We start from the raw sequence: 52,371 nt of genomic DNA on the forward strand, positions 1-52,371 counted from the left end.
GGTCGATCCTGCCGGGATCACTCACCTGCAGGGAGGAGGATTTTGGCGCTGGAACCGGCTTTCCAGGTGATGTTTGTGGCCGCCAGGGGGATTCGAACGGATCCAGCGCTGCGGGGTCGAACACGACCGGCTCTCCCGGTGTCATGACCATGGAGCGATGGGTCAGCCGTTGGGCGAAGTTTCGCAACTCGCGCACATTGCCCGGCCAGTCATGCGCTTCGATCGCGGCAATGGCGGACGGCGCGAAGCCTGGAAAATCCTGACCCATTTCAATCGCCATCCGGCGGGCAAAGAAGTCCGCCAGCAGACTGGCATCGCCGCGCCGGGCGCGCAGCGGGGGCAGTGTAATCACGTCGAAGGCCAGGCGGTCGAGCAGGTCAGACCGGAACTCGCCAGCCTCTGCCATGGCGGGCAGGTCGGCATTCGTGGCGGCAATGATGCGCACATTGGTTGTCAGCACGCGTGAGCCGCCAAGGCGCTGGAATTCGCCATACTCGACCACGCGCAGCAATTTTTCCTGCACCTGCTGGGACGCCGTGGCGATCTCATCGAGGAAGATCGTCCCGCCATCTGCGAGTTCGAACCGGCCCTTGCGCTGCTCGGTCGCGCCTGTGAACGCACCGCGCTCGTGCCCGAACAATTCACTGTCGAGCAGCGTTTCCGAAAGGGCGGCGCAGTTCACCTTGATGAAGGGGCCTTCCCACCGCTTCGAAAGGAAGTGAAGGCGTTCGCCGATCAGCTCCTTACCGGTGCCACGTTCTCCGATGATGAGAATTGGGCGCTCCAGCGGTGCAACGCGGGAGACATGCTCCTGCGCACTGAGCCAGGCCGGGGACTCCCCGATCAGCTGTGTATTCTGATCAATCATTTCGCCAATATAGCCAAATAGGAATAATTATACGACTAAAAAATTAGTAGAAATCGCTAAAATGTATTGCGTGTTAAGGCCCGGAAAACTTTTTTATCTATTAAAAACAAGAAGTTACAAAATTAATTTTGGTCTGGCACGGTCCTTGAAATGTGGGAAGAGCTCAGAGCGACGGGCGTTGCTCGAAACCAGAAGGACGAAACAAAACATGGAAGACCGTTACACCCGCTCAGAAGCCCGATCGGACACAGGCCGTTTTGGCCGGTGGCTGTCGACCCGTTCCGCAGAGACCTGGATGTTCTTTGCCGCGGGCGTCTTCCTCGGCGGTTTCTTCTTCTAATCCTCCCCTGACACGAAAGGACACCACAATGGGTCTGTTCTCCCGCCTCGGTGACATCATCAACTCGAACATCAACTCGATGCTCGACAATGCCGAGAACCCCGAAAAAATCGCGCGCCTGATCATTCAGGAAATGGAAGACACGCTGGTCGAGGTCCGCACCGCGGCTGCCCGTGCCATGGCCGACAAGAAGGAAATGGAACGTGACGTCGCCCACTTCACCACCGTGCGTGACGACTGGGCCAACAAGGCCGAGCTCGCCATTGACAAGGGCCGTGAAGACCTTGCCCGCGGCGCCCTGATCGCCAAGCAGAAGGCCGAAGCCGAAATCGACCGCCGCAAGAACGCGATGGCCGCTGCCGAGGAAGCCTTCGAAAAGCGCCAGGACGACCTGGCGAAACTTCAGGCCAAGCTCGACGAAGCCAAGGCAAAGCATCGTGCCCTGATGATGCGCCGCGAAGCTGCCGAACAGCGGATCCGCATGCGCAGCCAGGTCTATGACGGCCGGGTCGACGAAGCGCTTGCCCGCTATGGCAATATCGAGCGCAAGGTCGACGAGATGGAAGCCTATGCCGACCAGATCCGCGGCTCGGAGCCGACGCTCGAAGCCCAGTTCGCTGCCCTTGAGCAGGACGAAAGCATCGAGAAGGAACTCGCCGCCCTGAAGGCGAAGCGTTCCAAGTCGTCCGCCAAGAAGTCGGAGGGCTGATCACATGCTGTTTTCGCTCGCCTGCCTCGCCGGCTTCCTGACGGTGGTTTGCACGCCTGGCCTGGTGGCCATGGAACTTGAAGACCGCCGCGCCAAGAAAAATGAGGCCGCCTGATGCCCGAAGAAGTATTCGCCATTGCCATCGTCAGCATCATTTTCATCGGCTTTCCCGCCGTCATGTTCCACTACATTACCCAGTGGCGGAAACAGAAAACCCTGATGCCGGACGATGAGCGGATGATGGAAGATCTCTGGCGCTCCGCCAAAGCGATGGAGCGCCGGATCGAAACGCTCGAACGCCTGCTCGAAGCAGGGGAGGCGGAGGAACACCGTTCGCCGCCCCGCCGCTCCCGCCCCACTTTTGACGACTGAGGAATAAATAGATGTCCCGCCACTCCCGCCCATACCGCGATGCCGTTCACGGCGAAGACCGGATTTATGGCTCCCCCAATCCCAAGCGCTTTTACCGCTCCCGCGAAGACAAGGTCATCGCCGGTGTTTGCGGCGGCCTTGCCGAACGCTTCGGCTGGGAACCTGTCCTGGTCCGCGTCCTGGCCGTGCTTGCCTTCTTCTTCGTGATGGGGCCGCTCGCCCTGATCGCGTACGTCACCATCTGGATGATCACGCCGCGCCGCCCTTTTGGTCTGGCGTCGGTCTCTCCTGATGAAGACGCTTTCTGGCGCAACGTTTCAGACCGGCCGCGCGTCACCTTTGGCAATCTCAAATACACCTTCATGGACATGGACGAACGTCTTCGGAATATCGAGCGCAAGGTCACCTCGGATGAGTGGCGCCTGCGCAAGGAATTCCGTGACCTCGAACAGGGCAATAACTGATCCGTACAAAAATAAATAACGGCGGAAATACTAACTGACAGACTCCGGTAAAGGAACGGAACAATGAGTAAGGGGACCTATCTGACCAGCAACTGGCTGATTTTCGCGATTACACTGATTGTCGTGGTGGCCATGGTCGGGTTTTCAATGATGCAAGGCCATATGGCCTTCGAAATGGCGGGGCTGGAATTGTCTTTCACCCCGCATGAAGATGGCGGCCTGCGCCTGGCGGTTATCCGCACGGCCGATGCGCTAGGTGCGACCTCGCTTTAACGCCCGCAGCAGCAGCCGCGTCGGGGCAATCGCTTCCAGTGCGGACCGGCTGGCCGGGGCAGGTGCGCCGCAGAGGCGGGCGGCGAGCACAGACCCGGCCCAAGGCCCCCAGGTGAACCCGCGGGCGCCAAAGCCTGACGAAATGAAAACACGTTCCAGTAAAGGGGCGTCCGCATCTGCCGGGCGCCCCTTCCGCATTCCGGCGAAGGTTTCGAGGAAGGCATCGTGATCGGGCACTGCGCCGATCAGTGGCAGGCGGTCCGAAGTGGTCGCCCGCAGGCTGGCGCGTGAGACGATATCTGCGTTTGCGGTATCCCGGATCCAATAGGGAGAGAGCGTTTCGACGCCTTTTAAATTCTCTTCACGCGCAGCATCTGACGTAAAGGGCAACGTATCCGGCGCAACCTTGTCGAAGGTCGCGCCCCAGAGCCGTTTCTGGCCGAGCGCAAGGGCATAGGTGCCGCTTGCCATGGCAAACGGCGGCACATCGGCAGGGCCTTCGGTGAAATCGACCTGGCCCATGCGCGCCTCAAGGCCCAGCCACGGCAGCATGCCGCCCGCTGCCATGCCATTGGCGAGGATGATCGCATCGAACGCGGCGCCATTCACGGTCCGGGCCGCCAGATCGACCTCCGGTGCGGCGCCATAGTGTTGTTCAACGCCCTCGAGCAGGGAAGGGATGAGTTTTGCCGGCTCCACGATCAGGGCGCGCTTGTGGAGGACGCCGCCGCCGGAAAGCGCTTCCAAGTCTTCCAGCGGCAAGGGTGGGTCGGCCAGCAATTTTTCGAACCGGGCAGTTTCTGCGTCATCTTTCGGAACCTGCCGGACGTTCGTTTCCGTGACACCCGGCCGTCCGGCATACATGTGCCGCGCGGCGAGGTAGGCATCGACCAGCAGCCGGGCCTGCGCCGTGTCACCGGCATCGAGCCGGGGCATGACGAGGCCCATCGGATTGCCGCTGCCGCCGCTGGCCGGGCCGTCTTCGGGGTCAAAAATCACCGGGTCTGCTCCGAGTTGCGCCAGCGCATGGGCCGCGCTTGCCCCGGCGATGCCGGCGCCGAGAATGGCGACGCGGTTCGCGCGGGGCAGGGGACGGCTGAGGCCGTAAACATCGGGCTCTGGGCTGGGCGGCGTCGCAAGACGGGCTTCCAAGCGCTCTCTTTTGCGGCCATGACCGGGTGCTTTGGCCACGGAAAAGCCGGCCTCGGCCAACCCGCGGCGCACGGCGCCTGCGACCGTGAAGGTTGCGGCCGGTGTACCCGGTACGCTGCGTTCACTTATCCATTTGAACAGGTCTGGCGCCCACATCGCCTGATTCTTCGCCGGGCTGAACCCGTCGAGAAACCAGGCATCGGCATGGTAAATGCTGTCCGGCAAAGACTCAGCGATATCAGCGAGGTGGAGGGTAAGCGTCACGCCGTCTTCCGGCCAGATGAAGTGGCGGACGCCGCGTACAGGACCCGGCCAGACCGCAATCAGCCGCTCCGACAGGTCCGCCAGCTCCGGCCAGGCCGATAGGGCCCGTGCAGCGTCCTCGCGAGCCAGCGGGAAGCCCTCATAGCTGACAAAATGCAGGAATGCGGTCGGGGAGGGCCGGGTTTCGCGCCAGAGATCCCACGATGCGAGGAAGTTCAGCCCGGTTCCGAAACCGGTTTCGGCGATTGTGAAAGTTTCCCGCCCGCTCCAGGCCTCTGGCAGATTGCAGCCGGCGAGGAAAACGGCGCGCGTTTCACCCAATCCGTCCCCGGCGGTGAAATAGACATCGCCGGCTGCCCGGGCGACCGGCGTACCGTCGTCCTTCCAGTCGATTTCGGGCTGAGTCAGCAGGCGGGTCATCGACTGCTGGCCTAGCCTCGCGCGCGCGCATTGAGAAGAGGGCGGCGCAGGTCCTTCCCGCTGTCTGAAAGAATCTCGGACCTTTTCCCGCCCTCGCACGTTGATTGAGTGACCGCACAAATGCGGCAGACGAAAGGAGACGCACAATGGATAAGGAACATGTGAAAAGCGCCACCAAGAAGGCTGAAGGTACGCTCAAGGAAGCTGCCGGTAAGGCCGTCGGCGACAAAAGCCTCGAAATGAAAGGCAAGATGGACAAGGCCGAAGGCGAAGTCCGCGATAAAGTCGGCGATGCGAAGGATGCCGTGAAAAAGGTTTCGTAAGCCAATCCGGTTTTCAGCAAGCCGTCCGGAGATCCCGGGCGGCTTTCGCTTGCGTGGAAGGTTTCCGCCGCCCAGATAGGGGAGGCAGAGCAGGAGACAGTCATGGAAGCCTTCGATATCCGGAAGGAAGACGGCAAAACCGGCGGGCGCTATGTCACTGTCGTGGACGGCCATGAAGCTGAAATGACCTATTCCAAGGCCGGCACGTCCCGCATCATCATCGACCATACGGGGGTGCCGAAAGCGCTTGGCGGGCGCGGTGTCGGCGTGGCACTGGTGCAGCGCGCGGTGGAAGACGCCCGGGCGGCGGGCCTGAAAATCATCCCCCTCTGCCCCTTTGCGAAGGCGCAGATCGAGAAACACAAGGAATGGCAGGACGTTCTGGCATGAGCGAGATCACCCACGACCAAAACATGATGCGCTACTCATTTTTCGAGAATGGCATCGAAGCCTATCTCACCTATGAGCGCCCCCGCGCCGGCCATGTGCACATCACGCACACGATCGTGCCTGGCCCGCTGGGCGGCCGGGGTCTCGGCAAGCGGCTCGTCGAGGCGGCCATGGCCGATATCATCGCCAGCGGCGAGACAGTCTCATCCAGCTGCTGGTTCGCCACGGCACTGATCGAGAAAACGCCGCAATGGTCGGCCGCGCAGGCATGAGCGAACCGTTCTGGAAACAGAAAACGCTGGATCAGATGTCACGCGAGGAGTGGGAATCGCTCTGCGACGGCTGCGCCAAATGCTGCCTGCTGAAACTGGAGGACGAGGACACAGGCGAGATCGCCTATACGAAGCTGCATTGCAGGCTGCTCGACGGGCAGGCCTGTGCCTGCATCGACTATGAGAATCGCAAGAAGATCGTCGAGGATTGCGTGATCCTGACCCCCCAGAATGTGGCCGAGATCAAATGGATGCCGCAGACCTGTGCCTACCGCCTCGTGCTGGAAGGCAAGGATTTGCCGGACTGGCACTACCTCGTCTGCGGGGACCGCAACCGTGTCCACACAACCGGCAATTCCGTCCGGGGCCGGACCGTGTCGGAAGACACGGTCTTTGACGAGGACCCGGAAGACTGGATTGTCGACTGGGAGGGCAACCCGCCCTAGCGCCCCATCGTCGGCAGCTGGCTGGACTTTGTATCGTGATGCAGGATCGGCCCGGTCAGGAACCGCACAATTTGCGGAGTGCTGTCATCAACAATCCAACGGTAGGTACGCGCCATCCAATGGTCTGATTTCAAGGCCTTCATGTCCCGGAACCGGGAGTAGCCATAAGACATCAGCAGGATGACGACCATCGAGACGAAGAACTGTGTGAAGGCAGGTCCTGGCGCGTCGCCCTTCAGCGCCACGATGTAGAGATAGGCATTGCCATAGGCGAAGGTGAACAGGCTGGTGCGGCCGAAGATCATCCAGATGGAGTCCCGGGCCGTCTTCGCAACGCTGCGGATTATGCCGAACACGTCGATAAACAGGACCGTCGCAGCCACACCCGTCAGCAGGTAAAGCGGGTGATTGGCATTACGCAGGAAGGTCCGGGTTTGCGGATCTGCCATGTTGTAGCCGGCAAACACCATCCAGCCGAGGCAAACCAGAGCCAGAGCCACATAGGCGGTGCGCACACGCCAGCCCGGGCCAGACAGAAGGGCTTCTTTTCCAGGGCGAGCCTGCATGACTTTGCCGATGACCATGCCGGCGACAACAAAGCCCAGTCCGTGGATCACCGAAGGGCCGGTGTGCGTGAACAGGTTACCGCCATAGACGAAGGACGAAATGCTTTCGGCGCCCGGGAAAGTGCCAATCGGTCCGAGTTGCGAGATGAAAGGGAAGGATGCGTGAATGACCGCGACCGTCAGGACAAGCGGCCAGAGGCCGATGCGGGCGCTGGTCCGTACCAGCAGCGGTGCCAGGAACAGCTGGGCGGCGTAGAAGCGCAGAATGTCGGTATAAGGGGTGTCGCCCATGAACAGGCTGCAGCGGACGAAGTAAGCCAGAGAATAACCGTTCGCCAGGCAGAAAACGGCGCAGGTAAAGGCGTAAAGGATCCAGCACTGAAGGGCGCGGGTCCACAGGCGCTGGGTCGTTTCCGTTTCAAGGCCGGAGGCGTATTTGCGGGTATAGACCAGCTGAAGCATCGTTCCGAACAGGCAGAAGAACACCGGTGCGGAGATGGAAAGGAAGATGCGGAGCGCATCGATTCCGGGAATACCGTGTCCAATCCGCGCTGCGGCCATCGCATGGCCCATCATCACGAAGAAGATTGCTACTGACCGGGCAAGGTCAATTCCGAGATAACGCATCGTTTCCGCCTCATTCATTAGATCGGGGAGGCAAAGCAAGTTCCGGACCAGCTGCAATGAAACGCATGGTTAAGCGGCCTCTGCAATGATTGCCGGATGGAAACGCTACCTGCCTTTGTCGATTATCTCGCCCATGAGCGCCGCATGGCGACCAAGACGGTGGACGCCTACCGCTCTGATCTGGCGGAATTCTTCAATTTCCTGCGCCATCACATGGGAGAAGAGCCGACTCCGAAGCTGCTGGGGGAGCTGAAAGCGCGCGATATCCGTGCCCATATCGCCCAGCGCCGCCGCGACGGCCTGTCGGATGCTTCGGTGGCCCGGCTGCTCTCTTCCATCAAGGCGCTGTACCGCTGGCTGAATCGGGCGTTCGACATCGAGAATGCGGAAGTCGCCTATTTGCAGGGCCCCAAACGCCCGAAGCGCCTGCCGCGACCTGTCTCGGCTGAGGCGGCAAAAGACATGATCGACGAGGCGGCCGACGATCCGGATGTTGCGCCCTGGATCAATGCGCGCGATGCGGCCGTGCTGTCGCTGCTGTACGGAGCTGGCCTGCGAATCTCCGAGGCGCTCAGCCTGACCGGTGCGGACGTACCCGCGCCTGAACGCCTGCGCATCACAGGCAAGGGCGGCAAGGTGCGGATCGTACCGCTGATTCCGGCGGTGCGGCAGGCAATCGATACCTATGCAGAGCAATGCCCCTATGCCCTGACGCGGACGCAGCCCCTGTTCCGGGGCGCGAAAGGCGGCGCACTCAACCCGCGCCTGATCCAGGGCCTTGTGCAGCGTCTGCGCGGCCTGCTGGGCCTGCCGGACACGGCGACCCCGCACGCCTTGCGCCATGCCTTCGCCACGCATCTCCTCGCCGCTGGGGCAGATCTCCGCGCGATCCAGACGCTGCTTGGTCACGCATCCCTCTCGACCACACAGGTCTATACCGGTGTCGATGCCAGCCGCCTGCGCGAGGTGCATGCGGCAGCCCATCCGCGGGCCTGAAGCAATCCAAACTCCCCACAAGGGGCCTGTCATGCCCATTTTCCTGCCTCAATTGCGAGCGATGGTTCACAGAACAGGAACTGGGAGACACGTCATGGGCGTGAAGCGGAACACAGTCATCGGCCTCCTGACCATTGCGGCCTTCATTGGTTGCGGCCTTGCGGCGAATGCGCAGGAAAGAGACTCCTTCATCGATTATGACGGCTTCCTTGGCGTCTCCGAAGAAGTTGCGGCCTATCGCCAGCTGCACCTCATCCCGCTCGTTGAGTTCAACGAGATGAAGGATGAACCGGACACGATCATCCTCGATTCGCGCAGCGCCGAAGCCTATGCGATGGGACATATCGAAGGTGCGATCAATGTGAACTTCTCCGACTTCACCGAAGAGAAACTCGCCGCCGTGATCCCGTCAAAGGACACACGCATCCTGATCTACTGCAACAACAATTTCGAAGACGATATCGCTCCCGTCATGCTGAAGAGTGCGCCGCTGGCCCTAAATGTGCCGACCTTCATCAATCTCTACGGCTATGGCTACAGGAACGTCTTTGAGCTGAAGGGTATGCATTCACTGGAGGATCCGGAGATCCACTGGGTCAGCGACCTGCAGGCCCCGTAGGCACTCGCCCCGTCAGCGGGGCAGGGCGTCTACGACGCGGTGGTATTCCGCAATCGTCTCCTCGAAGATCTGCGCGATGGGCTTCACCTCCTTGATGCGCCCGGCGACCTGACCGGTCAGGGCGATCCCTGCCTCAAGGTTCCCGCCGAAATACACGTCCTGCGTTCCCGCAAATTCCCCGAAAATATTCTCCACACCTTCCTTCTGGATGCGGCTCGTCCGTTCCGTGCGCAGCGCGCGCAGGGCCGGGCCGGGGCCCGAGCGGTTGAGGAACACCGTGTCGGTGGAATCGGCGTCCACAATCGCGTCCTTCCAGTTCTGGTGCACCGGGCTTTCAGCAGATGACAGGATGCGCGTGCCCATCAGCACGCCTTCGGCGCCGAGGCAGAAGGCTGCCGCCATCGTCCGCCCGTCCATGATGCCGCCGGCGGCGACCACCGGCACGTCTACCGCCTCGCAGACCTGCGGGATCAGCACCATGGAAGCGACATCCTTCGGATTCTTGAAGCCGCCGCCTTCGCCGCCTTCCACGATCAGCCCGTCCACGCCTGCCTCGATGGCGCGCATCGCGCCCTGCAGCGACGGCACGACGTGAAACACGGTCAGGCCGGCTTCTTTCAGCATGCCGGTATATTTCATCGGGTCGCCCGCAGACGTGGTGACGAACTTGATGCCCTGGTCGATCACGAACTGGACGATGTCCGGATCGCGGACAAAGGCCTGCGCAACGTTCACGCCGAACGGCTTGTCCGTCAGCGTTTTCATCTTCTTGATCTCTTCGCGCACGGCATCGAGATCCCCGGAGGAGGTTTCGATGATGCCCATGCCCCCGGCATTCGATACGGCGGAGGACAAATGCGACCGGGCAATCCAGCCCATGGCGGCCTGGATGATGGGTTTCTCGATGCCCAGCATTTCGGTGATGCGGGTGTGGACAGGCTTTGCGCTCATATTTGTTTCCTCCTCCAGGGCAGAGAAGGCGGGAACGGGCCGTCCGGCAAGCCCTCGCCTAGCGTCAGAACACAATTACGTTAGATTGGCCCCATGATTCTGCGCGAACCCAAACCCGATGAACTCGCCGCCCTGTCCGGTCTTTGCCTGCGGTCAAAGGCGCATTGGGGCTATTCCGGCGACATGCTGAAGGCCTTCGAAAGGGAGCTGACCGTCACGCCAGAAGACCTTGCCGAAGACGCCATCATGCTGGCCGAGGACAAGCGCGGCATCGCGGGCCTCGTGCAGCTCTCGAAACAGGGCGACGACGCCGTGCTGGAAAAGCTGTTCGTGGAACCCGACCGGCTGGGCGAGGGGACAGGCAAGCTGCTCTATGTCTGGGCCTGCCGCGTCGCGCGGGACAATGGCGCGAAGAACCTTCTGATCGACTCAGACCCCGACGCCGCCGCCTTCTACGAAGGCCTCGGCGCCGTCCGCAGCGGCACGGCGGAGTCCGCCTCCATCCCAGGCCGCCAATTGCCCCGCCTGGTGCACCCACTGGGTTAGCCGGCTGCGGCGAGATCCCCGGCGGAGGATGGGACAAGGTCCCGGTATGCCCGCCAGCTGGCGAGGCCGATCACCGGGAAAGTGACGATCAGGCCGACAAAGCCTGTCGCGATGCCCAATACAGTCAGTGCCACGATGATGATGCCCCAGAGCAGCATCGGCAGAAAATTCCTTGCTACCGAGCGCAGGCTGGTGAGCGTTGCGACGAACACGTTCGCCTCCGTGTTCAGCAGCATGGGCGCCGAAACCACGATCAGGGAGAAAGCAAGAAAGGCGATGGCACCACCGATGATCGTGCCGGTCATCACCATGTTGTGGCCTTCCGGATCGAACAGCATGAAATCCACGAGTGCCGGCAGCGTCTTGTGGAACTTGTGCGTTGACAGCCCATAGACCAGGTGCGCCATCTCCACCCAGACCGAATAGACCAGGAACAGTGCGAAGCCGAGGACGAACAGGTCCTGCCGAAGGGCCGAGCGCACGAACAGGATGTCGCCCATCCGCGGGCGTTCGCCGCGCTCCAGTGTCCGACCGGTCTGGTACAGGCCCATGGCCAGGATGGGGGCCACCAGCATGAAGCCGGCCGCCACCACGAAAAGGAACCGGATTGCCCCGGCCTGGTAGAGCGCAGCTGTCAGGCCGACGCTCGCCGCGACAAGGATCGCCCCATAGGTAAGACTCGGTCCCAAGGATTTCCGGAAATCCGACCATCCGCCAGCCAGCCACCGAAACGGTGCAGACAGGCCGACGATATTGACGTCCGGCAGACCGGTTGCAGCCTGCGTCATGTTTTCCTCCCAACCCGCCATGTTGCCCGGCGGATGAAGCAACGTTAGGGCTGCCGCGCGTGGATGGAAAGACCAATGATAATCGGCCTCTTGCCCCCTGACCGGCTGGAGAGAAGACAGGCAAGCTGCTCTATGTCTGGGCCTGCCGCATCTTGTGCATCCGCGGGGCTGGGACTCTAACTTCCGAAATCTGAAGCATGTGCTTTCAGGTGCGCATCGAACCGGTCGAAGTCCGCCGCGATCTGCGGGGCCTTGCTGACATCGTGCGCCGCAAAAGTCGGCAGGGGCGACAAGGCGAAGAAAGCGAAATTGATGTGCACCGGGGCCAGCAGTTCATCGAGGCTTCGGCCGGCGAACAGGGTCTGGGTCGGATCATTGAATGCCGCACGGGGCGCATTCAGCGTGACCGACAACATGTAGCGTTTGCCTTCAAGTTTTCCGCCGGAGCCATACTGCTGTGAAGGGTCTTTCCGCGTGCGTCCGTCGCCGCGGGCAAGGCGCCCGTCCATACCGGCCGTATAGACCTCATCGAGATACCGCTTCAGCGACCAGGGCAGGCCCATTGAATTCAGCGGGAATTGCAGGAAGATCAGGTCAGCCCAGAGCTGGTTTTCGACTTCACGCTCCAGGTCCCACGGCTCTGCCGTGCGCACCTGCCGGACGGTCGCGCCGTCTGCCTCGAAGTGCGTCTGCGCGCGGTCGCAAAAGGCCTGGTTCAGCTTGCCCGGCGAGGTCGGGAAAGGCTGGTGGCCATTGATCAGGAGGATGGATGTCACGGGGCGCATGTAGACCATGCCTGCCTCACAAGCGCAATGCAGGCCTTGCCCCGCATGCGGTCCGGGGCTAAATGCGCTTTATCGTGGTGATTTGGCCGGCCGGCTTGCAGCCACGTAAAACAAGTCGCTAAAAGGGCCGCGCGCAGGAAATAAGACCCGTTCCGCGAACCCTTTTCTCCCTTGTTTTCAAGTCCTAAGCTGGCCGATCCAAGTGAGAGTAACTTCTGTGCCGATCAAGATTCCTGACGCCCTGCCTGCCCGTGACACGCTTCTCAAAGAAGGCGTGGCGGTGATGCGCGCGTCAGAGGCGGCGCGGCAGGACATCCGCCCGCTGCAGATCGGCCTCCTGAACCTGATGCCGAACAAGGTCCGCACGGAGACGCAGATCGCCCGCCTGCTGGGCGCCTCGCCCCTGCAGATCGAACTGTCGCTGATCCGCATCGGCAATCACACGCCGAAGAATACCTCTGCAGACCATCTGATCAGCTTCTATGAAACCTGGGAGCAGGTGGCCGACCGCAAGTTCGACGGCTTCATCGTTACCGGCGCGCCGGTCGAGCAGCTGGACTTCGAAGACGTCACCTATTGGGGCGAGCTGAAACAGATTTTCGACTGGACACGGACGAATGTGCATTCGAACCTGTTCATCTGCTGGGGCGCGATGGCTGCGGCCTGGCACTTCCACAAACTGCCGAAATACCAGCTGGCCAAGAAGGCCTTCGGCATCTACCGCCAGCGCAATCTCGCCCCGGCCTCACCTTACCTGAACGGCTTCTCCGACGACTTCCTGATCCCGGTTTCCCGATGGACGGAAGTGCATGCCGAGGACGTCGCCGCCCGCCCGGAGCTGGACCTGCTGGTCGACTGCCCGGCCACCGGGCCGAGCCTGCTGGAGCACGCCCCCAGCCGCAGCGTCTTCATGTTCAACCATGTCGAGTATGACAGCTTCTCTCTCAAGGAAGAGTATGAACGCGACCTCGCCGCCGGCAGCGATATCGCCATCCCGTTCAACTACTTCCCGGACGACGACCCCACCCGCAAGCCGCTGAACCGCTGGCGCAGCCATGCCCACCTCCTGTTCGGCAACTGGGTGAACCAGGTCTATCAGTCCACGCCCTATGACCTCGCCGAGATCGGGAAGGCGTGAGATATGGCAGCCGCGCTTGTCCCTGAACTCTATGTCAGAGACCTCGATCGCAGCCTGGACTTTTATTGCTGCGTCCTGGGCTTCCACATTGTCTATCAGCGCTCCGGAGAACGCTTCGCCTATATCGAACGGAATGGGGCAGAGCTGATGCTGGAAGAGCCTGTCGGCAGGGTCTGGCTCGCCGGGCCGCTGGAGCCGCCCTATGGCCGGGGCGTCAACTTCCAGATCGAAGTCGCCGATGCCGCCGCCTTGCGGGAGGCGGCGCTCGCTGCCGGTGCGCCGCTGGTCATGGATCTCGAAGAAAAGACCTATCTGCGGGATGATGAACCGATCCGGGTGCGCCAATGCGTGGTGCAGGATCCGGACGGCTATCTTCTTCGCTTTTCGGAACTGGTATGACGGCGTAGGACTAGGCGATGATTCCCGCCGAAGCGCCTTCACCGGAACTTTCCTACGCATCCTATTTCGAGGACCCGGTGAAGCGCCGTCTGGTGCGTGTGGTGGAACGTTTCTCTGGCCAGCCGCGCCTGAAGAAACTTTACCAGCATTACCGCGAGCACCTCGCCAATGACGTGCCCTTCTTCGAAGCCGCGATCCGCCTGCTGGACCTCGACGTCCAGTTCTCCGCCTCGCGCCTTGCCGAAATCCCGAAAGAGGGCCCGCTGGTCGTTGTTGCGAACCATCCTTTCGGCGTGCTGGACGGGCTGATCATCTGCTGGCTGGTGAGCCTGCAGCGGCCGGATTTCCGGGTGCTGACAAACTCCGCGCTCGATGGCGTACCAGAGGCGCGGGACTATCTGCTCCGCGTCGACTTCTCCGGCACGCGCGAGGCGATGGCTGCCAACGTCGCCATGCGCAAGGCCGCGCTGGACCACATCAAGGCGGGCGGCTGCGTCATCGTCTTTCCCTCGGGCGGCGTCTCCACCACGCCGCGCCCGTTCGACCGCACCGCCGTGGACGATGAGTGGAAGCCTTTCACGGCAAAACTGATCACCCATGGAAATGCCTCGGTGACGCCCGTCTTTTTCGATGGCCAGAATTCCCGCCTGTTCCAGATGGCGAGCCATCTCTCGCTGGAGCTGCGCCTCGCGCTCGTCTTCCGTGAAGTCCGCCGCCGCATGGGCAAGTCGCTGCGCGTCGAGATCGGGCAGACGCTGTCGCCGGACGACCTCGCCGCCGCCGGCAAGCGCCGCGGCCTGATGGAATTCCTTCGGGAGCGGACCTATGAGCTCGCTGGCCCCGCCCAGCACGCCCGCCTCGCCCGCGCCGGCATACGCTTCCAGCAGAGAAAGCCGCTAGTTTACCGTTGAGCCCGCGCGCGACATTCCGGAAGATCGCCTCAGAGAAAAAGGAGCAATAGGGGAGCGTATGAGCCAGAAGGCAGACAAGTCAGACCCCGTCGCCGCAGCAAAAGCCCTGCTGCCGGAACTTGCCGCCCGTGCAAACGAAATGGACGAAGCCCGCGCCGACCTCCGTCTGGCCTGTACATATGTCACCCGTACCGGCGCAGACATCTGCCGCAACCTATATGAGCTTGGCGGCGGCGCGGACCTGTTCAAAACTTCGCCCCTCCAGCGCCAGTTCCGGGATGCCCAGGCCATGACCCAGCATATCATCACCGTCCCCGCCACATGGGAGCAGACCGGCCGCATCCGCTTCGGCCTGCCAATTGACGGAGGCATGATGTGAACGAACTGCAAGTCCTCGTCGATGCCGACGCCTGCCCGGTGAAGGAGGAGGTCTACCGCGTCGCCCTGCGCCATGAGGTGCCGGTGGTGATCGTCGCGAATTCCTACATCCGCATCCCGGAACATCGCCTCATCTCCCGCCAGATCGTGACGGACGGGTTCGATGCCGCCGATGACTGGATCGCGGAGCAGGCGGGGGCGGCAAGCCTCGTCATTACCGCCGACATTCTCCTCGCCCAGCGGACGCTGGAGAAAGGCGCGCGTGTGCTCGGCCCGAATGGCAAGCCCTTTACCGATGCCTCAATAGGGAATGCGGTCGCCGTGCGCGCGATCCATGCAGACCTCCGTGCAGGTCTTGGCGAGTGCGCGCCCAAGGGTGCCGCGCCCTTCACGAAACAGGACCGCTCCCGCTTCCTGAATGCGATGGACACCGCGCTGGTCGCCCTGAAAAAGTCGCTCTAGCGCACGGCAGGTTCGAGAAGGCGGAACGTACCGGTATCCGCATCCAATTCGACAAGACCGCCTTCCGGCACGGTGAACTGGTCCGTCAGGTGGCCGATGAACGCGCCGGTAAAGGCGGGCACGCCGAGCGGCTTCAGATGGTGGTCCAGCACTTCGGTCAGGGTGAAGCCGCCAATGCTGCTGCCCTGGCTGCAATCGGTGCAATTACCGACAATCACCCCGGCAACGCGGCCCAGAACGCCCGCCTGGCCAAGCTGGGTCAGCATCCGGTCCACGCGGTAGACGGCTTCGTCGATATCCTCGAAGAACAGGATCGCCCCGTCGAAAGAGGGCAGGTAGGGCGTGCCGACCAGCGCCGTCATCACAGTGAGGTTCCCGCCCAGCAGGCGCCCGCGCGCTGTGCCCGGCGTGATCGTCTGGGTACGCCATTTCCGCTGGACAAGCCGGTCTTCCGTCGCGACCGGGTTGACATAGTCGGGTGTGGCGGCATCGAACAGCAGCGGCTTGAACGTCTCCAGCGATTGCTTGCCCCAGGCGGATATGCCGACCGGGCCATGGAACGTCACCATCCCCGTTTTGGCCTGAATGGCGAGGTGAAGCGCGGTGATGTCGCTATAGCCGATCAGCGCCTTCGGGTTCAGTCCGATCAGGTCGAAGTCGAGATGCGGCAGGATCCGCGCCGTGCCCCAGCCGCCGCGCACGCTCATGATGGCATTGACGTCCGGATCGCCGAACATCTGGTTCACGCCGTCCGCGCGGGCCTTGTCGTCGCCAGCGAAATAGCCGTCGCGGTCGAGAATGTTGTGCGCCCGTTTCGACTTCAGGCCGAGATTGCCGAGGGCCTCCTCGATCAGCTGAATGGCGAAGGGCTCCCACGTTGCCGAAGCCGGCTCGATCAGGCCGACCGTGTCGCCCGCTTTCAGCCGCGGCGGCAGGAGGAGCGGCATTCCACCGGCCTTCGCTTTTGCCTGTGCCATCGCTTGCGGCCCCAGCGCCAGCATTGCGCTGGCCATCCCCAACATCTGTCTCCGGTTCATCCGCGCCTCAGATCCTTGTTCGATTCACCCCGTTGCGGCGCCAAACATAGTCGGACTTCATGCCGCCGCGCCAGCAGGCTTCCTGCTAGGATCCCGCCGGTGATCTGATCTGCCGGATTTCCGGGCGCTCACATTCTGTTGATCAGGTTTGGCGGTCTGGCCGATTGCAATTAAAAACAGACCGGTCTAATAATAATTCAACAGGCCAGAGGAGGTGCCAGATGGCCCGGACCAGGAACCAGGAAAATTACGATGCCGCGAGGGAGAAACTTCTCGAGACCGGCCAGCAATTGTTCCGCCAGAAGAGTTTCTCCGAAACCGGCATCAATGACGTGCTGAAGCAAGCCGGCGTCGCCAAGGGCTCCTTCTATCACTACTTCGACAGCAAGGAGGCATTCGGCATTGCTGTTGCCCACCGCTATTCCGAAGCGCAGGTCGATTTTGCGCGCCAGATTCTGAGCGACCAGAGCGTGGCGCCGCTGGCCCGCCTCAGGAATTTCTTTGAAAGCGCACGCTCCGATATGGCGCACAGGGGGTTCGGTGAGGGCTGCCTGATGTGCAACCTCACGACCGAACTCGCCGACGAGATTCCGGCATTCCAGTCGGAACTCAAGGACAACTGGGCCGGGCTTTCGGCCGAGATCGCTGCCTGCCTGCGGGAAGCAGACCTGTCGGCGATCGGACTCTCGCATCTGAGCGCGGAAGAAGCCGCCGACTGGCTCCTCAATGCCTGGAGCGGCGCCCTGACCCGCATGAAGGCGGCCGGAGATGACGGCCCCCTCAACCTCTTTCTCAAATCAGTCTTCAAAACCGGAGTGTAGAAGCATGACCCAATTCACCGCCAAAACGGTCCTTGTCACCGGCGCCAGCCGGGGCATCGGCCTGCTGACCGCGCAGACGCTTGCGGCACGCGGCCACTACGTGTTCGCCGGCATGCGCGACATCAGCGGCCGGAACCGCGATGCCGCGCAGGCCCTGCAGAAATCCGCAGCCGAAGCAGGCCAGTCCCTGCGTGTGGTGGAGCTCGATGTCACCTCGCAGCATGATTGCACGCGGGTGGCCGCCGAGATCGAACTGGAACGCCCGCTGGACGTGCTTGTGAACAATGCCGGCATCATGCCGGTGGGCGTGACGGAGGCTTTCTCGCTTGATCAGGTCCGGGCGTGCTTCGACGTCAACATGTTCGGCCTCGCGACGATGAGCCAGGCAGCCTTGCCTGCGATGCGCAAACGCCAGGAAGGGCTGCTGATCAATATCAGCTCCTCCGCCGGGCGTCTGGCGCTTCCGTATTTCGGGGTGTACTGCGCATCGAAATGGGCGATGGAGGCCTATTCGGAAAGCCTGAACTACGAGCTCGCCCCGTTCAACATCCAGTCGGTTCTGGTCGAGCCGAGCGGTCATGCGACGGACCTTGTCAGCACTGCGCCGTCCCCGGACAGACATGTCACGCTGGACTCATACGGTCCGTATGCCGCGGGGCGGGACAAGATGCTGGGCATGTTCGAGGCGCTTTTCGCGGAAGGTCTTTCCGGAAACGACGCCCAGAACGTCGCCGACCGGATTGTGGCGCTGGTCGAGATGCCGGGCGAGCGTCCTCTGCGCACGCAGGTCGGTGACGACATGGGCGTCACCGCGATCAACGAAGCGACCGCACCGATCCAGTCAGGCCTGATCGAGCAGCTGTCCGGCGTCTATGCGGTCGAGGAGGCCTACGAAGGCGCCTGACCCGAATCCGCTGTTTCCGCAAGCAGCCCAGCCCCTTTGGGCTGGGCTGACGGTGAACAGTAACCCGCTTGGGGTTTGCCTAGAGGTTCATCTGGCTCTGGGTGGTCAGGGCGACGAGCTTGCCATCCTCGCGTTCGATCCGGGTCTGCCAGACCTGAAGGCGGCGGCCGATGCTGACCGGCGTCGCCGTCGCGGTGAGGACGGAGCCGGCAGGCGCCGCCGCGATCAGGTTCGTCTTGCTCTCGGGCGTGGTGGTCGTTTTCGCGCCGTCCGGCAGGTTCAGAAAGGCGCCCAGCGCCCCCGCGCAGTCGGCCAGCGTCATCAGGAAGCCGCCATGGGCGATGCCGCCGGCGGTGCAGAGATCATCCCGGACGGTCGCCCGCGCGACGATCCTGTCCTTTCCGGCCTCGACCACTTCAAAGCCGATCAGCTTCGCAAAAGGCATCGAGGCGGCGAGGGCGGCAAGCTGGTCAGCGGTCATTTCCGGCTCCTGTACATGGTGTTTTCATTGGATTGTTCATGGTCCGGGGCGCGGACTTGTCCAACAGGCTATCCACTCGGTGGGGGAGGCCAAGACCTGCCCGCGCGGCAGCGCTCACACTTGCCCTTAACCGCTTTCATGCTAGAGCCCGTTCATGAACGGGATCACACTCCATAAGGGCGACCTGCCGACCGGGCTCGACTTCGGCCCCCTCGTCGCTATCGACTGCGAGGCCATGGGCCTCAACCTCCACCGGGATCACCTGACGCTGGTCCAGCTGTCGTCCGGCGACGGCACGGCGCACCTGGTGCAGCTTGGCCGGGATTATGACTGCCCGAACCTGAAAACCCTACTGACCGATCCGAAGGTCGTGAAGATCTTCCACTACGGCCGCTATGACATCGCCATGATGCTGCGCTGGATGGGAATCACCTGCGCGCCGGTCTGGTGCACCAAGATCGCCTCGAAACTGGCCCGCACCTACACAGACCGCCACGGTCTGAAGGATGTCGCCCGCGAAGTGGCCGGGGTCGAGCTGTCCAAGGCGCAGCAAAGCTCCGACTGGGGCACCGCGGAGCTCAGCGACGCGCAGATGCAGTATGCCGCCTCCGATGTGCTGTACCTGCATCAGATCAAGGCCGGGCTGGAAGCCATGCTGATCCGTGAGGGCCGGCTGGAAATGGCGCAGGCCTGCTTCGATTTCCTGCCCATGCGCGCCCGGCTGGACCTGTCTGGTTGGGACGAGCAGGACATTTTCTCTCATAGCTGACCGGTGGTCATGCCTTCGCCGCTTTTGTCATGGCAGGATCGCGTTTAAACAAATCAGCTGAGTTGCTTACAGGTTCGCCAACGGCATGGACGCCGCCACACACCATGATCCCGCCTCGCTCTGGGCCCCGCGCCGCCAGCTGACGCTGGCGCAGGCCCGCAAGCGGTCGGAACGTGTGCGGATGCTGCGCATGCTGTTCGTCGCCTGCGCGGCGGTCTCGATCGGGTTTTTCGCCGGACATGTCATCAAGAGTGCCCTGACCAGCGATTCCCGGCCGGTCAGCGTGACCAAGGATGCGTCCGTGACCATGCTGAACCCGCGCTTCACAGGGCGGGATTCTACCGGGCAGAGCTTCCAGATCACGGCAGATGCCGCGCGCCGCCGCCGCGCGGAAGACCAGGCGGTCGACCTGGTCGCTCCTATCCTCACTGACGAGGCCGGCAGCCGGGTCAGCGCGCCGTCCGGCATGTATGACCGCGCCGCCGGCATTCTGGAACTTTATGACGATGTCAGCATCACGGACGCGTCAGGCTACACCTTCGTGTCGACGGGGGCGCGGGTATATGTCGGGGAAGGCCGGGTCGAGGGCCTGTCGCCACTGCAGGGGAAAGGTCCCCTTGGCGACATCCGCTGCGACTCGTATGAAGTTCTGGAAGACGGCAACCGCATTGTCTGCGCAGGCAATGTGCGCACAGTCATATATCCGGCGCCCGCAGAAGAGGCGCCGACTGAAACGGAAACGACGGGTGAAGGTGATACGGATGGCTCGAACTAGGATTCTCGGCGCCCTGCTGGCGGGCTTGTTTGCGGCGTTCGCTGCGCCGGCCCACGCCCAGATCTCGTCTGAAGGCGGGCCGATCTACATCAATTCCGACCGCACCGAGAGCCTGGAGCGGGAACGCAAGGTCCTGCTGATCGGCAATGTCGACATCCAGCAGGGCGATGCCCGCCTGCGCGCCGACCAGGTCACCATGGTCTTCGCCAGCAAGGAAGGTGGTGCAACCAGTACTGTGGGCGGCAGTTTCGGCCAGATCGAGTCGATGACGGCCGAAGGTGATGTCTTCTATGTCACGCCCGAATTGAAGGCGAAGGGCGACCAGGGGGTCTATGTCGCCACCACCGATACGATCACCATGACGGGCAACGTCGCCCTGATGCGCGGACGCGATGTGGCAGAAGGGGAAGTGCTCAAGCTTGAGATCACGAACCGGCGCACCACATTGGATGGCGGCGATGGCCGCACGCGCATGATGATCGACCCGGATTCCGAAACCGGATCGAATGGGTAAATTTCAAAAGGATCGTGAAACCGATCTTAAGCATGTGAAGGTATCAGTCGTTCCGGGCAACAAACGCCCGCACTGAAAGGGATTCCGGAGAAAGATGACCGAGCCGGCCGAAGGCCTTGTCGTTAAGAATATTGCCAAGTCATTTGGCAAGCGACAGGTCGTGCGGGATGTCTCGCTTTCTCTTCAGCGCGGGGAAGTTGTTGGCCTGCTTGGACCCAACGGGGCCGGCAAGACGACCTGCTTTTATATGATCATGGGCCTCATCGGCGTCGATTCCGGGGAAATCTCGATCGATGGCGAGGATGTAACCCGTCTTCCAATGTATCAGCGCGCACGCCTCGGCGTGGGCTATCTTCCGCAGGAAGCCTCCATTTTCCGGGGCATGACGGTGGAAGAAAACGTGTTGGCTGTGGCGGAACTGGTCGAAAAAGACCGCGCCGCTCGCATGGCACAGGTCGATAGCCTGCTCAGCGAACTGCACGTGGAACATCTGCGCCACCAGGCCGCCACCTCCCTGTCGGGGGGCGAACGCCGCCGTGTCGAGATTGCCCGCGCGCTCGCATCGCGTCCAAGCTTCATGCTACTGGACGAACCGTTCACCGGTATCGACCCGCTTGCCATTTCCGACATTTCCGACCTTGTCCGCTACTTGAAGCAGCGTGGCCTGGGCGTCCTGATCACGGACCACCAGGTGCGCGAGACGCTCCAGATCGTCGACCGGGCCTATGTGATGTATGATGGTGAAGTGCTTTTCAACGGCTCGCCGGACAGCGTGCTGAAGAATGAGGACGTGCGCAGGGTCTATCTGGGTGAACAGTTCGCCGCTTGATCTCAGGGGGCGCGGCTTATGGCCATGAAACAATCACTCGACATGCGCCAGGGGACATCCCTGGTTATGACGCCGCAACTGCAGCAGGCGATCAAGCTGCTGCAGCTTTCCAATCAGGAACTTGCCGAGTTCGTCGAAGCAGAGATCGAGCGTAATCCGCTGCTCCAGAAAGCTGAAGACAATGACGGCCCCGCCGAAGGCCGCGAGCCGGCCCGCCGGGAAGAGATGTCGCTCGACGACCGCTCCGGCATGGGCGAGGCGCGCGAACAGCTGGATGCCCCGGGTGAGGACGTCTACGAGCCGGGCACGGGCTCCGACAATGCGATGCCGGCCGGTGTCTCCGGTCCCTCCGCCAAGGCCGACTGGTCCGGCGTCGGGGCAGGGCCTGCCAGCGACGATTTCGATGTGGCGTCCAACACCTCATCCAATATCACGCTGAACCAGCACCTGCACGACCAGCTCCAGCTGGCCGGTCTTTCCGCGGCTGACCGCCTGATCGCAGCGCGCCTGATCGACGAGACCGATGATGGCGGCTATCTCCGCACGACCGTCGAAGAAGTCGCCAGGGATCTCGGCGCCGACGAGGCGAATGTCGAAGCCGTGCTGCATGTTTGCCAGGGCTTTGAGCCAACGGGCGTCATGGCCCGCTCCATTCCGGAATGCCTGGCGCTGCAGCTGAAAGAGCGCGGCCGCTATGACCCGGCCATGGAAGCGATGATCGAGAACCTCGCGCTCGTCGCCAAGCATGATTTGAAAACCCTGTCGGACCGCTGTGGCGTCGGCAAGGAAGACCTGATGGACATGATGGCGGAGCTGCGCCAGCTCTCGCCGAAACCGGGCTCTGGCTACTCCTCCGACACGACCATCGCCGTCCAACCGGACGTGTATGTACGTGAGCTGCCGAACGGCATGTTCGCCGTCGAATTGAATTCCGACACGCTACCCCGCGTGCTGATGGACAAGGCCTATTATGCCGAAGTCTCGGCGCTGAAGATGCGCGACCAGGAGAAGGAATTCATCTCCGAATGCGCCGCTTCCGCCAGCTGGCTGATCAAGTCGCTGGACCAGCGCGCCCGCACCATCCTGAAAGTCGCAAGCGAAATCGTGCGCCAGCAGGATGCCTTCTTTGCGCACGGTGTCGCGCACCTGAAGCCGCTGAACCTGAAACAGGTGGCCGACGCGATCGAGATGCATGAGTCGACGGTCTCCCGCGTGACGACCAACAAATACATGTCGACGCCGCGCGGCCTGTTCGAGCTGAAATACTTCTTCTCCGCGGCCATTCCGGCAACCGGGGGCGGGGAGGCGCATTCCGCCGAAGCCGTCCGCTACCGGATCAAGCAGCTGATCGAGAAGGAAGACCCGGAAGACGTGCTCTCCGACGATCAGATTGTGGAAATCCTGACCGGCTATGGTGTCGAAATTGCCCGTCGCACGGTTGCAAAATACCGCGAAAGCCTGAACATCCCCTCCAGCGTCCAGCGCCGCCGCATAAACCGCGCCAGCTGAGGGGGGCGCGTTCAAGCCGGCCATCGCGCTAGCATGGCCTCAGTTCCCGGCACCGGGCGATGACGAAATCCAATATCGCGCTCAAGTGCGGCTTCATCGAGAACGTGGTAGCTGGACCGGTAATCGTAACCGGCCATAGCCGCCTGGTCGCGGCTCATCGCGAAATACACGACATCCACGCCCGCATTGCGAAGCGCCATGGCGCACATGGCGCAAGGCTCACCCGATGCGATCACGGCATGACCTCGAAGGCTCGTCCGTCCGAGTCTGGCCGATGCATCGCGAAGTGCTTCGATCTCCGCATGAGCCGTCGGATCGCTACAGGCGACAACGCGGTTCACACCCTCTCCGACAACAGATCCGTTTGCGTCGACAACGAGCGCAGCGAACGGTGCGGCGCCTGCGATTGCGCGTTCGGTCGCCAATTCGAGCGCGCGCTCCATCAAGGCATCAAGATTGGGCAACTCGTGGGAGGCGGCCATCGTGTTCTTTCCCGATTGAAGGGGCCGGATTACGTCGGCCCGTATTTCAGGCTGCTTGCCGTGCCGCCGTGAGACGCGCAACCAGCGCGTCGATCGACTGTTCCGCCTTGGCGAGCGAAGTCTGCAGACGCTCGTCGGCGAACTCGTCGTACTCCACGGCGATTGAGTGCATCTGCGTGATACCGATATAGGCGAAGGGTGTCCGCACGCCGGGCTCGACATGGTTGCTTTTTTCAAGCCGCTCGCCGGGCTCGTACCCGAAATCGCCGCGCGAGGAGAGAACGACCAGTTGTTTGCTTGCGGGCACCATCGGCCAATAGGGTTCGCCATCGCGGCTGCGGTCAAAGCCGAAGGTCCTGCCGACGCGCACGATGTTGTCGATATAGGCCTTGAACTGAGCCGGAACGCCGAAATTGTACATCGGCACCCCGGCGACGATTAGGTCGGCGTTCAGCAATTCATCGACAAGCGTATCGCTTTCGGCCAACACCTCGTGCATCCAGGCCTCCCGCTGATCAGCCGGTGTGAAGGCGGAATGAATCCAGCGACCGGTCACCGGCGCCGGAGGGGTCTGTCCAACATCGCGGTAGAGGATCGTGTCGTGCGGCCGGATTGTGCGCCAGGCCTCGACAAATTTTGCGCTCAGACGCCGGCTATGCGAGCCGAACTGTGTTTCGTCCGAGCGGCCGGGGCGGGCGCTTGCATCGATATGCAGAATGGTGGCCATGTGAATTCTCCTGGTTCTGAGGCATGTCGCCGGTTCTCAAGGGCCATATTTTTCATTCACGGGGCCGTTCTACAAAGACATGTTTTGGACCAATGCATGAGAAGAAATCATCTATTGATTCAATCGATCACTACCTATCGCTCAGTTTCATGCGATCTCGTCTTTGCTGAGAGAGAAATTCCAATTCGAAAACTTCTTTGATGATGAAGTCAGGCTCATGTATGAGGGGGTATGCTCCGTGCCATGCCTTCCCTCATCTCGCTGCGCGCGTTCGATGCTGCTGCCCGTCTCGGGAGCTTCAAGGACGCCGCAGACGAACTTTCGGTGTCGCCGACCGCCGTGTCGCACCACATTCGCGGGCTGGAACAGGCGCTCGACGTACAGCTCTTCGTGCGCGAGACGCGCGCGGTGCATCTGACCGAGACCGGGCGGCGGCTGTCTGAGCGGCTGGCCTCCGCCTTCACCGAGATCGCCGACGCGCTGAGCGAGGTTCATGCCACCGAACACGAACTGACCGTGACGACCACCCCGGCCTTCGCTGCACTCTGGCTTGTGCCGCGAATGGAGGCGTTTCACGCGGCGCATCCCGATATCCGCTTGAGGCTCGAAACCGGCACGGTACCTGTGGATCTTGCGCGAGACCGGCGGATCGATCTGGCGATCCGGTACGGCGTCGATGAAGGGCCTTTGCTGGCGTGCGCGCTGCCGCCGGAGCGGATCGGCCTCTATGGGGCGCCGAACATGGTCGCGGCGCTTGGCGGGCGCTTGAATGGCGCAACAATCCTGAGCACCGAGTGGGAACAACCGGGCCTGCCGCCCATAACGCCCGAAGCGTGGATTGCGGCTGCGTCAGCCGATGACAAGCCCGAGCTGCGGCAGTTTGAGCAGGAGCACCATGTTGCACAATGCGCGATCGCCGGGCAGGGGTTGGCGCTCATCAGCAACCTGCTTGCGGGGGATCTGGTGGCGCGCGGGCTGCTGACGCCTTTCCGGCCGGACATCCAGTTGCGGGGACTCTCCTACAGCGTGCTCTGCCTTCCGGAGCGGGTCCGGGTACGGAAGATCGCGCGCTTCATTTGCTGGCTTGAGGCTTCATGCGAATAGGACGGATCCGAGTTGGCCTGTCGCAGACGGTGAAAATCTCTGTTGCAACGAAGGCTTCCGTCGATCACCTGCCAATGGACAAACAGCTGCAGACGGTTTTTATTCCGCCTGTGCTACCGTTTCGTCAGCGAACATCTCGTTCAGATACGCTGCCAGCCGTACGCCCCCCTTCGACAGTTGTTGGCGCAGGAAACCGCGGGTCTTGTAGACATAGTCGTAGGAGAGGATCTGGCTGTCCGGATAGATCTGGTCACGGATGGCCGCGCTCTCGTCGGCCCACTGGCCCGGCGTTGCGGCAGACCAGACGAGCACATCCTCAGCGGTGATCTTGGCGGTCAGCCAATCGGTCCATTCGGTGTAGGAGAGTTCCTGATTGTTGATCAGCAGCTCGTCCCAGACTTCGTGCAAATTGGTCCGCTCTTCAAAGAAGTAGCAGGTGAAGAGGTTCGCGCCCCGGTCTGTGCCGTTGCCGGCATGCAGCGGCTGCTGCAGATCACCGACAAGGTGGATGATGAAGCGGAGCGCCAGCTGGCGCTGTTCCGGCGGCTGGGTCTCATCGATGGCGATGGCGCGGAAATGTTCGAGCGCCGTGATCGCGTTGCCCTCCGGCGGCGGGGTGATGTCCGCATAGACCTCGCCTTCCGGGATGGTGACATAGTGCCAGGGATTTGCCTCGCGGCGCCAGAAGTCAGACGAGTCGGAGCGCATGAAATCCGGCCAGTCGGAAGCCTCTGCCATGCTCTCCGCGCCGAGGATCTCTTTCACCGCTGCGGCGGCCTCATCGCTCAGATATTCGTCTCCAATGGCGGCGACGACGCGGTGGCCGGTCTTGCCCCAGGCATGGGCGGGCGAGGCCGCAAGAGCGGCAAGGGCGAGGCTGAGCAGCAGGCGGCGCATGGCAGGTCTCCGGCAGGGAACGGGGCGGGAAAGGGTTACCCGACTGTTGGCGTCATTTCCCGCTAAGGGCAAGCGCATCGACGTCGCGGCGATGCGGCAGGCTCGGCTGGGCGCCGGGCTTTGTGCAGGCGAGCGCCCCGGCGGTGACGGCGAAGGCGAGCGCCTCCTGCGGAGACATGCCTTCAATCAGGGCCACCGTCAGCGCGGCCGTGAACGTGTCCCCGGCGCCGACCGTGTCGACCACCTCTACCTTTGGCGGCGCGGCCCGGGCGATTTCCTGCCCGTCCTTGTAAAGCACCGCGCCCTCCGCGCCGAGGGACACAGCGACCAACGCGCCGGAGGCTTTCAGCCGGTCGCCATAGACCTCTGCCTCAGTCTCGTTGACGGAGATGAGATCCGCTTCGGCCAACAATTCGTCCGGCACGGGCAGGGCGGGGGCGAGGTTCAGGCTGACGAAACCCGTCGCCTTCTTTGCTGCCGCCAGCAGGGCCGGCACAGGCACTTCCAGCACGCCCATCATATGTTCGATCGGCAGGTGCGCGACGTCATCCGGGCGCAGAACATGGTTCGCGCCGGGACAGACGACGATCAGGTTTTCGCCTGACCGTGCATCGACGGCGATCAGTGCCACGCCCGTTGTCTCGCCATTCACATGCGCAACTTCGGAAAGGTCGACACCGCCATCCTGCAACAGTTTCAGCGCTTCGTCGGCCATGTCATCGGCGCCGACGGCCGCGACCAGACGGACCTCTGCGCCAAGGCGCCGGGCGGCCAGGGCCTGGTTCGCGCCCTTGCCGCCGGGATGGCGGGCTAACCGCGCGCCGCCGACCGTTTCACCCGGCCGGGGCAGGGCGGGGCCGGTGCCGACAATGTCGAGATTGATCGAACCGACGACGGTAATCATGCGCGCTCCATCAGCGAGATGATGAGGTCGAAGAAGCCATCCGCGTCGGCGCCTGTCACCCAGTCGTGCGGGCCGCCCGGCGCGGCGGCGAGACAGGTCTGGCCGAAGCGTTCGCCTTCCTCGGTCACGATGCTGACATGTGTCGACTTCACATCGAACAGGTGCGGCGCCAGCAGGAAGGCGACCGTGGAGGGGTCGTGCATGGGCGATTTGCGGCCTTCCTTCCACCGGCCTTCCAGCTCGTTGCCGGCTTCCAGCAGCTGCACCATGATCTGGGCGCGCTCGGTCGGAATGGTTTTCAGCCGCTCGATACGCGGCAGTTCGGCCCGCACGGTGTGGGTGACATCGAGGCTCATCACGGTCGCGCGGATGCCCGATTTGAACACGATGGCCGCCGCGTGCGGATCGGCGAAGATGTTAAACTCGGAGAAGGGCGTGATGTTGCCGCCCTCGCTGTCCGCGCCGGCCATCAGGACAAGGCGGGAAATGCCCTGCGCAATGGACGGATCTAGGATCAGGGCAGCGGCGATATTGGTCATCGGGCCGGTCACGACGAGCGTGTATTCGCGGGGGTCAGCCGCTTTCAGCGTATCGACGAGGAAGGTCACCGCATGGCCGTCGGCGAGTGGCATGTCAGGCTCGAACGGGTCGAGGCCAGCGATGCCGCTTGTCCCGTGAAAGTCCTCTGCTGTGACAGGCGCGCGCAGGATCGGGGCAGGGCAACCCGCATAGACCGGCACGTCCACCCGGCCCATCAACTGGCACATCATGCGGGCATTGCGGCTGGTCAGCGCCAGCGGCACGTTTCCGGCAACGGTCGTAATGGCGCGCACGTCGAGCGTGTCGCTCGCCAGCGCCATCATCAACATAACGGCGTCATCGACCCCGGGATCGCAATCTATGATCAGCGGCAGGCTCATGCGTGGGACGCCCGTTCGGCCCTCAGATCGGCAATCGCATCAAGGAATGGCTTTTCCAGGGGCGGGCTGTCCATGGGCATTCCGATTGCTTCCAGTGCCATGTCTGCTGTGACCCTTTCTTTCCCGCGCCCTTTGAGCCGCGCGATCATGCGGCTGGTGGCGACCGTGCGGCCCTTCGAAATGAAGGTATGCCGGAAACACATATAGGTGCCGTCCCAGCCGACCATACGGGTCTGCAGTTCGAATTTCTGGGGAAACTTCATGGAGCGAAAATAGGTCAGCGCTTCATGCTGGATGATCGGCACCCAGCCGCGTGACCGGAACGCTTTCATCGTGCCGGTCCGGAACATGAAATTCATGATGCCGAGATCGGTAAACGAGGCGTAGCGGGAATTGGTCATGTGTCCCATCGGGTCATGGTCGCCGAGCCAGACGGCAGAGCGGATCGTGTGCACATCCAGGATGTGGGTTTTCGTCTTTGAAAACCAGGCCGAGAGCATGATCCGGAGGAGCCGGAAAAACAGGTTCATGGGGGCAGAACGCCTCCTCGTCACAGATCCAGACACGACGGAAAGTTGCTACAGGCCTGTAGTCTTCACTACACTGCCAGGCTTCCTCCCGAGCGCGACTATGAGGCGGAGCGCGCCGATTGCAAGTCAAAGACGGGCCTTTGCCGCTTGCATCGCAGCCCGCCCGGAAAAAGACGCAAAAAAATGGGCCAGTTCTTTCTGAACTGACCCAATGAGCAGGTAAGATGGAGAAGCACCAGTATTGGGACTTCGTAAGAGCGTATGCCCGCCACGGCCTGAGCGTTCCAAAAAAACTGCCAATTATAGTTAATAAAACAAGGATTTGAGTTAACCGGACCTGCGGCGCCCGTAGAGGATCAGCAGGGCGACCAGTCCAATCGATGTGCCCTGGCTGGAGAAAACCTCCAGCATCAGGGCGAAGAACCAGGAGGGGAAATTGGTGCGGGTCTGGGCCTCGGTTAGCAGGTTGCCATTCCCTTGTCCCAGCAGTTCGGCATTGGCCGCTTCGATCTTTGTCTGCAGCTCGTCGCGGCGTTTGGCGAGGCCCAGTTCGTTTTGGGCATCGCGATAGGGTTTCTGCTCCGTGCGCCCAACGCGTTCCACTTCAGAGAGATAGGCTTCCAGCCCTTCGACAGACCGGGTTTCCGGCGGAATGCCTTCCAGCTGGCGGCGCCAGTCGGCGATCTGGGATTCCAGCACGCTGCGGTTGGCATCCGCGCGCACGATTTCTTCTGCGGCGGCCGTATTGTTCGCCGCGATATAGCGCTCGGTGCCGATGATGGAGGTGCCCATGCCGGCGAGAGCGAAGATCAGCGCGCGCCAGCCTTCCTTCATGCGGTGATTGGCCGTGTGCCAGTAGAAGAAGGTGAAGCCGCCAAAAGAGATGACGGCCGCGATGACGCCGGTCCAGCCCCAGATGCCCGACTGGATCGGATCGGCGACCGAACTCGAAAAAGCCTGGTAGTTCGCAAAACCGGAGAGGGCCGCGGCGGCCAGCCCCGCCGACAGGAAGACCAGCGCCAGGAGGGAGATGATGAACTTCTCTCCGTTGAAGGGCTTCTTTTCCTTGGGTTTGAGGTGCGGGAAGCGTGCTTCCAGCTTGTCCGCCTCGCTGAGGGTTTTGACCTTTGCCTCGTGTTTCGCAAGGTTCCGGCTCACCTTGGCAGGCGCCGGCGTAAAGTCGGCATCCTGAACGACAGGACGCACCGCCGGGACCGGAGCTTCATCTTCCCGGATCAGCTCGGCTTCCAAGGGAAGGGGTTGCAGTTGCTTTACACGTTGGCGGCGGACCTCTTCTTTCAGGCGGATCAGCCCTGTGAAACTGCCTTCGGAACCGCAATTCGGGCATCCAAACGTGCCGAGCCGTGGATTGAGAACCAGCGAGCTTTCCCCGCCATCGCGACAGTCCGGCGTCAGGTCGCACAGCGTGCGGACTTCGCTTTCATCCTGGCTCGACTCGAAGTCGACCCCAAGTTCCTCAAGCTGCTGGATCGCCTGCAGGAGACGTTCATCCGCCATGAAGTTCTGACCCCGTTCGCATGGCGCGAACGCGCCCCGGCACCCGGTTTGTCTATCCGAATCCCCGCGCCCCAGTCACCCCCATCTGGCACCCCCATCTGGCACCCGCACCGGCTGAGCCCCAAAGTGCGGCGGCAGCGCAAGCAGAATAACGCATACGTGACGCCTGTTTCATCTTTACGGGGGCGGCGTACTCCTTAAGGATGGTCCAGCCTGCCGGACGGAAACTAATCCAGTGGGAATCTGCTTGTCATCTGGAGGAACTGAATGACCCTGCCGCGCTCCATTGCGATCCCGAAGAACTGGAAGACCTTCAATTTTGCCAGCTTTTTCTCGGCTATCGGCTATCCCGTCCTGGGTGTTGCGCTGTTCGTGACCATGGTTCTGCTGGGTATTTTCCTCAGCCATCTCACTTTCCACTGGTGGTACCTGCTGATCGCGTTCGCCGTGACCGCCTTCACGATCTTCGTCTGCAATGCCGGGATCGGACCGTTGCACCGCATCCTGCAGCACCGGGCAGGGGAACTCGCCGTGCCGGGACAGGTGCTGACCATGATCAATCTGGTCATCGCCATGCAGGGCAATGTGAAGGACTGGGTGAACTATCACTCCCAGCATCACCGCTTCTCCGACAAGCCGGGCGACCCGCACAACCCGTTCGAATCCAAGCGCTGGGCCTGGGTCGGCTGGATCCTGTGGCGCGACGAAAAAGACACCCAGCGCCCGCTGGCCATGTGGCTGAAGAACCAGCCAGTCATCGTCTGGATGGACCGTTTCTACAATGAAATCAGCCTTGTGGTGCACCTCGTCATTCCGGCGGCGATCTATCTGATCGTCTGGGCGGCGGGCGGATCCCTGCTGCTGACGGCGCTGATCCATGCCAGCGTGGTGATCGGCCGGGCGATCCAGTTCCATGCGACCGTCTACGGCATCAACGTGCTGGGCCACCTGAAAACGCCAATCTGGGCAGATCACCTGATCGGTCTCCTGACCGGCGGCGAGGCCTTCCACGACCATCACCATTCCGAGCCGACCAGCGCGCTGCACCGTCCGCGCAAGGGCATGTGGAACCGGATCGTCGATTATAACGGGACGATCCTGCTTGCGATGGAGAAAATCGGCTGGGTCCGGAACCTGCGCATCGCGCCGCAATTTGCCTGATCATCGGCCTGCAAAGGCAATGAAGAACACCATGTATACACCGTTCATAGCGGCCGGCTTTGGCCGGGTGCGGACCAAAAACAAGAGACCGGGAGCGTGCGCGCCTCCCGGTCTTTTTTATTTTCTCACTTGTGCGGGCAGATCCTCTCCCCATCTCGGCTGACGGGCCGGGGGGCCAGCAGAGGAGGGACTCCCATGGCCCAGACAGACACCCAGGCCAAAATACACTCCTATATTCTTCTCGACCGCACCGGCTCGATGTCTCCCATCTGGGACGAGGCGTTGAGCTCGGTGAATGCCTATGCCGCCAGCATCGCCGGTCAGGCCGGGGACGTCGTGCCTCAGATCACGCTTGCCGTGTTTGACGCGCAGGACGGCCTGCAATTCGACGTGCTGCGCCGCAGCGTCCAGCCGGATGGCTGGCAGTCCGTCACCGACAAGGAAGCGAGCCCCCGCGGCATGACGCCCCTGTTCGATGCCATCGCGCGTCTGATTTCCATGGCGGAGGCCGACAATCCGGAAAAGGCCGTCATCGTCATCATGACCGATGGAGAGGAGAACGCCTCCCGCGAAGTGACGAAGGCCGGTGTGAAAGCTGCGCTCGACCGGGCAGAGAAACGCGGCTGGGAAGTCGTCTTCCTCGGCGCGGAGTTTGCGAACTTCTCCGACGCCGACGCGGTCGGCATCTCCGCGCGCAAGACCATGGCCATGGGCCGTGGACGGATGTCGGAATCGATGACCCGGCTCGCCCGCAAGAGCCAGGCCTATTACGCGTCGGCCGCGAGCGCGCCGGTCGAGTTCGACGAAATGGACCGGGAAGAGGCCGGCGAAGCCGATGTCCAGGAGCGGACCGGCCAGAAGCGCAAAGGCTTCTTCATGCGGAAGAAATAAGCCGAAACTGAACACATGTTCAGACTGGAAGGCCCGCCGGCATTCCGGCGGGCCTTTTACCTTCCAAACGGCAACAAGCCGCCACGAACGTGCCCCAATCCTGATTGAACTTTAATCTCAATCGGGCCGTGGGGGCTTGAGACGCACAAGGCCGGCGGTTCCGGCCACCAACTGGAAGGGACGCCAAGATGAAGTCCTTCATCGCCAAACTTACACTCGGAGCCGCCGCAATTGCGCTGGCAGGCGCAGCCAATGCCAAGGTTCCGCCGACGCCGCCGGAAGATCCGGGGGCGGTACATTCCTATATCCTGCTCGACCGGACGGGCTCCATGTCCGACATCTGGGAAGAAGCGCTTGGTTCGGTCAACGCCTATGCCGCCAGCGTTGGCGAGGCCGACGAAGGCGAAATCGACGGCGAGGATATCCAAACCGATGTCACGCTCGCCATCTTCGATTATCAGGACGGCATGCAGTTCGACGTACTGCGCGACAGCGTGAAGGCCGAAGACTGGCACAATGTCACCGATGACGAAGCCAGCCCGCGCGGCATGACGCCCCTGTTCGATGCGATCGGCCGCATGGTGAACCTTGCCGAAGCCGACAAGCCGGAAAAGGCCGTCATTGTGATCATGACCGATGGCCTTGAAAATTCCTCACGTGAACTGACGAAAGACGGCGCGAAGGCCGCTCTGGAACGGGCCGAAGCCAAGGGCTGGGAAGTTGTCTTCCTCGGCGCCGAATTCGCGAGCTTCGATGATGCCGAGAGCATCGGCATGGATGCGCGCAAGACCATGGCCGTCGGGCAGGGCAGCATGCAGGACAGCATGTCGGCGCTCGCCAAGAAATCCCGCGCCTATGGCAAGGGCGAAGAGGCCGAGATCGAATTCAATGAGCAAGACCGCGCCCTCGCCGACGAGGAAGGTGTGAAGGAACGCCAGAACCAATAGCAACCCGTCAGCCTGAACCTCCAACGGGCCGCACCGGCGAACCCCTGCACCCCTGCCGCCCGGAAAAGGAAGCCCGCCTCAGCAATGAGGCGGGCTGTTTTTGAAATATATGCCTCCGCCTTAGTAAGACTGCGCCGGTTTCACGCGAGATTCGGCGCGGTTGGCGTAGTAGCCGGCGATCAGGTCGCTGAGGGATTTTTCGGTGTCGCCATAGTCGATGCCATCCGTCCAGAGGGCGGCGGAGCAGAGGTCTGACACGAACGGTCCCATCCGGTTGCTGTCAGGATCTACGCCGTCATAGGATTCGCCCCGGATGTCATAGGCATGCGCGTTCGTCTGATGGAACGTGTCCAGCAGGCAGGCGCGTTCTTTCGGGGAGGTTGTGGCGGCCAGATCAGGCCAGTCCTCGCCCGGATAGGGCTCCATCTCGCAAAGGCTGAAGACGGTCGCGGTCGTCAGGCCATCGCAGGCGGGCGGGGCGGGCAGGATTTCCGCCATCAGAGTGTTCGCGCGTTCCTGTGCTGCGCGTGCCTCTTCTTGCTGTTCAAGCACGGCGTCCAGCACACGTTGCTCGTCCGACACCTCCGCTGCGCGCTTGTTTCCGTACCAGACAAAGCCTGCGAGCCCGAGGCCGCAGATGAGCAGGATGAACGGGATCAGCGTCTTCATGGGTATCCCCCTTCAGGATCGTTTTTTCGGACCATATCACGCCTTTCCCGGTGCGGCAGGTCATACGCCTGACAAACCGGGCCGAGGCCGTTAGGCTGGCCGGGAGGAGACTTTCATGACTGACCCGACCAGGCCACCCTTTCCGATCACGCAAATTCTAGTCCCCGTGGACATGCGGCACCGGGAGCCTTCGCAGCTGGCGGTGGAATCTGCCGTGTTTCTTGCGCGGCCGTCCGGGGCAAGCGTGTCGATCCTTACCGTCACGAATCCGCTCGGCACGCACCTGACGGAAATGCCTGAAGCGCTGAAGCCGGATTTCGAAGCCTTTGTCGCGTCAGAAGCAGAGCGGCTCGGCATTGCCATCACGCCCTTGTTCGAAAGCCATGAGGCTGTGAACGAGACGATCCAGAAAGTGATCAAGAAGCACGGCGTGGATTTCGTTGTGATGGCAACACATCATCCGCGCCTGACCGATCATCTGTTCGGTTCGCACGCCTCTCAGACGGCGCTGCATGCCAATTGCTCCGTGCTCATCCTGCGGGGGTAAGAGCGTCAAAGCGCTTTACTTCTGACGGCCGTGGCCGTATTCAGCCGCCCATGCTGAAGAAACAGATTATTATTACCCCGAAAACGACCCGCCTTTGCGGGACGTTGCGGGTGTGTGCGATCTGAAACCAGCCACCCTCACCAACGTCCCGCCCAGGCGCGGGACGGCCATTCCCTGACACGGCTCTCCCGCTCTGAAGGCTCCCCAACCGGAGAATGCCATGTCACCCCGTTTCTCAAGATCCAATCCTCCCCGTGTCGGCGTTGTCGGCGCGACCGGCCTCGTCGGCAGCCTGATGCGCGAGCTGCTGGCTGAGCGGGACTTCCCGCTCGCCTCGCTGCGCCTGTTCGCCTCGGCGCGTTCTGCTGGCAGGAAAGTCCCGTTTCGTGACACCGAGATCGTGGTGGAGGACGTTGCCGCGGCGGATGTGTCCGGGCTCGACATCGTCTTCTTCTCGGCGGGCGGAGAAACCTCGCGCCAGTACGCGCCGAAATTCGCGGAAGCCGGCGCGCTCGTGATCGACAATTCCTCCGCCTGGCGGAAGGATCCGGATGTACCGCTGGTCGTGCCGGAGGTGAACGCACATGCGCTCGCGAACATCCCGAAAGGCATCATCGCCAACCCGAATTGCACGACCATGGCGGCGATGCCTGTGCTGAAGCCGCTCCACGATGCCTGGGGGCTGACGCGCCTCTTTGCCTCGACCTACCAGGCCGCTTCCGGGGCAGGGGTGGCCGGATCGGAAGAGCTGACCGCGCAGGTGGCGGCAGCGGCCGCTGGGGACATGGCCGGCCTTGTCGACAATCCGGCGGCGGTGGACTTCCCGGCACCGAAGAAATGGGCCGTGCCGCTCGCCTTCAACGTGGTGCCGATGAACTATGTTCTGGGGGAAGACGGATACACTGACGAGGAACTGAAACTGCGCGACGAGAGCCGCAAGATCATGGGGCTTCCGGACCTGAAAGTCTCCGGCACCTGCGTGCGTGTGCCGGTGATGACCGGGCACAGCCTGTCGATCCATGCCGAGTTCGACCGGCCGGTGTCGGCAGAAGAAGCCGAAACCATGCTGAGGAGGGCGCCGGGCGTGCAGGTGGACCTGGTGCCGAACCCGCTGGAAATGACGGGCAAGGACAATGTCAGTGTCGGGCGTATCCGCAAGGACAGCGCGCTGGACAATGGCCTTGTCCTGTTCGTGGTCGGCGACAATCTCCGCAAGGGTGCGGCGCTGAATGCCGTGCAGATCGCCGAAGCCCTGCTGGACATGGCAGATTAGGCTCAAAGAAAAACGCCGGACCCGCAAAGGTCCGGCGTTTCGTATTACGTTGAAGGCCTGGCTTACAGCGCTTCGATGATGGTGACGTTGGCGATACCGCCGCCTTCACACATGGTCTGCAGGCCATACTTCTTGCCCCGGGCACGCAGGGCGTAGATCAGCGTCGTCATCAGCTTGGTGCCCGAAGCGCCGAGCGGGTGACCGAGCGCAATGGCGCCGCCATTGACGTTCAGTTTCGCCGGGTCTGCGCCATGATGCTTCAGCCACGCGATCGGAACCGGCGCGAAGGCTTCGTTGACTTCATAGAGGTCGATGTCGTCGATCTTCATGCCGGCGCGCTGCAGGGCGCGGTCGGTGGCGAACAGCGGCTCTTCCAGCATGATTACCGGGTCACCGGCGGTGACGGTGAGGTTGTGGATGCGCGCCAGCGGCGTGAGGTTGTGCGCTTTGATGGCAGCTTCGGACGCGACCATCACGCCGGACGAACCGTCGCAGATCTGGCTGGCATTGGCGGCGGTCATGATGCCGTCATCCATCAGGATTTTCAGCTTCGCCATGCCTTCCATGGAGGCGTCGTAGCGGATGCCTTCATCCTTGTCGTGCATCACTTCGTTGCCTTCCGGATCGCGGCCCTTGAGGGCGACGATCTCATCCTTGAAGGCACCAGCCTTGGTGGCCTCGGCGCCGCGCCTGTGGCTTTCCACCGAGAAGGCGTCGAGCTCTTCCTTGGTGTGGCCATGCTTCTTGGCAATCATCTCGGCACCAACGAACTGGCTGAACTGCTTGATGCCGAACTTGTCCTTCACCGATTGCGGCGTCGGGTCCGTCGGCACTTCGAACAGCTTGCCGGCGCGGGCGTTGATGCCCATCGGGCAGCGGGTCATGCTTTCAACGCCGGCGGCGATGACAAGGTCCTGCGTGCCCGACATCACGGCCTGGGCCGCAAACTGGAGGCTCTGCTGCGAGGAACCGCACTGGCGATCGATCGTCACGGCGGGAACGCTCTGGGGAAGTTTCGAGGCCAGGACAGCGGTCCGGCCGATCTGGGCGGCCTGCTCACCGGCCTGCGAGACGCAGCCCATGATCACGTCCTCGATGGCCGCCGGATCAATGCCGGTTTCGTCCACGAGCGCGTTCAGGACCTGCGCGCCAAGATCGCCCGGATGCCATTCGGCGAGGGCGCCGCCGCGGCGGCCGCCGGCGGTACGTTTTGCTGCTACGATATATGCGTCTGCCATGTCACGCGTTCCTCTTCCAATATTGTCGGGGCATTTATACGCCCGGTGACCGGCTGCGCCAGCACTCTCCCAACGGCACCTGCCGCAAGGAGACTGTCAGTTATGGATCTCTGCAAACACCGGCAGCGACTGGCCGAAGGGCGCAGTGGCCGCATTGGCATAGCCGCTGTCCACCTCCGGCAGGCGCAACAATGGATCGATCACGCCGCTGGATTGCAGGACCGGGTCAAGGTCGGCGCGGGCCGCGTCGTCCAGCGCGTGATAGTGCGCCTGCAGCTTTTCAAGGCACCAGACCCGGTACTGGGACGTTTGCAGATCACGATAGGCGGTGCCCTGAATGGTCATGCCATGGCGCGCACCGCCTGCCCGCCAGGCGAGGGCGTTGGCGTTGAGCGCTTCCAGATGTGTTTCCGCGAGTTCACGCAGCAGGGGCAACAGATCGTCCGGGATGCCGCGGACAAGGCCACCGCTGGTGCGGGAGCCGCGGGCATTCCAGACGCGGTAGACCCAGGCCATCACGCCGGAGGCATTTTCCCGCATGATGATGCCAGGCACGGGGTCCATCGCGAAGTGGCGGAAGAGTGGCCCCATCAGACCGATGTCGGCCAGCGTTGGCCGGTCACCCAGCAGGAAAGGCCGTGCCTGAAAGACGGGTTCCAGCAAGTCGAGCAGCTTGAGATAGCTGCCTTCCACATGCGCGCGCGTGTCCGGGGTGACGCCGTCGCGATCGACGAAATTATGCTTCTGGCGTTTCTCCGTCCGCCGCCGTTTCAGGAAGCCGGGCGCCTTGATGTCCCGGCCCATCACATCTGCGATCTGCCGGGCGAGAAGTTTCGAAGAGAGCGGATAGCTCCAGCGGTAATGCATGGCCGGGCGCCAGAGCCATTCGTCGGCATAGTCTTCGATCAAGCGGCAGAGGAAGGCTTGGCCCGGGTCTTCCGGGAGGATCGGTGGGCTAGGGTGCTGGGTTTCGAACCAGTCGATCATCGGGCTGGAATCGGTCATCCAATGGCCGTCCGGCAGTTCCACGGCAGGCATCTGCATGGCGCCGGTCTTTTCAGGGATTGTGTGCATGAACTCCTGCGCGCTCATCGGGCAGAACTCGTAGGGGATTTCCTTGTAGCGCAGATAGGATTCCAGCTTGCCCGTGAAATAGGAAACCTTGAGCCCGTAGACTTTCAGCATGACGCCCTCCCCCGGCCGCATGTAACGGCACTTTAACTGTCAATAGTTGCATCATCTGCCAAAAAGCTGGCGGACTCAAGCGCCCATGACAAACAGGCGGCGGGCGGTGGCGGTGATGTGCTTCAGATACTGCTTCTGCGACCAGCCGCAGACCTGCGTCAGGTGTTCCCAGTTCGGCAGCAGCAAGAGCGTCCAGAGGAGATCCGTCGCTTGCGGTGCTGTCATGCCGGGGGCAAGGTCGCCGTCGCGTTTCAGGGCATTGATGGCGGCTTCACAGCCTTCCCGCATGTCCTGCATCCGCTGGGCCCAGGCGCTGCGGGCTTCCTCATCCGTCGGGCTCATATCGATCAGCGCTCGCCCGATGGGATAGATCTCCGGCAGGTAACCGGCCCATGCTTCAATGAATGCGTCGAGGCGTTCCGAACCGGTCTTTGCCGCCCGGCTTGGGGCGAGGCGCGCGTCGGAGTCTTTCAACTCATCCACATAAAACGTGGTGGCGATCAGCAGGTCTGCGCGGTTGGCGAAGTGCAAATAGACCGCCTGCCGGCTGATGCCGGCGCGCTTGGCAATGTCTGACATCCGCACGCCAGTGCCGCCACCTTCGGTCAGGAGGTCGGCTGTGGCCTGGAGGATTCTTTTACGAGTATCGGGATTGGGGCTTGACATAGTGTCAAGTGATCACCTATTTGACGCCGTGTCAATTGACATCGTGTCAAGCAAAAGGAGGCAATCATGCGAATAGCAGTTTTCGGATCGACCGGCGGTGTTGGGCGGCACGTCGTTGCCCAGGCCCTCAAAAAGGGAATGGCTGTAACGGCGCTTGTCCGGTCCCCCGGCAAGTTGGCGGACCTGCCGCAGGGCCTGACGCTGGTTCCGGGCGATGTGTCGGATGAAGAGGCGGTCTATTACACGGTGGCCGGCGCAAATGCGGTGGTCTGCGCTCTTGGCGCACCCCTGCAGGACAAGAGCGGGATTCGTGCCAGCGGTACGGCCCAGATCATCCGGGCCATGAAAGATGCCTGCGTCGACCGGCTGGTCTGCCTGTCCTCCATCGGGGCAGGGGACAGCTATCCCCTGATCCCGGCGCACTACAAATACCTGCTTGGCCCACTGATGATGGAGCACATGTTCGCCGACCATGAGGCACAGGAAGCAGAGATTGCTGCCTCAGGCCTCGACTGGATCATCGCGCGGCCTGGCCCCTACCGGGATGGCGACCGCACCGGCGCCTATGCGCACGGGTCCAGCAGCCTCGCACCGGACCGGAAGCTGAAATTCCACATCAACCGTGCCGACGTGGCGGATTTCCTGATCCGTCAGCTTTCGGACGATACCTATCTGCACAAACCGGCTTGGCTGACCAGCTGACCGGATCCCCCAATCCCGCAAAGGAGACCCACATGACCCAACAATGGATGCTGTACGCTAGCGAATTTTCCGTGATCGCCTATGCCCTCGTGGCCGGCGTGTTCCTCACCTTTTCCGATTTCGTCATGCGATCGCTTGCGGCGACGCAGCCCGCTGGCGGGATCGAGGCGATGCAACTGATCAACCGCAAAGTGTTCCGTACGCTTTTCATGGTCCTGCTGATCGGTATGGCCGTCGTCTCACCGATAATGGCGGCCTTCGCGATCTGGCAGGAGGGCGGCCCGGCAGCCGCCTGGATCATCGCGGCAGCCGTCACCTATGTGATCGGCTCGTTCGGCGTGACCGTGGTATTCAATGTGCCCATGAATGAACGCCTTGACCGGATGGCACACGACAGCGCCGTCGCCGCAGCCTACTGGCACCGCTATGTCCCGGCCTGGAGTTTCTGGAACACCGTCCGCACGCTCGCCTCAGCCGCGGCTGCCGTCTTCATGCTGATGGCCGTTGTCGAATTGGCCTGACCTTCACTCACAGACTTTTCAAAAGGAGAGCCCCATGTCCCGTTCCTTGTTTCCCTCTGCCGCATTGTTTCTTTCCGGCGTGATCGCCGTCCTGATCGGCGCGGCGATCGTTCTGGACCCTGCCGCATTCCATGCAACATCCGGTATTCATCTTGGCGCAGGGGATGCTGCGCTGCTGAATGAAATGCGGGCTGCAGGCGGACCTATTCTGGCCGCTGGCCTGCTGGCGCTTGCCGGCCTGTTTGTCCATCGCCTGCAGACACTCGCCCTGACCGCCAGCGCCGTTTTCTACACCGGCTACGGCCTGGCGCGGCTCGCCAGCCTGATGGTGGACGGCGTTCCGGATCAGGCGATGGTGTGGATCACCGCGCTGGAACTGGCGGTCGGTGCGGTGTGTTTCCTGGCAGCCGCTGCGTCAGGCAGGACTGCCGCGCTCGGCTAGTCGTCAAAGCCAAGGAAGGTGGCGGCTTCGTCTACGGACTTCCGTTTCGAGACGACCGCATTGGCCGGGAAGGTGTCATCCGGCCAGCCCATGGCGACGCAGGTCTGGATCACCTGATCGTCCGGAATGCCCGCTTCCTCGCGCACAACCGGGCTCTGCATGATGCCTTGCGAATTGATCACGCAGCCGAGGCCACGGTTCCAGGCGGCATTGACGATGCCGTTGACGACGCCGCCGCAGTCGAAAGGCGGAATGTCGCCGCCGGCCAGCGCCTTGTCATAGGTGACGACGATGGAGACCGGCGCATCGAATTGGCGGAAGCCGCGCAGCACCCAGTCCATCCGGGCTTCCTTGTCGTGGCGTTCGATGCCCATGGCCTGGAACAGCTGGATGGCGATCTCGACCTGACGTTCGCGGTGGACACCTTCATAGGGCGGGCCCATGCGGAATTCGCGGCTGTCGGGCACGCCCGCCACATTGCGCTCGACATTGCCCTTGCGGATCCGGTCCAGCACGTCGCCGGAGACGACATAGAAATTCCATGGCTGGGAGTTCAGCGAGGTCGGCGCGCGCATGGCGATTTCAAGGATCTCGCGGACGAGCGCTTTCGGGACCGGCTTCTTCAGGAAGCCCCGGATACTGCGCCGGCTGCGGACAACGTCATCATATTCCACGGTTGGACCTCCCAATCTCTTATCGGAACCCTTGTAGCGCACCCGCCGCGCCTGACATCCCCTGCCGCAGCGGAAACAAAAAACCCGCTCTTCCGAGCGGGTTTTTCAGGCTTTCGTACCTTTTCAGGCGATCAGCGCGGTGCCATGCGGATGGCACCGTCGAGGCGGACGTCTTCGCCGTTGAAGTAGCCGTTGCGGCACATTTCGGTGGCGAGCGATGCATACTCTTCCGGGTTGCCGAGGCGGGCCGGGTGCGGCACCTGGGCGCCGAGGGCCTGTTTGACCGGTTCCGGAGCGCCTTGCAGCAGCGGGGTGTTGAAGATGCCCGGCAGGATCGTGTTGACGCGGATCAGTTCGCGCGACAGGTCGCGGGCGATCGGCAGGGTCATGCCGACAACGCCGCCCTTGGAAGCGGAGTAGGCAGCCTGGCCGATCTGGCCATCTTCAGCAGCAACGGAAGCCGTGTTCACGATTGCGCCGCGCTCGCCGTCGATCGGGTCGAGGGTCATCATGCCAGCGGCGGATTTCGCGATGCAGCGGAAGGTGCCGACCAGGTTGATCTGGATGATCAAGTTGAACTTATCGAGCGGGAAGTGGCTGATTTCGCCGGTTTCCTTGTTGCGGCTGGCCGTCTTGATGGCGTTGCCGGTGCCGGCGCAGTTGATCAGGATGCGCTCCTGGCCGATGGCGGCACGGGATTTTGCGAAAGCGGCATCGACGCTTGCGTCGTCGGTCACGTTACACTCGCAGAACACACCGCCGAGTTCCTTGGCGAGGGCTTCGCCTTTTTCCACGTTCAGGTCGAACAGGGCGACCTTGACGCCATAGCTGGCCAGTTTCGTGGCGGTCGCGGCGCCGAGACCGGAGGCGCCACCGGTGATGACAGCTGAGATATTCGAATTGAGTTCCATGGGCCGCGGCCCTCCCTTGTTTCTGACAACTTTTCAGATGATCTATAGGTCTCACAGGAGGACGCAATGTCTGACGCAGCGGAAGTTATCAACACCGTTCTCAGCGAGGACGGACGCTATATCCCGAAGTCGATCGAGCGCGACGAGCGTACCTCGCGCGGGCTGATCCCGAAGCTGATGCGGATGGTGGGTAGAATCCCCTTCGCGGACGACCTTGTGGCGGCCTGGTACGCCGCGCGCGATCCGCACACGCCGATGCGGGCGAAGGCCGTCCTGTTTGCCGCCGTCGCCTATTTTGTCACACCGATGGACATGCTGCCGGACTTCATCACCGGTCTTGGATTTACCGACGACGCAACTGTGCTCGCCACAGCCCTTGGCCTGGTGGGCATGCATGTGAAAGAAACGCATCGGGCCGCGGCCCGGCGCCTGTTGCGGGTGCCAGAAGCGGTCAAGGAAGACTAGAAGAAGAACACAGAGGGAGGCAGCCGGATGGCTGGGGAAACCGCCGTGCTTGCGGGCGCGATCGTGTTGGGCGTGATGTATTGGGCCGGCTGGTGCTGGCGAGAGGGCGGGGGGCTGCCCGGCCTGCTGGTAAAAACCGGGTCGACCGCGCTGTTGGCCTTGTTTGCCTTCATGGCAGATGGACCATGGCTGCTGGTTGCGGGGCTTGCCCTGTCGTCTGCGGGGGACGCTTTCCTCGCGATGGACAAGCCCGGCGAGGACAAATGGCTGAAGCCCGGCATGGCGGCCTTCTTCCTGGCGCATGTCGCCTATGTCGCCCTGTTCTGGGCCCTGCCACAGGCGGACCGGACGCTGCTGAACCTGACGGCCCAGATCGTGCTGGTGCTGGGCGGGGTGGTGTTCGTGCGCTGGCTCGCGCCATCCCTTGGGCCGATGCGGATTCCGGTCTTTGCCTATACGGCGATCATCCTTGTGATGGGGGCTGCGGCACTGCGGTTGCCGCCGCCCTTCCTGCTGGTGACGCTGGGGGCTGTGATGTTTGTCGCTTCCGACATGATCCTGTCGCTGCAGCTGTTCACCCGGCCGCCGGGCGCGGCGAAGCGCATGGGGCCATCGCTGGCCGTGTGGGGGCTGTATTTCTTCGGGCAGGTCCTGATCGCCTGGGGCGGGGTGTATCCCTTCATCTCCGTCGCTGAATAGAAACGCGGCGGCGTCCGGCTATCCGGAGGCCGCCGCATTCTGAACGGGTGTCTCAATTACCTGGCTATTCAAACCATTGTCCGGTGCCGACCGAGGCGCTGCCCTTGGAGTGGATCGTCAGGACACCGCGGCGCCCTTCATAATCGCCGGACTTGCCGATGAGGCCACCGACGCAGGACATTTCCCCGGCTTCCGGATTCAGAATGTTGCAGCCGGAATAGACGGTATAGTCGCCCTCCGGGCCAGTGCCGTCGCACACGCCGTGCACCATGAAGATGGAGTCCCTTGGTGGTTGGCTTGTGGAGACGCAGGTGAAGGTGCTGTTACTGACGGTACCGTCTGCCTGTGTGACCGTGGATGCACCGGTCCAGTATGCGCCGGCGACAGAGCCTTCCGGTGTCGATGCGCCGAGCGTCGTCGGCTCTTCCGACGTGGACTCAAAGGTGAAGGTTTGCGCCAGCGCGCCGCCACAAAGGGCCGCTGCCGCCACTCCGCAGGCCAGGGGGCGGATCATCCGCCCGAATTTGATCCTCATTGTTCCCTCCATAGGAATTGCAGTCCGCTCATCAGTGAGCAGATCGATTGGGCCGGATGGCTCAATGGCGTGGAGGTGGTCTCGATCAGTTGCGAACGTGGCTGTCAGTCAGCGGCGTCCGCGGGCACGATAGGTGTCTCTGGTCCCACCCGTTGGCGGGAATATACTCCGAAAACAGACTTTTTCCAAGGTGTTGCCGGCTATTGCAACCGGTGGGGGCCTGGGGCGCGAGGGTTTGCCCTCCTAGCGTGGACGGTCGCCATTGATCGTGGCCCGGCGCATGTGGCGGCGGTGGCCATGGTAATCGTTGAGGGCATAGTGCCAGACACAGCGATTGTCCCACATGGTGACGTCGCCTTCCTGCCATCGGACGCGGCACGTGTTGCGCTCCTCCCGTGAAAGGTCGAACAGATAGTTCAACAGCGGCCGGCTTTCCTTCCGGCTCCACCCGGCAAAGCGCAGCGTGAAGGCGGGGTTGATGAACAGGCCCTTGCGGCCCGTTTCAGGATGGGTGCGGATCACTGGGTGTTCATATTCCGGCGCATCGGGGGCGGACTTGGCATCCATGGACTGGCGTACAGCGGCGGAATAGCCGTCCGCGCCATATTCCTTGCTGGCGGTGTGGATGGCGGTCATGCCTTCCAGCGTTTTCTTCAGACCTGGGGAGAGCCGGTCATAGGCGGCCTGCTGGTCTGCGAACAGTGTGTCGCCGCCAAAGGGCGGCACTTCGAGGGCATGCAGGATGGAGCCGAGGGCCGGTTCCTCCAGGAAACTCATGTCGGAATGCCAGCCGCCGCCGAAATTGGTCTTCTCCTCCGGCTCCTTGATGATCTCGAGCAGTTCCGGGTGACCCTCCATGCCCTTCACATAAGGGTGGATGTTCAGCGTGCCGAAGCGGCGGGCGAAGGCCTTGTGCTGGTCCGGCGTCATGCCCTGCTGCCCGCGCAGGACGATCACCTTGTAGTCGAGAAACGCTTGGTGGACCGCGTCGAACTCGGCGTTCGACAGATCCTGCTTCAGGTCCACGCCGTGGATTTCCGCGCCAAGGGTGCCGGTGAGGGGCTGGATCGTCATGCTCATGGGGGTCCTCCATTTTTCCGCGCAGCTTAGCAGGTCGCGGCATCAGGTCACGCATATATCAAGTCACAGAAAAGCCATTTGCGCGGACCTCCGAAATATGAGACAGACGCGGCGGGCCAGCATCCCCCAACGGATGCCAGCCTATCTGTAAGGATAGGAGTACAAACAGATGACGACCGTCGCCAAACCCGGCGTGCTGCCAGCATGCCCGCATTTTTCCTCGGGCCCGACTGCCAAGCGCCCAGGGTTTTCCCTTGAAAAACTGAACACTGCCGCCCTTGGCCGCTCGCACCGCTCCGGTGATGCGAAGAAGAAGCTGAAAGCGGCCATTGAGCGGACCAAGACCATTCTCGGCCTGCCGGAAGGCTATCGCGTGGCCATCGTGCCGGCGTCCGATACCGGCGCCGTTGAAATGTGCATGTGGTCCATGCTGGGCGCGAAGCCGGTCGATGTCTTTGCCTGGGAAAGCTTTGGCCAGGACTGGGTGACCGACGCGACCAAGCAGCTGAAGCTGGCGGACTGCAACACCTATGTCGGCGATTACGGCGAACTGCCGCCCTTCGAGAAGGCGCGCGACGACGCCGACATCATCTTCACCTGGAACGGCACGACCTCGGGTGTGCGTGTCCCGAATGCCGACTGGATCAAGCCGAACCCGGACCGCGTCGTGATCTGCGATGCGACCTCGGCTGCCTTCGCGCAGGACATTGAGTGGGAGAAGCTCGATGTGGTGACCTATTCCTGGCAGAAGATCCTCGGCGGGGAGGCGGCCCACGGCATGCTGATCCTCAGCCCCAACGCCGTGAAGCGTCTGGAAACCTACACGCCGGACCGGCCGCTGCCGAAACTGTTCCGCATGACCAAGGGCGGCAAGCTGAATGAGGACCTGTTCGAAGGTTCCACGATCAACACGCCGTCCATGCTGTGCGTCGAAGATTACCTGCAGGCGCTCGACTGGTGTGAGGAACTTGGCGGCTGGAAAGCCCTGAAGGCCCGCTCCGATGAAAGCCTCGGCATTCTCACCGACTGGGTCGCGAAAACGGACTGGGTCGACTTCCTTTGTCCGGATGCAGACGTGCGCTCCAATACCGGCGTGACGTTCAAGATTGTCGATCCGCGGGTTGCAGGGCTCGATGAGGCCGGTCAGCGCGCCTTCGTGAAGGCGATGATGAAGCGTCTCGAAACGGAAAACGCCTGCTTCGACGCCGCCGGTTATGCCAAGGCCCCTCCCGGCCTGCGCATCTGGTGCGGCGGCACGGTGGAACCGTCCGACGTTGCGAAACTGACGCCGTGGCTCGACTGGGCCTTCGCTGAAGAAGTCGCCTCACTCTAGCACCTGAATCTGAATTGCGCCTTCACGAGCAAGGCGAAGGCAAAGCGGCGCGGGCGATGGCCCGCGACAGCCGCGAGCAAAGGAAAAGACTATGCCTAAAGTCCTTATCGGAGACAAACTCTCCCCCGCCGCCGTGGAAATCTTCCACGCCCGCGGCATCGAAACGGTCACCAAGACCGGTCTGAACACGGAAGAACTGATTGCAGAGATTCCGGAATATGACGGCCTCGTCGTCCGTTCGGCCTGCAAGCCGAACGCCGACGTCATCGCCGCCGCGACGAACCTGAAAGTCATTGGGAGGGCCGGTATCGGCGTCGACAATATCGACATCAAGGCTGCGACCGCCAATGGCGTCGTGGTCATGAACACGCCCTTCGGCAACGCCATCACGACGGCAGAGCATGCCATCGCGATGATGTTCGCTGCAGCCCGCCAGATCCCGGCCGCCAATGCCGAGACGCAGGAGGGCAAATGGCCGAAATCCGGTTATATGGGTGTCGAGGTCTCGTTCAAAACGCTCGGCCTGATCGGGGCAGGGAACATCGGCTCCCGCGTTGCGGAGCGCGCCATCGGCCTGAAGATGCGTGTCGTGGCCTATGACCCGTTTCTGACGGAAGAGCGCGCGCTGGAACTCGGCGTGGAGAAAGTGGAACTGGACGAATTGCTGAAACGCGCAGACGTCATCACGCTGCACGTTCCGCTCACGGACCAGACCCGCAATATCCTCAGCCGCGAAAACCTTGGCAAAACCAAGAAAGGCCTGATCCTCGTGAACTGCGCCCGCGGAGGCCTGGTGGACGAGGAAGCCGTGGCTGACCTGCTGGAAAGCGGTCATCTTGCCGGTGCAGCCTTCGACGTGTTCGCCGTCGAACCGGCGAAGGAGAACGTGCTTTTCGGCAAGAAAAACTTCATCGCCACGCCGCACCTCGGCGCGTCCACGAACGAGGCGCAGGAAAATGTTGCCCTTCAGGTGGCCGAGCAGATGTCGGACTATCTTCTGTCCGGCGCCGTCACCAATGCGCTCAACATGCCGTCGATCACGGCGGAAGAAGCCCCGCGCATCAAGCCCTTCGCCACGCTGGCGGAAAAACTTGGCTCGTTCGCCGGTCAGATCTCCGACTTTGGCTACGAAGAGGTGGTCATCGAGTATGAGGGCGAGGTCGCAGACCTGAACCGAAAACCGATGACGGCAGCATTGCTCGCCGGCCTGCTGCGTGCCTCGCGCGGGGACGTCAACATGGTCTCGGCGCCGGCGATTCTGGCCGACAGCGGTGTCAAGCTGACCGAAACCAAGACTGAAGACAGCCCGGTCTATGACAGCCTCATCCGCGTCAAGGTGAAGACCAAGGCGACGAAGAACGCCCCGGAAGGCGGTTGGCGCACGCTGGCCGGCACGCTGATCGCCGGCAAGCCGCGCATTGTCGAGGTGAAGGGCATGGCGCTGGAAGGCGATTTCGCCCCGGTCATGCTCTACGTGAACAACCTCGACCAGCCGGGCTTCATCGGCGCGCTTGGCCAGATGCTGGGCGAGGAGCAGATCAACATCGCTACCTTCCACCTCGGTCGGACGACGGCAGGGGACGAGGCGATTGCCCTGATCGGGATCGATTCGACGCCAAGCGGCGGCCTGGTCGAGAAGCTGAACGGCCTGCCGCAGGTCCGCTACGCCAAAGTGCTGACCTTCTGACCTGTTTCAGGCGACAAGCCTGATTCGATATCTTGAGGACGGGCGGTCCGCCGGGCCGCCCGTTTTTCCATTCCGGGTGGAGGCGTTGTGTCCGTCCGGTTGCCTGTCCCCGCAAATTGACGTGAACGGCCGGTTTCACGCTTGACGGGCGAGTCCGGAAATTCTTACTCGCCCGTAATATTACAGGGAGTTTCCATGCGCCGTTACCTTCTTGCCAGCATCACCGCTGCAGCCTCATTCGCCGGATCCGCCTCTGCAGATCTCGTTAGCGAGATCCGCCTCGGCGTGATGCAGGAGAATGTCTGCGTCCTCGATTGCGACAATGCCAACAAGGAACCCGGCCAGAGCATCAATGGCGATATCCTCTTCAATTCCCCTGATTTTCTGAGCTTCATCTGGAGCCCGAAGCCCTATCTCATGGGCAGCGGAAACTTGCAGGGTGAGACCAGCTTCGGCGGCGTCGGGCTGCACTGGTCGTTTCCGATCACGAAAACCTGGCAGTTCGAACCGAGCTTCGGTTACGTCATCCATGACGGCGAGTTGGCGAGCCCGTATCCGGATGGCAACCCACGCAGCCTGGCATTTACGGAAGAGCACGTGCTGCTCGGGTCTCGCGACCTGTTCCGCACGACATTCGGCCTTCATCACGACATCAACGAAACCTGGGGCGTGGAGGTGATGTACGAGCACCTCAGCCACGGTCAGGTGCTCGGCAATGGCCGCAACCAGGGGCTCGACAATGTCGGCGTACGCTTCAGCTACAGTTTCGAGTAGCGCGCGGCCAAAGGCCACTTGCTTTTCTGCGCTGAATCCTGCCCTTGTCGCCGCGGACTGAACAGGAGCAGCACATGGCTGGAGTCGTAGTCGTAGGCGCCCAGTGGGGCGACGAGGGCAAAGGCAAGATTGTCGACTGGCTTTCTAGCCGGGCGGATGTGGTTGTCCGTTTTCAGGGCGGGCACAATGCCGGCCATACGCTGGTGATCGACGGCAAGGTGTTCAAGCTGGCGCTGCTGCCATCCGGACTCGTTCGCGGCGGCAAGCTTTCGGTGATCGGCAATGGCGTGGTCGTCGACCCTTGGCACATGCTGACCGAAATCGAAGGCATCCAGGGGCAGGGGGTCGAGGTTTCGCCGGAGACCCTGATCCTTGCTGACAATGCTGCGCTGATCCTGCCCTGGCACAAGGATATCGATGCAGCCCGCGAAGGCGCGCTGGGCGCCGCCCAGATCGGCACGACCAAGCGCGGCATCGGCCCGGCCTATGAAGACCGTGTCGGCCGCCGGGCCATTCGTGTGGCAGACCTTGCCGACCCGGCCGCGCTCGACATGAAGATTGAACGCCTGCTGGCCCATCACCGGCCGTTGCGCGCAGGGCTCGACCTGCCGGAACCGGATGGAGCGAAGCTGAAGGCAGACCTGCTGGAAATCGCCCCGAAGATCCTGGCCTACGCCCAGCCGGTCTGGAAGCTGCTGGACGAGCAGGTGAAGGCCGGCAAGCGCATCCTGTTCGAAGGCGCCCAGGGCGTGATGCTGGATGTCGATCACGGCACTTATCCGTTCGTGACCTCCTCCAATGTCGTTGCAGGGAATGCGTCGGCAGGATCGGGTGTCGGGCCGGGCGCGATCTCTTATGTGCTGGGCCTCGCGAAGGCCTACACGACGCGGGTCGGCGCTGGTCCGTTCCCGACAGAGCAGAATAATGAAATCGGCGAACGTCTTGGGACGGTGGGCCGCGAGTTCGGTACGAATACCGGCCGGGCGCGGCGCTGCGGCTGGTTCGACAGCGTCATGGTGCGCCAGGCGTGTGCGACCTCGGGCGTCAATGGGCTGGCGCTGACCAAGCTCGACGTTCTGGATGGCTTTGACGAGATCCAGATCTGCACAGCTTACCGCCTGAACGGGCGAGAGATTGACTATTTCCCCGCCGGCTTGACCGATCAGGCTGCGGTGGAACCGGTCTACGAAACCATGCCGGGCTGGAAAGGCTCGACGGCAGGGGCGCGCTCCTGGGCGGACCTTCCGGCTGAAGCGGTGAAATATGTCCGCCGCCTCGAAGAGCTCGTCGGCAAGCCCTGTGCGCTGGTCTCCACCAGTCCGGAACGCGAGGACGTCATCCTCATGCGCGATCCGTTCGAAGGCTAGGCCGGGCCGTAGGCCGCGATCGATAGGCTCACTTCGCCGTCCTCATTGAAGATGAAGGTCTCCGCGACCTTCTCTTCACGATGGTTCGTGTAGAGAATGGTCACGGCGTCCGAACCGACCAGAACATTGTCGATCGCAAAGAAAAGAGACCGGGCCCTTGAGAGGGCCTCGGTCCAGTAAGCTTGCAGCGCTTTCTTTCCGCGGACGGTGGTGGCGTCATTTTCCATCACCAGGGCAATGCGCGGGCTGTGGAAGACGACGTCGTCGGCATAGTGCGACAGGATACGGTCGATATCCCGGTCGTTCCATGCCGACAGCCAGTCATTGGCAAATTCTTCCGCGAAAGCGCGGCTCAGCATGATCAGCTGGCCTGGCCGTTCACGGCAAGTACGTCTTCCACCGTACGCAGGCCCGGCTTCGGAGAGGTCACCAGCACAGCCATGTTGCCCGGCAGGTGCTTGTTATCCAGCATCTTCTCGTGCGCAGCCGGAATGTCTTCCCACGGGAAGACTTCGGACATGCCCGGATCGATACGGCGGTTGATGACCAGGTCGTTGGCGGCAGAGGCCTGTTTCAGGTTGGCAAAGTGGCTGCCCTGAACGCGTTTCTGGCGCATCCAGAGGAAACGCGCATCCATGGTCAGATTGAAGCCGGTCGTCCCGGCACAGATCACCACCATGCCGCCGCGTTTCACCACGAAGACGGAGACCGGGAAGGTCGACTCGCCAGGGTGTTCGAACACGATGTCGACATCCTTGTTGCCGGTGATCTCCCACAGCGCTTTGCCGAACTTGCGGCTTTCGCGCATATAGTCCTTGAATTCCGGACCGTTCACGGTCGGCAGCTGGCCCCAGCAATTGAAGTCCTTGCGGTTCAACACGCCTTTCGCGCCGAGGCTGAGCACGTGCTCTTTCTTGTCGTCACTGGAGACGACGCCGATGGCGTTGGCGCCGGTAACGGCACAGAGCTGGACACCGAAACTTCCAAGGCCGCCGGAGGCGCCCCAGACGAGGACGTTGTCGGCCGGCTTCACGATGTGCGGGCGATGGCCGAACAGCATGCGGTAAGCGGTGGCGAGCGTCAGCGTGTAGCAGGCGCTTTCTTCCCAGGTGAGGTGCTTCGGGCGCGGCATGCACTGGCGGGCCTGAACGCGGCAGAACTGCGCGAAGGAGCCGTCCGGTGTCTCATAGCCCCAGATGCGCTGGGATGGGGAGAACATCGGGTCGCCGCCATTGCATTCCTCGTCGTCGCCATCGTCCTGATTGCAGTGAATGACGACTTCGTCGCCCGGCTTCACGCGCTTCACCTTGCGGCCAACGGCCCAGACGATGCCCGCGGCGTCAGATCCGGCAATGTGATAGTCCTGCTTGTGGACGTCGAACACCGACACAGGCTCGCCCAGAGCGGCCCAGATGCCGTTATAGTTCACGCCGGCAGCCATAACGAGCACCAGCACTTCGTCGGAATCGATTTCCGGCACCGGAACCTGTTCCAGCTGCATGGCGGTGGCCGGACGGCCATGACGTTCCCGGCGGATCGCCCAGGCGTACATCATTTTCGGAACGTGGAATTCGGGCGGAATCTCGCCCAACTCATAAATGTCTTTGACTTCCCGGCTCATGGCGGAATGCCCTCCTCCTTTGTACTTTCTGCAAAAAACCCGGTGGTGCGATCTTGGTGCAGCTTCACAAGGCCCTCGGCGCGCGCCACCTTGGCGTCATGGATGCCCCGATGCAAGTTGTTTTGTTGCGGTGCACAATGACAAGTCTCAGGAGCGTGACAAAAATGACAATCGGCCGGACCGTCTATCTCAACGGAAAATTCTGTCCTGTTGAGGATGCAACGATTTCCCCTTTCGACCGGGGGTTTCTGTTCGCGCACGCCGCCTATGAAGTGACATCGGTATATGATGGCCGTTTCATCGATCTTGAGGGGCATCTTTCTCGTCTCCGGCGCACTCTGGAGGGCATATCCATCCCCAATCCCTATAGTGATGAGAAATGGGCTGAAATCCACTCAGACCTCGTCGACAAGAATGGGATGGAAGAGGGGACGGTCTATCTTGAGGTGACGGCGGGGGACTATGGCCTGCGCGATTTCGCCGGGCCGGAGACGTTCACGCCTACTGTATTTCTTTACGCAGATGCCCGGCCGCTGATTGGCGATGTGGCCCGGGAGGGGATCAGGGCAATCACGCTGGGCGATACGCGCTGGAAGCGCCGCGACATGAAGACGGTGCAGCTCCTCTCCCAGGCGCTGGCCTATCGCGCCGCCCGGGAGGAGGGCGCGGAAACGGCCTTCATGGTTGAAGACGGTCTGGTCACCGAGGCTGCCTCGGCCAATGCCTGGATCGTCGATGCGGAAGGGCAGCTGATCACGCGCGAGCTATCCCATTCGATCCTGCCCGGGATTACCCGGGCGGGG

65 protein-coding genes and 1 riboswitch (2 of these 66 running past the window's edge) are annotated in these 52,371 nt (G+C 62.3%); of the genes, 40 read left to right on the plus strand and 25 right to left on the minus strand.

The window, feature by feature from the left end:
- Positions 1 to 868, minus strand: the 5' portion of a protein-coding gene (gene pspF / locus HY17_RS01455) for a phage shock protein operon transcriptional activator (RefSeq protein ID WP_051599511.1). The gene continues 233 nt to the left of window position 1, outside the view; 868 of the gene's 1,101 nt are visible here — the first part of the coding sequence; it begins with the start codon at positions 866 to 868; its stop codon lies beyond the left edge, outside the window.
- Positions 869 to 1,076: 208 nt separating this feature from the next.
- Between pspF and HY17_RS20610 the strand changes: the two genes are divergently transcribed.
- The 5 genes from HY17_RS20610 (at position 1,077) to HY17_RS01475 (ending at position 3,026) form a co-directional block, all read left to right on the plus strand.
- Positions 1,077 to 1,208, plus strand: coding sequence for a hypothetical protein (locus HY17_RS20610; protein ID WP_255342720.1), 132 nt, complete (start codon positions 1,077 to 1,079; stop codon positions 1,206 to 1,208).
- A 28-nt stretch (positions 1,209 to 1,236) separates the two neighbouring features.
- A complete protein-coding gene (gene pspA, locus HY17_RS01460) occupies positions 1,237 to 1,917 on the plus strand; it encodes a phage shock protein PspA (protein WP_034761444.1) in 681 nt (226 codons plus the stop codon).
- 114 nt (positions 1,918 to 2,031) lie between these two features.
- Positions 2,032 to 2,289, plus strand: a complete 258-nt coding sequence (pspB, locus tag HY17_RS01465) for an envelope stress response membrane protein PspB (protein ID WP_034761446.1) — start codon at positions 2,032 to 2,034, stop codon at positions 2,287 to 2,289.
- 11 nt (positions 2,290 to 2,300) lie between these two features.
- Positions 2,301 to 2,753 (plus strand): envelope stress response membrane protein PspC, encoded by a 453-nt coding sequence (pspC, locus tag HY17_RS01470; protein WP_051599512.1) that lies wholly within the window; start codon positions 2,301 to 2,303, stop codon positions 2,751 to 2,753.
- Positions 2,754 to 2,816: 63 nt separating this feature from the next.
- Complete coding sequence (locus tag HY17_RS01475; protein ID WP_034761447.1) at positions 2,817 to 3,026, plus strand: hypothetical protein; 210 nt, start codon at positions 2,817 to 2,819, stop codon at positions 3,024 to 3,026.
- Here the strand turns inward: HY17_RS01475 and mnmC are convergent.
- On the minus strand, positions 3,006 to 4,862 hold the full coding sequence (gene mnmC / locus HY17_RS01480) for an FAD-dependent 5-carboxymethylaminomethyl-2-thiouridine(34) oxidoreductase MnmC (protein ID WP_034761449.1): 1,857 nt from the start codon (positions 4,860 to 4,862) through the stop codon (positions 3,006 to 3,008). The two genes, HY17_RS01475 and mnmC, sit on opposite strands and share 21 nt — an antisense overlap.
- 146 nt (positions 4,863 to 5,008) lie before the next feature.
- Here mnmC and HY17_RS19800 point away from each other — a divergent pair, with 146 nt between their 5' ends.
- The 4 genes from HY17_RS19800 to HY17_RS01495 all read left to right on the plus strand — a co-directional run bounded on the left by HY17_RS19800 (position 5,009) and on the right by HY17_RS01495 (position 6,293).
- Positions 5,009 to 5,185 carry a CsbD family protein gene (locus tag HY17_RS19800; protein ID WP_065382698.1) on the plus strand — a complete coding sequence of 59 codons (177 nt, stop codon included), beginning with the start codon at positions 5,009 to 5,011 and terminating at the stop codon, positions 5,183 to 5,185.
- Between the two features lie 102 nt (positions 5,186 to 5,287).
- Positions 5,288 to 5,575, plus strand: coding sequence for a GNAT family N-acetyltransferase (locus tag HY17_RS01485; protein WP_034761451.1), 288 nt, complete (start codon positions 5,288 to 5,290; stop codon positions 5,573 to 5,575).
- Entirely contained in the window at positions 5,572 to 5,847 is a 276-nt protein-coding gene (locus HY17_RS01490; protein ID WP_034761454.1) for a GNAT family N-acetyltransferase, read from the plus strand. Before HY17_RS01485 ends, HY17_RS01490 begins: the two co-directional genes overlap by 4 nt.
- On the plus strand, positions 5,844 to 6,293 hold the full coding sequence (locus HY17_RS01495; RefSeq protein ID WP_034762356.1) for a YcgN family cysteine cluster protein: 450 nt from the start codon (positions 5,844 to 5,846) through the stop codon (positions 6,291 to 6,293). Before HY17_RS01490 ends, HY17_RS01495 begins: the two co-directional genes overlap by 4 nt.
- Here the strand turns inward: HY17_RS01495 and HY17_RS01500 are convergent.
- The gene (locus HY17_RS01500; protein ID WP_175354398.1) at positions 6,290 to 7,486 is read right to left on the minus strand and encodes an acyltransferase family protein; all 1,197 of its coding nucleotides are present in this window, start codon (positions 7,484 to 7,486) and stop codon (positions 6,290 to 6,292) included. The two genes, HY17_RS01495 and HY17_RS01500, sit on opposite strands and share 4 nt — an antisense overlap.
- A 96-nt stretch (positions 7,487 to 7,582) precedes the next feature.
- Between HY17_RS01500 and HY17_RS01505 the strand changes: the two genes are divergently transcribed.
- A complete protein-coding gene (locus tag HY17_RS01505) occupies positions 7,583 to 8,482 on the plus strand; it encodes a tyrosine recombinase XerC (protein WP_034761459.1) in 900 nt (299 codons plus the stop codon).
- A gap of 94 nt (positions 8,483 to 8,576) precedes the next feature.
- On the plus strand, positions 8,577 to 9,101 hold the full coding sequence (locus HY17_RS01510; protein WP_051599513.1) for a rhodanese-like domain-containing protein: 525 nt from the start codon (positions 8,577 to 8,579) through the stop codon (positions 9,099 to 9,101).
- A 12-nt stretch (positions 9,102 to 9,113) separates the two neighbouring features.
- Here HY17_RS01510 and HY17_RS01515 read toward each other — a convergent pair whose 3' ends face one another.
- Positions 9,114 to 10,052, minus strand: coding sequence for a nitronate monooxygenase family protein (locus HY17_RS01515; RefSeq protein ID WP_034761461.1), 939 nt, complete (start codon positions 10,050 to 10,052; stop codon positions 9,114 to 9,116).
- 93 nt (positions 10,053 to 10,145) lie between these two features.
- Between HY17_RS01515 and HY17_RS01520 the strand changes: the two genes are divergently transcribed.
- A complete protein-coding gene (locus tag HY17_RS01520; RefSeq protein ID WP_034761462.1) occupies positions 10,146 to 10,598 on the plus strand; it encodes a GNAT family N-acetyltransferase in 453 nt (150 codons plus the stop codon).
- Here the strand turns inward: HY17_RS01520 and HY17_RS01525 are convergent.
- Positions 10,595 to 11,386 carry a DUF2189 domain-containing protein gene (locus tag HY17_RS01525; RefSeq protein WP_034761464.1) on the minus strand — a complete coding sequence of 264 codons (792 nt, stop codon included), beginning with the start codon at positions 11,384 to 11,386 and terminating at the stop codon, positions 10,595 to 10,597. The two genes, HY17_RS01520 and HY17_RS01525, sit on opposite strands and share 4 nt — an antisense overlap.
- A gap of 176 nt (positions 11,387 to 11,562) precedes the next feature.
- A complete protein-coding gene (locus tag HY17_RS01530; RefSeq protein ID WP_233348566.1) occupies positions 11,563 to 12,180 on the minus strand; it encodes an NAD(P)H-dependent oxidoreductase in 618 nt (205 codons plus the stop codon).
- 55 nt (positions 12,181 to 12,235) lie between these two features.
- Positions 12,236 to 12,314: riboswitch (SAM riboswitch) on the plus strand.
- 74 nt (positions 12,315 to 12,388) lie between these two features.
- On the opposite strand from HY17_RS01530, the gene metA reads away from it, so the two are divergent.
- Genes metA through HY17_RS01555 form a run of 5 tightly spaced genes read left to right on the plus strand, consistent with a single transcriptional unit; the run spans position 12,389 to position 15,459 of the window.
- The gene (gene metA / locus HY17_RS01535; protein ID WP_034761466.1) at positions 12,389 to 13,309 is read left to right on the plus strand and encodes a homoserine O-succinyltransferase; all 921 of its coding nucleotides are present in this window, start codon (positions 12,389 to 12,391) and stop codon (positions 13,307 to 13,309) included.
- Between the two features lie 3 nt (positions 13,310 to 13,312).
- Entirely contained in the window at positions 13,313 to 13,708 is a 396-nt protein-coding gene (locus tag HY17_RS01540; RefSeq protein WP_034761468.1) for a VOC family protein, read from the plus strand.
- A gap of 17 nt (positions 13,709 to 13,725) precedes the next feature.
- Complete coding sequence (locus tag HY17_RS01545) at positions 13,726 to 14,619, plus strand: lysophospholipid acyltransferase family protein (protein WP_051599514.1); 894 nt, start codon at positions 13,726 to 13,728, stop codon at positions 14,617 to 14,619.
- A gap of 58 nt (positions 14,620 to 14,677) precedes the next feature.
- Positions 14,678 to 14,998, plus strand: a complete 321-nt coding sequence (locus HY17_RS01550; RefSeq protein WP_034761471.1) for an acyl-CoA dehydrogenase family protein — start codon at positions 14,678 to 14,680, stop codon at positions 14,996 to 14,998.
- A gap of 5 nt (positions 14,999 to 15,003) precedes the next feature.
- Positions 15,004 to 15,459: a YaiI/YqxD family protein gene (locus HY17_RS01555; protein WP_034762369.1), complete on the plus strand. Its 456-nt coding sequence runs from the start codon at positions 15,004 to 15,006 to the stop codon at positions 15,457 to 15,459.
- Here the strand turns inward: HY17_RS01555 and HY17_RS01560 are convergent.
- Positions 15,456 to 16,472, minus strand: a complete 1,017-nt coding sequence (locus HY17_RS01560) for an LD-carboxypeptidase (RefSeq protein WP_233348569.1) — start codon at positions 16,470 to 16,472, stop codon at positions 15,456 to 15,458. The genes HY17_RS01555 and HY17_RS01560 overlap by 4 nt on opposite strands.
- A 245-nt stretch (positions 16,473 to 16,717) precedes the next feature.
- On the opposite strand from HY17_RS01560, the gene HY17_RS01565 reads away from it, so the two are divergent.
- The gene (locus HY17_RS01565) at positions 16,718 to 17,317 is read left to right on the plus strand and encodes a TetR/AcrR family transcriptional regulator (RefSeq protein WP_034761473.1); all 600 of its coding nucleotides are present in this window, start codon (positions 16,718 to 16,720) and stop codon (positions 17,315 to 17,317) included.
- Positions 17,318 to 17,321: 4 nt separating this feature from the next.
- Positions 17,322 to 18,221: an SDR family oxidoreductase gene (locus HY17_RS01570; RefSeq protein ID WP_034761475.1), complete on the plus strand. Its 900-nt coding sequence runs from the start codon at positions 17,322 to 17,324 to the stop codon at positions 18,219 to 18,221.
- A 79-nt stretch (positions 18,222 to 18,300) separates the two neighbouring features.
- On the opposite strand, the gene HY17_RS01575 is transcribed toward HY17_RS01570, so the two are convergent.
- Positions 18,301 to 18,702 (minus strand): PaaI family thioesterase, encoded by a 402-nt coding sequence (locus HY17_RS01575; RefSeq protein ID WP_034761485.1) that lies wholly within the window; start codon positions 18,700 to 18,702, stop codon positions 18,301 to 18,303.
- 154 nt (positions 18,703 to 18,856) lie between these two features.
- Here HY17_RS01575 and HY17_RS01580 point away from each other — a divergent pair, with 154 nt between their 5' ends.
- The 5 genes from HY17_RS01580 to rpoN all read left to right on the plus strand — a co-directional run bounded on the left by HY17_RS01580 (position 18,857) and on the right by rpoN (position 23,098).
- Entirely contained in the window at positions 18,857 to 19,471 is a 615-nt protein-coding gene (locus HY17_RS01580; RefSeq protein ID WP_034761489.1) for a ribonuclease D, read from the plus strand.
- An 85-nt stretch (positions 19,472 to 19,556) separates the two neighbouring features.
- Positions 19,557 to 20,246 carry an LPS export ABC transporter periplasmic protein LptC gene (gene lptC, locus HY17_RS01585; RefSeq protein WP_051599515.1) on the plus strand — a complete coding sequence of 230 codons (690 nt, stop codon included), beginning with the start codon at positions 19,557 to 19,559 and terminating at the stop codon, positions 20,244 to 20,246.
- Complete coding sequence (locus tag HY17_RS01590; protein WP_034761492.1) at positions 20,233 to 20,760, plus strand: LptA/OstA family protein; 528 nt, start codon at positions 20,233 to 20,235, stop codon at positions 20,758 to 20,760. Before lptC ends, HY17_RS01590 begins: the two co-directional genes overlap by 14 nt.
- 94 nt (positions 20,761 to 20,854) lie before the next feature.
- Positions 20,855 to 21,589, plus strand: a complete 735-nt coding sequence (gene lptB / locus HY17_RS01595) for an LPS export ABC transporter ATP-binding protein (protein WP_034761495.1) — start codon at positions 20,855 to 20,857, stop codon at positions 21,587 to 21,589.
- Positions 21,590 to 21,607: 18 nt separating this feature from the next.
- Positions 21,608 to 23,098: an RNA polymerase factor sigma-54 gene (gene rpoN, locus HY17_RS01600; protein WP_034761497.1), complete on the plus strand. Its 1,491-nt coding sequence runs from the start codon at positions 21,608 to 21,610 to the stop codon at positions 23,096 to 23,098.
- Between the two features lie 11 nt (positions 23,099 to 23,109).
- Here the strand turns inward: rpoN and HY17_RS01605 are convergent, their stop codons facing one another.
- Together HY17_RS01605 and HY17_RS01610 are read right to left on the minus strand one after the other, a co-directional pair.
- Complete coding sequence (locus tag HY17_RS01605) at positions 23,110 to 23,580, minus strand: nucleoside deaminase (protein ID WP_051599516.1); 471 nt, start codon at positions 23,578 to 23,580, stop codon at positions 23,110 to 23,112.
- 46 nt (positions 23,581 to 23,626) lie between these two features.
- Complete coding sequence (locus tag HY17_RS01610; protein ID WP_034761499.1) at positions 23,627 to 24,307, minus strand: FMN-dependent NADH-azoreductase; 681 nt, start codon at positions 24,305 to 24,307, stop codon at positions 23,627 to 23,629.
- A 243-nt stretch (positions 24,308 to 24,550) separates the two neighbouring features.
- Here HY17_RS01610 and HY17_RS01615 point away from each other — a divergent pair, with 243 nt between their 5' ends.
- Positions 24,551 to 25,411 carry a LysR substrate-binding domain-containing protein gene (locus HY17_RS01615; RefSeq protein WP_175354400.1) on the plus strand — a complete coding sequence of 287 codons (861 nt, stop codon included), beginning with the start codon at positions 24,551 to 24,553 and terminating at the stop codon, positions 25,409 to 25,411.
- Positions 25,412 to 25,510: 99 nt separating this feature from the next.
- Here HY17_RS01615 and HY17_RS01620 read toward each other — a convergent pair whose 3' ends face one another.
- From HY17_RS01620 to HY17_RS01640, 5 genes are all read right to left on the minus strand, one after another.
- Entirely contained in the window at positions 25,511 to 26,308 is a 798-nt protein-coding gene (locus tag HY17_RS01620) for a S1/P1 nuclease (RefSeq protein ID WP_034761506.1), read from the minus strand.
- 52 nt (positions 26,309 to 26,360) lie between these two features.
- A complete protein-coding gene (locus tag HY17_RS01625) occupies positions 26,361 to 27,212 on the minus strand; it encodes a ribokinase (RefSeq protein WP_034761510.1) in 852 nt (283 codons plus the stop codon).
- Positions 27,209 to 28,132, minus strand: a complete 924-nt coding sequence (locus HY17_RS01630) for a nucleoside hydrolase (RefSeq protein WP_034761515.1) — start codon at positions 28,130 to 28,132, stop codon at positions 27,209 to 27,211. The genes HY17_RS01625 and HY17_RS01630 overlap by 4 nt, the downstream gene beginning before the upstream one ends.
- On the minus strand, positions 28,129 to 28,662 hold the full coding sequence (locus HY17_RS01635; RefSeq protein ID WP_034761518.1) for a thioesterase family protein: 534 nt from the start codon (positions 28,660 to 28,662) through the stop codon (positions 28,129 to 28,131). Before HY17_RS01635 ends, HY17_RS01630 begins: the two co-directional genes overlap by 4 nt.
- Before the next feature lie 327 nt (positions 28,663 to 28,989).
- Positions 28,990 to 30,180, minus strand: coding sequence for a hypothetical protein (locus HY17_RS01640; RefSeq protein ID WP_034761522.1), 1,191 nt, complete (start codon positions 30,178 to 30,180; stop codon positions 28,990 to 28,992).
- 267 nt (positions 30,181 to 30,447) lie between these two features.
- Here HY17_RS01640 and HY17_RS01645 point away from each other — a divergent pair, with 267 nt between their 5' ends.
- From HY17_RS01645 to HY17_RS01655, 3 genes are all read left to right on the plus strand, one after another.
- Positions 30,448 to 31,341 carry a stearoyl-CoA 9-desaturase gene (locus HY17_RS01645; RefSeq protein WP_034761525.1) on the plus strand — a complete coding sequence of 298 codons (894 nt, stop codon included), beginning with the start codon at positions 30,448 to 30,450 and terminating at the stop codon, positions 31,339 to 31,341.
- A 195-nt stretch (positions 31,342 to 31,536) separates the two neighbouring features.
- Complete coding sequence (locus HY17_RS01650) at positions 31,537 to 32,232, plus strand: vWA domain-containing protein (protein ID WP_051599517.1); 696 nt, start codon at positions 31,537 to 31,539, stop codon at positions 32,230 to 32,232.
- A gap of 188 nt (positions 32,233 to 32,420) precedes the next feature.
- Positions 32,421 to 33,179, plus strand: coding sequence for a vWA domain-containing protein (locus HY17_RS01655; RefSeq protein WP_034761529.1), 759 nt, complete (start codon positions 32,421 to 32,423; stop codon positions 33,177 to 33,179).
- Between the two features lie 120 nt (positions 33,180 to 33,299).
- On the opposite strand, the gene HY17_RS01660 is transcribed toward HY17_RS01655, so the two are convergent.
- A complete protein-coding gene (locus HY17_RS01660; RefSeq protein ID WP_034761532.1) occupies positions 33,300 to 33,848 on the minus strand; it encodes a hypothetical protein in 549 nt (182 codons plus the stop codon).
- A 115-nt stretch (positions 33,849 to 33,963) separates the two neighbouring features.
- Here HY17_RS01660 and HY17_RS01665 point away from each other — a divergent pair, with 115 nt between their 5' ends.
- Together HY17_RS01665 and HY17_RS01670 are read left to right on the plus strand one after the other, a co-directional pair.
- Positions 33,964 to 34,395, plus strand: coding sequence for a universal stress protein (locus HY17_RS01665; RefSeq protein WP_081812915.1), 432 nt, complete (start codon positions 33,964 to 33,966; stop codon positions 34,393 to 34,395).
- A gap of 220 nt (positions 34,396 to 34,615) precedes the next feature.
- Entirely contained in the window at positions 34,616 to 35,668 is a 1,053-nt protein-coding gene (locus HY17_RS01670; RefSeq protein ID WP_034761539.1) for an aspartate-semialdehyde dehydrogenase, read from the plus strand.
- A gap of 62 nt (positions 35,669 to 35,730) precedes the next feature.
- On the opposite strand, the gene HY17_RS01675 is transcribed toward HY17_RS01670, so the two are convergent.
- The 3 genes from HY17_RS01675 to HY17_RS01685 form a co-directional block, all read right to left on the minus strand.
- Positions 35,731 to 36,906: an acetyl-CoA C-acetyltransferase gene (locus HY17_RS01675; RefSeq protein ID WP_034761542.1), complete on the minus strand. Its 1,176-nt coding sequence runs from the start codon at positions 36,904 to 36,906 to the stop codon at positions 35,731 to 35,733.
- A gap of 96 nt (positions 36,907 to 37,002) precedes the next feature.
- Positions 37,003 to 38,091 carry a glutathione S-transferase family protein gene (locus tag HY17_RS01680; protein ID WP_051599518.1) on the minus strand — a complete coding sequence of 363 codons (1,089 nt, stop codon included), beginning with the start codon at positions 38,089 to 38,091 and terminating at the stop codon, positions 37,003 to 37,005.
- Between the two features lie 75 nt (positions 38,092 to 38,166).
- Positions 38,167 to 38,757: a TetR/AcrR family transcriptional regulator gene (locus tag HY17_RS01685; protein WP_034761547.1), complete on the minus strand. Its 591-nt coding sequence runs from the start codon at positions 38,755 to 38,757 to the stop codon at positions 38,167 to 38,169.
- A 66-nt stretch (positions 38,758 to 38,823) separates the two neighbouring features.
- Between HY17_RS01685 and HY17_RS01690 the strand changes: the two genes are divergently transcribed.
- Genes HY17_RS01690 through HY17_RS01700 form a run of 3 tightly spaced genes read left to right on the plus strand, consistent with a single transcriptional unit; the run spans position 38,824 to position 40,422 of the window.
- Positions 38,824 to 39,459 (plus strand): NAD(P)-dependent oxidoreductase, encoded by a 636-nt coding sequence (locus HY17_RS01690; RefSeq protein ID WP_034761550.1) that lies wholly within the window; start codon positions 38,824 to 38,826, stop codon positions 39,457 to 39,459.
- Between the two features lie 32 nt (positions 39,460 to 39,491).
- Positions 39,492 to 39,980, plus strand: coding sequence for a DUF1772 domain-containing protein (locus tag HY17_RS01695; RefSeq protein WP_065382975.1), 489 nt, complete (start codon positions 39,492 to 39,494; stop codon positions 39,978 to 39,980).
- 34 nt (positions 39,981 to 40,014) lie between these two features.
- Positions 40,015 to 40,422, plus strand: coding sequence for a DUF4345 family protein (locus HY17_RS01700; RefSeq protein WP_051599520.1), 408 nt, complete (start codon positions 40,015 to 40,017; stop codon positions 40,420 to 40,422).
- Here HY17_RS01700 and HY17_RS01705 read toward each other — a convergent pair.
- Both HY17_RS01705 and HY17_RS01710 read right to left on the minus strand, forming a co-directional pair.
- A complete protein-coding gene (locus HY17_RS01705) occupies positions 40,419 to 41,096 on the minus strand; it encodes a nitroreductase (protein ID WP_034761553.1) in 678 nt (225 codons plus the stop codon). The genes HY17_RS01700 and HY17_RS01705 overlap by 4 nt on opposite strands.
- 131 nt (positions 41,097 to 41,227) lie before the next feature.
- Positions 41,228 to 42,007, minus strand: a complete 780-nt coding sequence (locus HY17_RS01710) for an SDR family NAD(P)-dependent oxidoreductase (RefSeq protein WP_034761557.1) — start codon at positions 42,005 to 42,007, stop codon at positions 41,228 to 41,230.
- Between the two features lie 66 nt (positions 42,008 to 42,073).
- Between HY17_RS01710 and HY17_RS01715 the strand changes: the two genes are divergently transcribed.
- Positions 42,074 to 42,472 carry a YkvA family protein gene (locus HY17_RS01715; RefSeq protein ID WP_034761559.1) on the plus strand — a complete coding sequence of 133 codons (399 nt, stop codon included), beginning with the start codon at positions 42,074 to 42,076 and terminating at the stop codon, positions 42,470 to 42,472.
- Positions 42,473 to 42,499: 27 nt separating this feature from the next.
- Positions 42,500 to 43,171: a lysoplasmalogenase gene (locus HY17_RS01720; protein ID WP_051599521.1), complete on the plus strand. Its 672-nt coding sequence runs from the start codon at positions 42,500 to 42,502 to the stop codon at positions 43,169 to 43,171.
- A 64-nt stretch (positions 43,172 to 43,235) separates the two neighbouring features.
- On the opposite strand, the gene HY17_RS01725 is transcribed toward HY17_RS01720, so the two are convergent.
- Together HY17_RS01725 and HY17_RS01730 are read right to left on the minus strand one after the other, a co-directional pair.
- A complete protein-coding gene (locus tag HY17_RS01725; protein WP_034761562.1) occupies positions 43,236 to 43,706 on the minus strand; it encodes a hypothetical protein in 471 nt (156 codons plus the stop codon).
- Positions 43,707 to 43,949: 243 nt separating this feature from the next.
- Complete coding sequence (locus HY17_RS01730) at positions 43,950 to 44,786, minus strand: TauD/TfdA family dioxygenase (protein ID WP_034761565.1); 837 nt, start codon at positions 44,784 to 44,786, stop codon at positions 43,950 to 43,952.
- A gap of 169 nt (positions 44,787 to 44,955) precedes the next feature.
- Between HY17_RS01730 and HY17_RS01735 the strand changes: the two genes are divergently transcribed.
- The 4 genes from HY17_RS01735 (at position 44,956) to HY17_RS01750 (ending at position 49,947) form a co-directional block, all read left to right on the plus strand.
- Positions 44,956 to 46,119, plus strand: a complete 1,164-nt coding sequence (locus HY17_RS01735; RefSeq protein WP_034761567.1) for a phosphoserine transaminase — start codon at positions 44,956 to 44,958, stop codon at positions 46,117 to 46,119.
- A 91-nt stretch (positions 46,120 to 46,210) separates the two neighbouring features.
- The gene (gene serA, locus HY17_RS01740; RefSeq protein ID WP_034761569.1) at positions 46,211 to 47,806 is read left to right on the plus strand and encodes a phosphoglycerate dehydrogenase; all 1,596 of its coding nucleotides are present in this window, start codon (positions 46,211 to 46,213) and stop codon (positions 47,804 to 47,806) included.
- Between the two features lie 195 nt (positions 47,807 to 48,001).
- Positions 48,002 to 48,580: an acyloxyacyl hydrolase gene (locus tag HY17_RS01745; protein ID WP_034761571.1), complete on the plus strand. Its 579-nt coding sequence runs from the start codon at positions 48,002 to 48,004 to the stop codon at positions 48,578 to 48,580.
- Between the two features lie 74 nt (positions 48,581 to 48,654).
- On the plus strand, positions 48,655 to 49,947 hold the full coding sequence (locus tag HY17_RS01750; RefSeq protein WP_034761572.1) for an adenylosuccinate synthase: 1,293 nt from the start codon (positions 48,655 to 48,657) through the stop codon (positions 49,945 to 49,947).
- On the opposite strand, the gene HY17_RS01755 is transcribed toward HY17_RS01750, so the two are convergent.
- A complete protein-coding gene (locus tag HY17_RS01755) occupies positions 49,944 to 50,306 on the minus strand; it encodes a nuclear transport factor 2 family protein (RefSeq protein ID WP_034761574.1) in 363 nt (120 codons plus the stop codon). The genes HY17_RS01750 and HY17_RS01755 overlap by 4 nt on opposite strands.
- Before the next feature lie 2 nt (positions 50,307 to 50,308).
- Positions 50,309 to 51,568 carry a crotonyl-CoA carboxylase/reductase gene (gene ccrA, locus HY17_RS01760; RefSeq protein WP_034761576.1) on the minus strand — a complete coding sequence of 420 codons (1,260 nt, stop codon included), beginning with the start codon at positions 51,566 to 51,568 and terminating at the stop codon, positions 50,309 to 50,311.
- Between the two features lie 164 nt (positions 51,569 to 51,732).
- Here ccrA and HY17_RS01765 point away from each other — a divergent pair, with 164 nt between their 5' ends.
- Positions 51,733 to 52,371, plus strand: partial view of an aminotransferase class IV gene (locus HY17_RS01765; protein WP_051599522.1) — the 5' portion only. It continues 246 nt past the right edge of the window; the window shows 639 of its 885 coding nt (coding positions 1–639); it begins with the start codon at positions 51,733 to 51,735; its stop codon lies beyond the right edge, outside the window.

This window comes from Hyphomonas sp. CY54-11-8, assembly GCF_000682735.1.
Lineage (GTDB): Bacteria > Pseudomonadota > Alphaproteobacteria > Caulobacterales > Hyphomonadaceae > Hyphomonas.

Bases quoted from the DNA above. Each gene is read 5' to 3' on its own strand.
- HY17_RS20610 (WP_255342720.1), top strand. From the start codon at position 1,077: ATGGAAGACCGTTACACCCGCTCAGAAGCCCGATCGGACACAGGCCGT.
- pspA (WP_034761444.1), top strand. From the start codon at position 1,237: ATGGGTCTGTTCTCCCGCCTCGGTGACATCATCAACTCGAACATCAAC.
- pspB (WP_034761446.1), top strand. From the start codon at position 2,032: ATGCCCGAAGAAGTATTCGCCATTGCCATCGTCAGCATCATTTTCATC.
- pspC (WP_051599512.1), top strand. From the start codon at position 2,301: ATGTCCCGCCACTCCCGCCCATACCGCGATGCCGTTCACGGCGAAGAC.
- HY17_RS01475 (WP_034761447.1), top strand. From the start codon at position 2,817: ATGAGTAAGGGGACCTATCTGACCAGCAACTGGCTGATTTTCGCGATT.
- mnmC (WP_034761449.1), bottom strand. From the start codon at position 4,862: ATGACCCGCCTGCTGACTCAGCCCGAAATCGACTGGAAGGACGACGGT.
- HY17_RS19800 (WP_065382698.1), top strand. From the start codon at position 5,009: ATGGATAAGGAACATGTGAAAAGCGCCACCAAGAAGGCTGAAGGTACG.
- HY17_RS01485 (WP_034761451.1), top strand. From the start codon at position 5,288: ATGGAAGCCTTCGATATCCGGAAGGAAGACGGCAAAACCGGCGGGCGC.
- HY17_RS01490 (WP_034761454.1), top strand. From the start codon at position 5,572: ATGAGCGAGATCACCCACGACCAAAACATGATGCGCTACTCATTTTTC.
- HY17_RS01495 (WP_034762356.1), top strand. From the start codon at position 5,844: ATGAGCGAACCGTTCTGGAAACAGAAAACGCTGGATCAGATGTCACGC.
- HY17_RS01500 (WP_175354398.1), bottom strand. From the start codon at position 7,486: ATGCGTTATCTCGGAATTGACCTTGCCCGGTCAGTAGCAATCTTCTTC.
- HY17_RS01505 (WP_034761459.1), top strand. From the start codon at position 7,583: ATGGAAACGCTACCTGCCTTTGTCGATTATCTCGCCCATGAGCGCCGC.
- HY17_RS01510 (WP_051599513.1), top strand. From the start codon at position 8,577: ATGGGCGTGAAGCGGAACACAGTCATCGGCCTCCTGACCATTGCGGCC.
- HY17_RS01515 (WP_034761461.1), bottom strand. From the start codon at position 10,052: ATGAGCGCAAAGCCTGTCCACACCCGCATCACCGAAATGCTGGGCATC.
- HY17_RS01520 (WP_034761462.1), top strand. From the start codon at position 10,146: ATGATTCTGCGCGAACCCAAACCCGATGAACTCGCCGCCCTGTCCGGT.
- HY17_RS01525 (WP_034761464.1), bottom strand. From the start codon at position 11,386: ATGACGCAGGCTGCAACCGGTCTGCCGGACGTCAATATCGTCGGCCTG.
- HY17_RS01530 (WP_233348566.1), bottom strand. From the start codon at position 12,180: ATGGTCTACATGCGCCCCGTGACATCCATCCTCCTGATCAATGGCCAC.
- HY17_RS01540 (WP_034761468.1), top strand. From the start codon at position 13,313: ATGGCAGCCGCGCTTGTCCCTGAACTCTATGTCAGAGACCTCGATCGC.
- HY17_RS01545 (WP_051599514.1), top strand. From the start codon at position 13,726: ATGATTCCCGCCGAAGCGCCTTCACCGGAACTTTCCTACGCATCCTAT.
- HY17_RS01550 (WP_034761471.1), top strand. From the start codon at position 14,678: ATGAGCCAGAAGGCAGACAAGTCAGACCCCGTCGCCGCAGCAAAAGCC.
- HY17_RS01560 (WP_233348569.1), bottom strand. From the start codon at position 16,472: ATGGCCAGCGCAATGCTGGCGCTGGGGCCGCAAGCGATGGCACAGGCA.
- HY17_RS01565 (WP_034761473.1), top strand. From the start codon at position 16,718: ATGGCCCGGACCAGGAACCAGGAAAATTACGATGCCGCGAGGGAGAAA.
- HY17_RS01570 (WP_034761475.1), top strand. From the start codon at position 17,322: ATGACCCAATTCACCGCCAAAACGGTCCTTGTCACCGGCGCCAGCCGG.
- HY17_RS01575 (WP_034761485.1), bottom strand. From the start codon at position 18,702: ATGACCGCTGACCAGCTTGCCGCCCTCGCCGCCTCGATGCCTTTTGCG.
- HY17_RS01580 (WP_034761489.1), top strand. From the start codon at position 18,857: ATGAACGGGATCACACTCCATAAGGGCGACCTGCCGACCGGGCTCGAC.
- lptC (WP_051599515.1), top strand. From the start codon at position 19,557: ATGGACGCCGCCACACACCATGATCCCGCCTCGCTCTGGGCCCCGCGC.
- HY17_RS01590 (WP_034761492.1), top strand. From the start codon at position 20,233: ATGGCTCGAACTAGGATTCTCGGCGCCCTGCTGGCGGGCTTGTTTGCG.
- lptB (WP_034761495.1), top strand. From the start codon at position 20,855: ATGACCGAGCCGGCCGAAGGCCTTGTCGTTAAGAATATTGCCAAGTCA.
- rpoN (WP_034761497.1), top strand. From the start codon at position 21,608: ATGGCCATGAAACAATCACTCGACATGCGCCAGGGGACATCCCTGGTT.
- HY17_RS01605 (WP_051599516.1), bottom strand. From the start codon at position 23,580: ATGGCCGCCTCCCACGAGTTGCCCAATCTTGATGCCTTGATGGAGCGC.
- HY17_RS01610 (WP_034761499.1), bottom strand. From the start codon at position 24,307: ATGGCCACCATTCTGCATATCGATGCAAGCGCCCGCCCCGGCCGCTCG.
- HY17_RS01615 (WP_175354400.1), top strand. From the start codon at position 24,551: ATGCCTTCCCTCATCTCGCTGCGCGCGTTCGATGCTGCTGCCCGTCTC.
- HY17_RS01620 (WP_034761506.1), bottom strand. From the start codon at position 26,308: ATGCGCCGCCTGCTGCTCAGCCTCGCCCTTGCCGCTCTTGCGGCCTCG.
- HY17_RS01625 (WP_034761510.1), bottom strand. From the start codon at position 27,212: ATGATTACCGTCGTCGGTTCGATCAATCTCGACATTGTCGGCACCGGC.
- HY17_RS01630 (WP_034761515.1), bottom strand. From the start codon at position 28,132: ATGAGCCTGCCGCTGATCATAGATTGCGATCCCGGGGTCGATGACGCC.
- HY17_RS01635 (WP_034761518.1), bottom strand. From the start codon at position 28,662: ATGAACCTGTTTTTCCGGCTCCTCCGGATCATGCTCTCGGCCTGGTTT.
- HY17_RS01640 (WP_034761522.1), bottom strand. From the start codon at position 30,180: ATGGCGGATGAACGTCTCCTGCAGGCGATCCAGCAGCTTGAGGAACTT.
- HY17_RS01645 (WP_034761525.1), top strand. From the start codon at position 30,448: ATGACCCTGCCGCGCTCCATTGCGATCCCGAAGAACTGGAAGACCTTC.
- HY17_RS01650 (WP_051599517.1), top strand. From the start codon at position 31,537: ATGGCCCAGACAGACACCCAGGCCAAAATACACTCCTATATTCTTCTC.
- HY17_RS01655 (WP_034761529.1), top strand. From the start codon at position 32,421: ATGAAGTCCTTCATCGCCAAACTTACACTCGGAGCCGCCGCAATTGCG.
- HY17_RS01660 (WP_034761532.1), bottom strand. From the start codon at position 33,848: ATGAAGACGCTGATCCCGTTCATCCTGCTCATCTGCGGCCTCGGGCTC.
- HY17_RS01665 (WP_081812915.1), top strand. From the start codon at position 33,964: ATGACTGACCCGACCAGGCCACCCTTTCCGATCACGCAAATTCTAGTC.
- HY17_RS01670 (WP_034761539.1), top strand. From the start codon at position 34,616: ATGTCACCCCGTTTCTCAAGATCCAATCCTCCCCGTGTCGGCGTTGTC.
- HY17_RS01675 (WP_034761542.1), bottom strand. From the start codon at position 36,906: ATGGCAGACGCATATATCGTAGCAGCAAAACGTACCGCCGGCGGCCGC.
- HY17_RS01680 (WP_051599518.1), bottom strand. From the start codon at position 38,091: ATGCTGAAAGTCTACGGGCTCAAGGTTTCCTATTTCACGGGCAAGCTG.
- HY17_RS01685 (WP_034761547.1), bottom strand. From the start codon at position 38,757: ATGTCAAGCCCCAATCCCGATACTCGTAAAAGAATCCTCCAGGCCACA.
- HY17_RS01690 (WP_034761550.1), top strand. From the start codon at position 38,824: ATGCGAATAGCAGTTTTCGGATCGACCGGCGGTGTTGGGCGGCACGTC.
- HY17_RS01695 (WP_065382975.1), top strand. From the start codon at position 39,492: ATGACCCAACAATGGATGCTGTACGCTAGCGAATTTTCCGTGATCGCC.
- HY17_RS01700 (WP_051599520.1), top strand. From the start codon at position 40,015: ATGTCCCGTTCCTTGTTTCCCTCTGCCGCATTGTTTCTTTCCGGCGTG.
- HY17_RS01710 (WP_034761557.1), bottom strand. From the start codon at position 42,007: ATGGAACTCAATTCGAATATCTCAGCTGTCATCACCGGTGGCGCCTCC.
- HY17_RS01715 (WP_034761559.1), top strand. From the start codon at position 42,074: ATGTCTGACGCAGCGGAAGTTATCAACACCGTTCTCAGCGAGGACGGA.
- HY17_RS01720 (WP_051599521.1), top strand. From the start codon at position 42,500: ATGGCTGGGGAAACCGCCGTGCTTGCGGGCGCGATCGTGTTGGGCGTG.
- HY17_RS01725 (WP_034761562.1), bottom strand. From the start codon at position 43,706: ATGAGGATCAAATTCGGGCGGATGATCCGCCCCCTGGCCTGCGGAGTG.
- HY17_RS01730 (WP_034761565.1), bottom strand. From the start codon at position 44,786: ATGAGCATGACGATCCAGCCCCTCACCGGCACCCTTGGCGCGGAAATC.
- HY17_RS01735 (WP_034761567.1), top strand. From the start codon at position 44,956: ATGACGACCGTCGCCAAACCCGGCGTGCTGCCAGCATGCCCGCATTTT.
- serA (WP_034761569.1), top strand. From the start codon at position 46,211: ATGCCTAAAGTCCTTATCGGAGACAAACTCTCCCCCGCCGCCGTGGAA.
- HY17_RS01745 (WP_034761571.1), top strand. From the start codon at position 48,002: ATGCGCCGTTACCTTCTTGCCAGCATCACCGCTGCAGCCTCATTCGCC.
- HY17_RS01750 (WP_034761572.1), top strand. From the start codon at position 48,655: ATGGCTGGAGTCGTAGTCGTAGGCGCCCAGTGGGGCGACGAGGGCAAA.
- HY17_RS01755 (WP_034761574.1), bottom strand. From the start codon at position 50,306: ATGCTGAGCCGCGCTTTCGCGGAAGAATTTGCCAATGACTGGCTGTCG.
- ccrA (WP_034761576.1), bottom strand. From the start codon at position 51,568: ATGAGCCGGGAAGTCAAAGACATTTATGAGTTGGGCGAGATTCCGCCC.